The 57,671-nt window shown below is 66.3% G+C and carries 54 protein-coding genes and 1 pseudogene (2 of these 55 running past the window's edge); 18 read left to right on the top strand and 37 right to left on the bottom strand.

Going from position 1 to position 57,671, the window contains the following annotated elements; translation table 11 throughout:
* Positions 1-981, top strand: partial view of an acyl-CoA dehydrogenase gene (locus tag BH683_RS16205; protein WP_084837286.1) — the final stretch only. 1,035 nt of this gene lie to the left of the window's left edge; 981 of the gene's 2,016 nt are visible here — the last part of the coding sequence; its start codon lies beyond the left edge, outside the window; it ends in the stop codon at positions 979-981.
* A 176-nt stretch (positions 982-1,157) separates the two neighbouring features.
* Here BH683_RS16205 and BH683_RS16200 read toward each other — a convergent pair whose 3' ends face one another.
* The 10 genes from BH683_RS16200 to BH683_RS16155 form a co-directional block, all read right to left on the bottom strand.
* Positions 1,158-1,712, bottom strand: a complete 555-nt coding sequence (locus BH683_RS16200; protein ID WP_084837285.1) for a hypothetical protein — start codon at positions 1,710-1,712, stop codon at positions 1,158-1,160.
* Positions 1,709-2,104, bottom strand: a complete 396-nt coding sequence (locus tag BH683_RS16195; RefSeq protein ID WP_084837284.1) for a hypothetical protein — start codon at positions 2,102-2,104, stop codon at positions 1,709-1,711. Before BH683_RS16195 ends, BH683_RS16200 begins: the two co-directional genes overlap by 4 nt.
* Entirely contained in the window at positions 2,101-2,889 is a 789-nt protein-coding gene (locus BH683_RS16190) for a hypothetical protein (protein WP_143696070.1), read from the bottom strand. The genes BH683_RS16195 and BH683_RS16190 overlap by 4 nt, the downstream gene beginning before the upstream one ends.
* Before the next feature lie 80 nt (positions 2,890-2,969).
* Positions 2,970-3,521 (bottom strand): hypothetical protein, encoded by a 552-nt coding sequence (locus BH683_RS16185; RefSeq protein WP_084837282.1) that lies wholly within the window; start codon positions 3,519-3,521, stop codon positions 2,970-2,972.
* A gap of 71 nt (positions 3,522-3,592) precedes the next feature.
* Positions 3,593-4,588, bottom strand: a complete 996-nt coding sequence (hemB, locus tag BH683_RS16180; protein ID WP_084837281.1) for a porphobilinogen synthase — start codon at positions 4,586-4,588, stop codon at positions 3,593-3,595.
* A 10-nt stretch (positions 4,589-4,598) separates the two neighbouring features.
* Positions 4,599-6,287 carry a bifunctional uroporphyrinogen-III C-methyltransferase/uroporphyrinogen-III synthase gene (locus tag BH683_RS16175; RefSeq protein ID WP_084837338.1) on the bottom strand — a complete coding sequence of 563 codons (1,689 nt, stop codon included), beginning with the start codon at positions 6,285-6,287 and terminating at the stop codon, positions 4,599-4,601.
* Positions 6,288-6,332: 45 nt separating this feature from the next.
* The gene (hemC, locus tag BH683_RS16170) at positions 6,333-7,271 is read right to left on the bottom strand and encodes a hydroxymethylbilane synthase (protein ID WP_084837280.1); all 939 of its coding nucleotides are present in this window, start codon (positions 7,269-7,271) and stop codon (positions 6,333-6,335) included.
* 3 nt (positions 7,272-7,274) lie between these two features.
* Positions 7,275-8,621, bottom strand: a complete 1,347-nt coding sequence (locus BH683_RS16165; protein WP_084837279.1) for a glutamyl-tRNA reductase — start codon at positions 8,619-8,621, stop codon at positions 7,275-7,277.
* On the bottom strand, positions 8,618-9,409 hold the full coding sequence (locus BH683_RS16160; protein WP_246833413.1) for a redox-sensing transcriptional repressor Rex: 792 nt from the start codon (positions 9,407-9,409) through the stop codon (positions 8,618-8,620). Before BH683_RS16160 ends, BH683_RS16165 begins: the two co-directional genes overlap by 4 nt.
* 164 nt (positions 9,410-9,573) lie before the next feature.
* Complete coding sequence (locus BH683_RS16155; protein ID WP_084837278.1) at positions 9,574-9,828, bottom strand: glutaredoxin family protein; 255 nt, start codon at positions 9,826-9,828, stop codon at positions 9,574-9,576.
* Between the two features lie 139 nt (positions 9,829-9,967).
* Here BH683_RS16155 and BH683_RS16150 point away from each other — a divergent pair, with 139 nt between their 5' ends.
* Entirely contained in the window at positions 9,968-11,158 is a 1,191-nt protein-coding gene (locus BH683_RS16150; RefSeq protein WP_246833412.1) for an HAD-IB family hydrolase, read from the top strand.
* A gap of 84 nt (positions 11,159-11,242) precedes the next feature.
* Here the strand turns inward: BH683_RS16150 and BH683_RS16145 are convergent, their stop codons facing one another.
* From BH683_RS16145 to BH683_RS16100, 10 genes are all read right to left on the bottom strand, one after another.
* Positions 11,243-11,797, bottom strand: a complete 555-nt coding sequence (locus tag BH683_RS16145; RefSeq protein WP_084837276.1) for a hypothetical protein — start codon at positions 11,795-11,797, stop codon at positions 11,243-11,245.
* A gap of 14 nt (positions 11,798-11,811) precedes the next feature.
* Entirely contained in the window at positions 11,812-12,948 is a 1,137-nt protein-coding gene (locus BH683_RS16140; RefSeq protein ID WP_084837275.1) for a lysophospholipid acyltransferase family protein, read from the bottom strand.
* A gap of 136 nt (positions 12,949-13,084) precedes the next feature.
* Positions 13,085-14,146 (bottom strand): NAD-dependent epimerase/dehydratase family protein, encoded by a 1,062-nt coding sequence (locus BH683_RS16135; RefSeq protein ID WP_084837274.1) that lies wholly within the window; start codon positions 14,144-14,146, stop codon positions 13,085-13,087.
* Positions 14,147-14,274: 128 nt separating this feature from the next.
* Positions 14,275-14,376 (bottom strand): AURKAIP1/COX24 domain-containing protein, encoded by a 102-nt coding sequence (locus BH683_RS16130; protein WP_003402602.1) that lies wholly within the window; start codon positions 14,374-14,376, stop codon positions 14,275-14,277.
* Between the two features lie 220 nt (positions 14,377-14,596).
* Positions 14,597-14,812 carry a helix-turn-helix domain-containing protein gene (locus tag BH683_RS16125; protein ID WP_084837273.1) on the bottom strand — a complete coding sequence of 72 codons (216 nt, stop codon included), beginning with the start codon at positions 14,810-14,812 and terminating at the stop codon, positions 14,597-14,599.
* 347 nt (positions 14,813-15,159) lie between these two features.
* Positions 15,160-15,996 carry a pyrroline-5-carboxylate reductase gene (gene proC, locus BH683_RS16120; RefSeq protein ID WP_084837272.1) on the bottom strand — a complete coding sequence of 279 codons (837 nt, stop codon included), beginning with the start codon at positions 15,994-15,996 and terminating at the stop codon, positions 15,160-15,162.
* A gap of 81 nt (positions 15,997-16,077) precedes the next feature.
* Positions 16,078-16,926: a thioesterase family protein gene (locus BH683_RS16115; protein ID WP_084837271.1), complete on the bottom strand. Its 849-nt coding sequence runs from the start codon at positions 16,924-16,926 to the stop codon at positions 16,078-16,080.
* A 20-nt stretch (positions 16,927-16,946) separates the two neighbouring features.
* On the bottom strand, positions 16,947-17,843 hold the full coding sequence (locus tag BH683_RS16110) for a sugar phosphate isomerase/epimerase (protein WP_084837270.1): 897 nt from the start codon (positions 17,841-17,843) through the stop codon (positions 16,947-16,949).
* 7 nt (positions 17,844-17,850) lie between these two features.
* Positions 17,851-19,290, bottom strand: coding sequence for a hypothetical protein (locus BH683_RS16105; protein ID WP_084837269.1), 1,440 nt, complete (start codon positions 19,288-19,290; stop codon positions 17,851-17,853).
* Between the two features lie 17 nt (positions 19,291-19,307).
* Positions 19,308-20,264, bottom strand: a complete 957-nt coding sequence (locus tag BH683_RS16100; RefSeq protein ID WP_084837268.1) for a Ppx/GppA phosphatase family protein — start codon at positions 20,262-20,264, stop codon at positions 19,308-19,310.
* Positions 20,265-20,316: 52 nt separating this feature from the next.
* Between BH683_RS16100 and BH683_RS16095 the strand changes: the two genes are divergently transcribed.
* Positions 20,317-21,150 (top strand): hypothetical protein, encoded by an 834-nt coding sequence (locus BH683_RS16095; protein WP_094647532.1) that lies wholly within the window; start codon positions 20,317-20,319, stop codon positions 21,148-21,150.
* 99 nt (positions 21,151-21,249) lie between these two features.
* Here the strand turns inward: BH683_RS16095 and BH683_RS16090 are convergent, their stop codons facing one another.
* The 4 genes from BH683_RS16090 to BH683_RS16075 form a co-directional block, all read right to left on the bottom strand.
* Entirely contained in the window at positions 21,250-21,939 is a 690-nt protein-coding gene (locus BH683_RS16090) for a response regulator transcription factor (RefSeq protein ID WP_084837266.1), read from the bottom strand.
* Positions 21,936-23,240, bottom strand: coding sequence for an ATP-binding protein (locus BH683_RS16085; RefSeq protein ID WP_246833411.1), 1,305 nt, complete (start codon positions 23,238-23,240; stop codon positions 21,936-21,938). Before BH683_RS16085 ends, BH683_RS16090 begins: the two co-directional genes overlap by 4 nt.
* 166 nt (positions 23,241-23,406) lie before the next feature.
* Positions 23,407-23,742, bottom strand: coding sequence for a GNAT family N-acetyltransferase (locus BH683_RS16080; RefSeq protein WP_084837335.1), 336 nt, complete (start codon positions 23,740-23,742; stop codon positions 23,407-23,409).
* 96 nt (positions 23,743-23,838) lie between these two features.
* Positions 23,839-24,585 carry a phosphoglyceromutase gene (locus tag BH683_RS16075; RefSeq protein WP_084837265.1) on the bottom strand — a complete coding sequence of 249 codons (747 nt, stop codon included), beginning with the start codon at positions 24,583-24,585 and terminating at the stop codon, positions 23,839-23,841.
* A gap of 64 nt (positions 24,586-24,649) precedes the next feature.
* Between BH683_RS16075 and BH683_RS16070 the strand changes: the two genes are divergently transcribed.
* Both BH683_RS16070 and BH683_RS16065 read left to right on the top strand, forming a co-directional pair.
* Positions 24,650-25,390 carry a tyrosine-protein phosphatase gene (locus tag BH683_RS16070; RefSeq protein WP_084837264.1) on the top strand — a complete coding sequence of 247 codons (741 nt, stop codon included), beginning with the start codon at positions 24,650-24,652 and terminating at the stop codon, positions 25,388-25,390.
* Positions 25,391-25,696: 306 nt separating this feature from the next.
* Complete coding sequence (locus BH683_RS16065; RefSeq protein ID WP_084837263.1) at positions 25,697-27,160, top strand: MFS transporter; 1,464 nt, start codon at positions 25,697-25,699, stop codon at positions 27,158-27,160.
* A 70-nt stretch (positions 27,161-27,230) separates the two neighbouring features.
* On the opposite strand, the gene BH683_RS16060 is transcribed toward BH683_RS16065, so the two are convergent.
* From BH683_RS16060 to BH683_RS16045, 4 genes and pseudogenes are all read right to left on the bottom strand, one after another.
* Positions 27,231-28,838: an AMP-binding protein gene (locus BH683_RS16060; RefSeq protein ID WP_084837262.1), complete on the bottom strand. Its 1,608-nt coding sequence runs from the start codon at positions 28,836-28,838 to the stop codon at positions 27,231-27,233.
* A gap of 60 nt (positions 28,839-28,898) precedes the next feature.
* Positions 28,899-29,576 carry a YbjN domain-containing protein gene (locus BH683_RS16055; RefSeq protein WP_084837261.1) on the bottom strand — a complete coding sequence of 226 codons (678 nt, stop codon included), beginning with the start codon at positions 29,574-29,576 and terminating at the stop codon, positions 28,899-28,901.
* Positions 29,577-29,698: 122 nt separating this feature from the next.
* A pseudogene (gene mshA / locus BH683_RS16050) lies at positions 29,699-30,955 on the bottom strand (D-inositol-3-phosphate glycosyltransferase); the annotation flags it as partial.
* Positions 30,952-31,830, bottom strand: coding sequence for an alpha/beta hydrolase (locus tag BH683_RS16045; RefSeq protein WP_084837259.1), 879 nt, complete (start codon positions 31,828-31,830; stop codon positions 30,952-30,954). The pseudogene mshA and the gene BH683_RS16045, both read right to left, overlap by 4 nt.
* 125 nt (positions 31,831-31,955) lie before the next feature.
* Between BH683_RS16045 and BH683_RS16040 the strand changes: the two genes are divergently transcribed.
* The 11 genes from BH683_RS16040 to BH683_RS15990 all read left to right on the top strand — a co-directional run bounded on the left by BH683_RS16040 (position 31,956) and on the right by BH683_RS15990 (position 48,452).
* Positions 31,956-32,924 carry a pirin family protein gene (locus BH683_RS16040; RefSeq protein WP_084837258.1) on the top strand — a complete coding sequence of 323 codons (969 nt, stop codon included), beginning with the start codon at positions 31,956-31,958 and terminating at the stop codon, positions 32,922-32,924.
* A 127-nt stretch (positions 32,925-33,051) separates the two neighbouring features.
* Positions 33,052-34,353 (top strand): aspartate aminotransferase family protein, encoded by a 1,302-nt coding sequence (locus tag BH683_RS16035; RefSeq protein WP_084837257.1) that lies wholly within the window; start codon positions 33,052-33,054, stop codon positions 34,351-34,353.
* Positions 34,354-34,400: 47 nt separating this feature from the next.
* The gene (locus BH683_RS16030; protein ID WP_084837256.1) at positions 34,401-35,648 is read left to right on the top strand and encodes a cytochrome P450; all 1,248 of its coding nucleotides are present in this window, start codon (positions 34,401-34,403) and stop codon (positions 35,646-35,648) included.
* Complete coding sequence (locus BH683_RS16025; protein WP_084837255.1) at positions 35,645-36,223, top strand: TetR/AcrR family transcriptional regulator; 579 nt, start codon at positions 35,645-35,647, stop codon at positions 36,221-36,223. Before BH683_RS16030 ends, BH683_RS16025 begins: the two co-directional genes overlap by 4 nt.
* A 104-nt stretch (positions 36,224-36,327) precedes the next feature.
* Positions 36,328-37,317, top strand: coding sequence for a zinc ABC transporter substrate-binding protein (locus tag BH683_RS16020; RefSeq protein ID WP_084837254.1), 990 nt, complete (start codon positions 36,328-36,330; stop codon positions 37,315-37,317).
* 54 nt (positions 37,318-37,371) lie between these two features.
* Complete coding sequence (locus BH683_RS16015; protein WP_084837253.1) at positions 37,372-38,244, top strand: metal ABC transporter ATP-binding protein; 873 nt, start codon at positions 37,372-37,374, stop codon at positions 38,242-38,244.
* On the top strand, positions 38,241-39,134 hold the full coding sequence (locus tag BH683_RS16010) for a metal ABC transporter permease (RefSeq protein WP_084837252.1): 894 nt from the start codon (positions 38,241-38,243) through the stop codon (positions 39,132-39,134). The genes BH683_RS16015 and BH683_RS16010 overlap by 4 nt, the downstream gene beginning before the upstream one ends.
* A 231-nt stretch (positions 39,135-39,365) precedes the next feature.
* Complete coding sequence (locus BH683_RS16005) at positions 39,366-39,623, top strand: hypothetical protein (RefSeq protein WP_143696069.1); 258 nt, start codon at positions 39,366-39,368, stop codon at positions 39,621-39,623.
* A 247-nt stretch (positions 39,624-39,870) separates the two neighbouring features.
* Entirely contained in the window at positions 39,871-43,335 is a 3,465-nt protein-coding gene (locus tag BH683_RS16000; RefSeq protein ID WP_084837250.1) for a BTAD domain-containing putative transcriptional regulator, read from the top strand.
* A 109-nt stretch (positions 43,336-43,444) separates the two neighbouring features.
* Complete coding sequence (locus BH683_RS15995) at positions 43,445-46,936, top strand: BTAD domain-containing putative transcriptional regulator (protein ID WP_084837249.1); 3,492 nt, start codon at positions 43,445-43,447, stop codon at positions 46,934-46,936.
* A 115-nt stretch (positions 46,937-47,051) separates the two neighbouring features.
* A complete protein-coding gene (locus BH683_RS15990; RefSeq protein ID WP_084837248.1) occupies positions 47,052-48,452 on the top strand; it encodes an FAD-binding oxidoreductase in 1,401 nt (466 codons plus the stop codon).
* Positions 48,453-48,470: 18 nt separating this feature from the next.
* Here the strand turns inward: BH683_RS15990 and BH683_RS15985 are convergent, their stop codons facing one another.
* Genes BH683_RS15985 through BH683_RS15975 form a run of 3 tightly spaced genes read right to left on the bottom strand, consistent with a single transcriptional unit; the run spans position 48,471 to position 50,973 of the window.
* Positions 48,471-48,917, bottom strand: coding sequence for a DUF2599 domain-containing protein (locus BH683_RS15985; protein WP_246833410.1), 447 nt, complete (start codon positions 48,915-48,917; stop codon positions 48,471-48,473).
* Positions 48,918-48,952: 35 nt separating this feature from the next.
* A complete protein-coding gene (locus BH683_RS15980) occupies positions 48,953-49,411 on the bottom strand; it encodes a MaoC family dehydratase (protein ID WP_084837247.1) in 459 nt (152 codons plus the stop codon).
* Positions 49,411-50,973, bottom strand: a complete 1,563-nt coding sequence (locus tag BH683_RS15975; RefSeq protein ID WP_246833409.1) for a carboxylesterase/lipase family protein — start codon at positions 50,971-50,973, stop codon at positions 49,411-49,413. Before BH683_RS15975 ends, BH683_RS15980 begins: the two co-directional genes overlap by 1 nt.
* A gap of 92 nt (positions 50,974-51,065) precedes the next feature.
* Between BH683_RS15975 and BH683_RS15970 the strand changes: the two genes are divergently transcribed.
* Together BH683_RS15970 and BH683_RS15965 are read left to right on the top strand one after the other, a co-directional pair.
* Complete coding sequence (locus BH683_RS15970) at positions 51,066-51,836, top strand: alpha/beta hydrolase (protein WP_084837246.1); 771 nt, start codon at positions 51,066-51,068, stop codon at positions 51,834-51,836.
* Positions 51,837-52,054: 218 nt separating this feature from the next.
* Positions 52,055-52,786, top strand: coding sequence for a hypothetical protein (locus BH683_RS15965; protein ID WP_143696068.1), 732 nt, complete (start codon positions 52,055-52,057; stop codon positions 52,784-52,786).
* Between the two features lie 91 nt (positions 52,787-52,877).
* On the opposite strand, the gene rlmB is transcribed toward BH683_RS15965, so the two are convergent.
* From rlmB to BH683_RS15935, 6 genes are all read right to left on the bottom strand, one after another.
* Positions 52,878-53,840, bottom strand: coding sequence for a 23S rRNA (guanosine(2251)-2'-O)-methyltransferase RlmB (gene rlmB, locus BH683_RS15960; protein WP_084837244.1), 963 nt, complete (start codon positions 53,838-53,840; stop codon positions 52,878-52,880).
* Positions 53,841-53,882: 42 nt separating this feature from the next.
* Positions 53,883-55,295: a cysteine--tRNA ligase gene (gene cysS, locus BH683_RS15955; RefSeq protein WP_084837332.1), complete on the bottom strand. Its 1,413-nt coding sequence runs from the start codon at positions 55,293-55,295 to the stop codon at positions 53,883-53,885.
* 11 nt (positions 55,296-55,306) lie between these two features.
* Positions 55,307-55,771 carry a 2-C-methyl-D-erythritol 2,4-cyclodiphosphate synthase gene (gene ispF, locus BH683_RS15950; protein WP_084837243.1) on the bottom strand — a complete coding sequence of 155 codons (465 nt, stop codon included), beginning with the start codon at positions 55,769-55,771 and terminating at the stop codon, positions 55,307-55,309.
* Positions 55,768-56,478, bottom strand: a complete 711-nt coding sequence (gene ispD, locus BH683_RS15945; RefSeq protein ID WP_084837242.1) for a 2-C-methyl-D-erythritol 4-phosphate cytidylyltransferase — start codon at positions 56,476-56,478, stop codon at positions 55,768-55,770. Before ispD ends, ispF begins: the two co-directional genes overlap by 4 nt.
* Positions 56,453-56,941, bottom strand: coding sequence for a CarD family transcriptional regulator (locus tag BH683_RS15940; protein WP_020107769.1), 489 nt, complete (start codon positions 56,939-56,941; stop codon positions 56,453-56,455). The genes ispD and BH683_RS15940 overlap by 26 nt, the downstream gene beginning before the upstream one ends.
* 185 nt (positions 56,942-57,126) lie before the next feature.
* Positions 57,127-57,671, bottom strand: the 3' portion of a protein-coding gene (locus BH683_RS15935; RefSeq protein WP_094647530.1) for a hypothetical protein. Its footprint extends 385 nt past the window's final position; the window shows 545 of its 930 coding nt (coding positions 386-930); the start codon falls outside the window, past its right edge — the gene reads right to left on this strand; the stop codon is at positions 57,127-57,129.

Genomic DNA, 57,671 nt, shown 5'->3' with positions numbered 1-57,671 from the left:
GACTCCACCGACGAGATCACCATCATGGACTACCTGGGTCATCAGCGAAAACTGCTGCCGCTCATCGCGAAGTCCTACGCGCTGACGTTCGCGCAGAACGAGATCATCGAAGAACTGCACGAACTCCAGTCCGCCGAGGATCTCGACGAAGACCGCCAGCGCCAACTCGAGAGCGCCGCTGCCGGATTGAAAGCGATGACCACCTGGCACGCGTCCAACACGATCAACGTGTGCCGCGAAGCCTGCGGTGGCGCCGGATATCTCGACGAGAACCAGCTCTCGATCATGCGCGGTGACATCGACGTGTTCACCACGTTCGAAGGCGACAACACCGTCCTCACCCAACTGGTGGCGAAAGAGCTGCTGTCGGCGTACGCGCAAGATGTACGCGGACTCAACACCGTCGGCTGGGCACGGTTCATCGCCGGGATGGCGCGCGACGTCATCCTCGAGAAGTCCGCTGCTCGCCAGGTGGTGCAGACGCTGATCGACGGCTCCGACGAAGATCCCGAGCAATCCGATCTCACCAACCGCGGCACGCAGATCCGGCTCTTCCGTAACCGCGAAGACCACCTCATCCGCACCTGTGCGAACCGCCTTCGGCGGGCCACCGAGGACGACAACGACCCCTTCGAAGTGTTCAACGGCGCCCAGGATCACCTGCTCAAAGTCGGCTCCGCGCACACCGAGCGTGTGGTGCTCGAGGCGTTCGTCGACGCTATCGACCGCTGCGACAGCAAGGCCGGCACCGAACTACTCGGCAAGGTGTGCGACTTGTTCGTGTACTCGGCCCTCGACGACGATCTCGACTGGTTCCTGATGCACCGGCACGTGTCGGTGGAACGCGCCAAGGCCATCCGCCGGGGAGTGAACGAACTGTGCCGCGACCTGCGGCCCCATGCCCGCACCCTGGTCGACGCCTTTGCTGTGCCGGAGGAGCTGCTGAAGACGGTGATGATCCCAGATCAGGACTCTGTTTGATGGCGCGCTCCGCTCGCTTGTCGGCGCGGCCATCGGGCGCGAGTTCTTGACAGTGTTGATCTGCTCGCTCCCCTCGCTTGTCGGCGCGGCCATCGGGCGCGAGTTCTTCCTCTCTCCTCGCATCGCTGGCGCTCGCTCCTCGTTCGTCCAGAACACGCGCGGCCGCGCCTCCCGACCTAATCTTCGTCGGGGCGCGGGGCGCGTTTTCTCGGGCCGAGGCCTAGCTCTATCGCCTGGTGAGCCTGTGTGAGCTCGGAGCGGAAGTGGTCGACGTCCCGGGCCCAGGCCTGAGCCAGCTTGCCGTTGGTCATTCTGATCCCGACGCCTTTACGACGACGGGGTACCGCCGACAGTTCACCGAGTGCGGGCGCGCTCTCCCACTTCTGGGGTTCGGGGCTGTTGTTCTCGGGAAAGATCTCGCTGATCTCGTCGAGCAGAATCGTCTGCGCGCCCTGGCGCAGCGACCGCTCGGTCAGCATCATGCTCACGTGAGTCCTGGCCGCGTAGACCTGCACCAGTGAGAAACCACCGATGACGAGGGCGAACACGAGCAGCGCGGGCCAATGCAACTTACCGCCGCCGATGATCTCGGTGACCAGCACTATCAGGCACAGCACCGGACCGATGGCAACCACCCACCACGCGCCACCCGACTCGGCGTAGAGGACCTCGCCCTCGTCCGCGCTCTCGTCGGCGACGATGTCATCGTCGTCCGGGTACTCCTCGCTCATTTCTCGGCGAACCACGGTTCCGCTGAGGGCCGGTAGACCATCATCGACCCAACGAGGGCGAAGAGGCTGAACAGCAGCGGTGCCGCGGCGACCTGTGCCACCAGCAGCGATGCCAGCACTCCGAGCGCGACCAGCATCAGGGTGAAGACGGCCAACGCCGACCGCCAGCGCGGGTCACCAGGAAAAGCCTTGCGGGCCAGCACGATCAAGCCGGCGCCGATGGCAGCGAAGAAGACACCGAAGATGACGAACCCGACGCCGCTCGCGACGAGACTCACGACGATGATCGCCACCCCGTAGAGGACCAACAGAACGCCTGCGGCCATCCACAGCCAGTAGGCCCGCGTGACCAGCTTCGGGGGTACCGCCGGATCGACGGGCGTGGTGCTCACTGGCGTTCTCCTGTGTCGGACCCAGGCTGTCGGTTCTGGGAACTCGGGGGGTTTTGGGGGTTCTGGGTATCTGGGGGATTCTGCGGGGCCGGCGGCTGATACTGCTGCGGCGGATACCCCGGCTGCCCGTACTGCTGGTATTGACCGGCGCTCGGATACTGGCCCGGGTACTGGCCCTGCGGAGGATAACCGCCGACAGGGGGATATCCGCCCGGTGGGTACACCGAGGCCGGCCGCTTCTTCTCGGCGCGCCATGCGGCCATGTCCTTGCAGTACTGATCGGAGTCGCGGTGCAGGAGCAACACCCCTGCGCCCAGCGCCCCGACTCCACCGATCACCGTGGGGATCATCGTCCAGTGGTCCGCTCCGGCGACGAAGAAGGCGTAGACGGTCTGCACCACCAGGTAGAAGCTGAGGAACCCGAGCCCGAGCCTGGCCCAGTTCCGTCCCGAGCGAGCGAACCAGGTCAGGGTCCCGCAGATCCCACCGATCATCACGATCGAAATCACGATCACCATGGTGACGACGAGGGCGTAGGAGACCGGCTGACCCTGCCGCGCCATGTCGTCGCGGACCTGATCGATCTGATCGGAGGCGAGCGTGAACTGACCGCAGACGGCCACGATCTGCGCGATGGTCACCACGACCCACAGTTCGGTGGCGATCGCGAGAGAACTGACGAGCGGCGGCCTCTCGACCTGCTGCGGTCGGTCCGGCGCCGGTATGCGGCCCGGCTGCGGCGCGCCATAAGGGTCTCGGCCGTAGGGCGGCGGGGTCACGGACATGACCACCACCCTAGTGGCACCGGTGCGAACGCCTTGGGGTTGTCACCCGGCGATCGTGCGCCGCCCGAGTTTCGAACCGACTACCGATCCCCCGACGAATCGATCTGCATGCGGTGGTCGCAGACCCAGTCCCGGTAGGCCACCACATCCACCCCGAGAATCGTCGCACTCACCTCGACGGGCACCCCCTCGCCTGCCAGCAGCCGCATCAGCGGGAACCAACCGGATTGGTGCAGGGGCGGATCGGCGACCAGCTCCTTGGCCCGGAGGCGGACCGTGCTCTCAAAAGCGCGCATCAGACTGTCGCAGTCGTCGACAGGCTTCGCGGGGTGGCGCCCGCCTCCGCCCACTCGTGACTCTGTACTGCCGAGCTGCTGACGGGAGCGCTGAACGCGCTCGGCGGTCTCTGCCTCGAAGACCCGGAGTGGCTGATCCCCGGCCAGCCAGCGCCGATAATCCGCCGCCTCGAAATCCAGGACCGCAGCCGACGCCTCCACCGGAATACCGTCGTCGCGAAGCTGTTTCACGAAGCGGTACAGGTCATCTCGCGTAGCGATGTCACCCTGCGCGCTCCACCGTCGCCTGATCGAGCGTGAGAAGACGTGCTCGACCCGATTCGATCCATCCGACACGGCAGTTCCCCCAGAACCCCATTCGTATCATCAGCCCCCACCAATGAACGATCACCAATCATCTGTGATGTTCAATGTAGCGCAGCAGCGACCTCGTGGGCCCAATATGTGAGCACGATGTCAGCTCCAGCTCGCCGGATACCGAGAAGCGACTCGAAGATCGCCGCATCACGATCGATCCAGCCGCGTTCGGCGGCGGCGGTGATCATCGCGTACTCCCCCGAGATCTGGTAGGCCGCCACCGGGACGTCGGCCTCGTCGGCGACCCGGCGCAACACGTCGAGGTACGACATCGCCGGCTTCACCATCACCATGTCGGCGCCCTCGGCCAGGTCCAGGGCCAGCTCGCGCATGGACTCCCGGAGGTTCGCCGGATCCTGCTGGTACGTCTTCCGGTCGCCCTGCAGCGACGAGCCGACGGCCTCACGGAACGGGCCGTAAAAGGCCGAGGAGTACTTGGCGGTGTAGGCGAGGATCGCCGTCTCGGAGAAGCCGGCGCGGTCGAGAGCCGCTCGGATCACCCCGACCTGGGCATCCATCATCCCGCTGGGCCCGACGACGTGCGCTCCGGACCGGGCCTGCACCACGGCCATCTCGGCGTAACGCTCCAGGGTGGCATCGTTGTCGACGACACCGTCGTCGCGCAGGACCCCGCAATGTCCGTGGTCGGTGAACTCGTCGAGACAGGTATCGGCCATGATCACCGTCGAGTCACCGAGATCGGAGCGAAGATCCTTCAGGGCCGCGTTGAGCACCCCATCGGGATCGGTGCCCGCACTGCCGACAGCATCCTTGTCGGCGGCAGCCGGGACTCCGAAGAGCATCAGGCCGCCGACCCCTGCAGCGACGGCGTCTCCCGCCGCACGCCGCAACGACTCCCTCGTGTGCTGGACGACGCCGGGCATCGAGCTGATCGGGCGCGGTTCGTCGATGCCGTCGGCGACGAACATAGGCAACACCAGATGCCGTGGCTCGAGCGATGTCTCGGCAACCAGCCGGCGCATCGCCGGAGTGCTGCGGAGTCGCCGGGGACGATCGAAAGGCGGACGGTCGGAAGATGCGGTCATACCCGCCAGCCTACGAGCGCGACCGACGAGCCTTCTTACGCGGCGGAGGCAAGGCACCCTCGGCGCGCAGCCGGGCGGCGTGCTCGGCGAGCGCGTCGACCAGCTCGGGCACCGACGCGTTCTCCGGGCGCACGTCGACCCGGAGGCCGAACTCGGTGGCGGTCTCGGCGGTCTTCGGCCCGATGCAGGCGACGATCGTGCGTGCATGTGGCTTGCCGGCGATGCCGACCAGGTTGCGGACGGTCGAGCTCGAGGTGAAGCAGACCGCGTCGAAACCACCGGTCTTGATCATCTCGCGGGTCTCGGCGGGCGGCGGCGCGGCACGGACCGTGCGGTACGCGGTGACGTCGTCGATCTCCCAGCCGCGGCCGCGCAGGCCTTCGGACAGGGTCTCGGTGGCGATGTCGGCGCGTGGCAACAGGATCCGGTTCACCGGGTCGAAGACGTCGTCGTACGGCGGGAAGTCCTCGAGCAGTCCCAGCGAGGACTGCTCGCCCGAGGGCAGCAGTTCGGGGTTGATCCCGAATCCGCGTACCTTCTCGGCCGTGGCCTCACCGACACAGGCGATCTTGACGCCACTGAAAGCCCTTGCATCCAAACCGAATTCGGCGAACTTGTCCCAGACGGCGCGGACGGCGTTGGTGGAGGTGAACACCACCCACTGGTAGCGGCCGTCGACCAGACCCTTGACGGCGCGTTCCATCTGCGCCGGGCTGCGGGGCGGCTCGACGGCAATCGTCGGGACCTCCATCGGGATGGCGCCGTGCGTGACGAGCCGTTCCGACATGTCGCCGGCCTGATCCTTGGTACGCGGCACCAGCACGGTCCAGCCGTACAGGGCGCGTGATTCCCACCAGCTCAGCTTGCCGCGCTGGGTGACGACCTTGCCGATGGTGACGATCAGCGGCCCGGTCAGGGCGCTGCCGCTCTCGTTGAGGGTGGCCAGCGTCGCCTCGATGGTGCGCTGCTGGCAGGTGGTCCCGTTGACGGTGATCGCGGCAGGCGTCTGCGCTGCCAGTCCGTGCTCGGTCAGCGCACTGGCGGTCTCGGCCAGATGGCCCGACGTCGCATGCAGGACCAGCGGTCCGGGCGCAGCGGCCAGAGCCGCCCAGTCGACCTCTCCGCGGACATCTGCCTCGGTGTGCCCCGAGCCCAGCGGCATACCCGCGTAACTCGGCACAGCGGCGGTGGCGGGCAGCCCGGGGATGACCTCGAACTGCACCTGGGTGCGGGCGACGGCGTTGACCTCGGCGAGGACCGAATCGGTGGTCAACGGGTCGCCTGCGACGAGCCGGACCACGTCCTCACCCTCGCGGGCGGTGGCGACCAGCGTCTTGGCCACCTCGTTCGGATCGCCCAGGGCCGGACGCACATTGCTCAGCGGCTCGTCGGCGGCGGGGGCGTCTGCGGCGGGGGTGTCGTGTTCCCCACCCTGCTGATCGGCGCCGTCTGCCGCGGCGCTAGGGTCTTGTTTGCTCGGTTTGGCAGTCCGCGAGGAACCGGTCTTCGCCTCGGCCTGCTGCCCTGGTTTGACACCGATCTGGTCGACGACCGCGGACGGCACGTCGGGATCGATGAACACCGTGACGGCGTTCTCGATCGCGGTGCGGGCGCGGACGGTCAACAATCCCGGGTCGCCGGGGCCTGCCCCGACAAAGAGAATGCGACCAGGGGTAACGGCCTTTTTGGTACGGCTCATGCTCAGCACTCCTGCCCCGTGGGGCTGTAGCTCGGCCCGCTGGCTCTAGAGGAGCTCTTTAGCTCCTTGATCCAGCAGTTCTGCGGCAAGTTCTCGGCCGAGTTCGGTCGCTCGTTCGGTCGGGCCCACCACCGAGGCCTTGATCGCGTCCGAACCATCTTCGGCAACGACCGTCGCGCGGAGCGACAGCTCGGTGAATATGCGTCCGTCCTCATCGATCGACTCGACCACCTCGGCCAAAGCACCGATCGGTGCCGTGCATCCGGCCTCCAGGGCCGCAAGCACCGCACGTTCGGCGTCAATCGCCGCACGGGTGGACGGATCGTCCAACTCGGCGAGAATGCTCACCAATTGGGCATCGTCTGCGCGGCACTCCACGGCCAAGGCGCCCTGTGCAGGCGCCGGTAGCATCTGAACCGGATCCAACGCTTCGGTGACCTCATCGGTCCGTCCGATTCGTACGAGTCCGGCCCGGGCTACTACCACCGCGTCGAGTTCCCCGCTGGCGACTTTGCCCAACCGAGAATCAAGGTTGCCTCGTAGGGGGCGGATTTCCAAACCGAGACCCAATGCTCTAAGCTGCGCCGCCCGACGCGGCGCGGAGGTGCCGACAGTGGCGCCCGGAAGCAGCTCACCGAGCACTTTTCCGCCTGCGGCGACCAGTGCGTCCCGCGGGTCCTCGCGAGGCGGGATGGCGGCGATCACGAGTCCGGGCTCGGGTGCGGTCGGCAGGTCCTTGTACGAGTGCACGGCGACGTCGACCTCATCGGAGGTCAGCGACTGGCGGATCGCGGTGGTGAAGACACCGACCCCGATCTGCTGGACCGGAGCTGCGGACAGGTCGCCCGCGGTCTTGATGATGACGAGTTCGGCCGGGTGTCCGGCAGCGATCAGGGCGTCGCGGACGGTGCCGGCCTGGGTGGTGGCCAGCAAGGAACCACGGGTTCCGATCCGGATCGGATTCGGACTGGACGAGCGGCTCAATTCCTACCGGGCCTTTCCATGGGTGTCGGTCTCGCCGAGACCGACCTCGGGTGCGGAAACAGATTCGGCCGCACCTGGTTTGAGTTCGAACAGTTCGCGCAGTGCCTCGGCGTAATGATCGCCCTGCGGGGTGCTGGCAAGTTGCTTCACGCGCACGGTCGGTGCGTGCAGCAGCTTGTCGACCACACGCCGCACGGTCTTGGCGACCTCGTCGCGCTGAGGGTCGTCGAGACCGGGGAGCCGGCTCTCGAGACGCAGCATCTCGGCCTGCACCACCTCGGCCGCCCGCTGCCGGAGCGCCGTCACGGTGGGCGTCACCTCGGCCTGACGCTGATGCGTGAGGTAGTCGGCGAGCTCTGCCAGCACGATGTCGCGAGCCGCGACCTCATCGGCGTCGGCCGCCTTGGTGCCCTCATCGCCGCGCAGACCCTCGATGTCGATGATGTGCACATCCGGCAGCCGCCCGGCCGCAGGATCGACGTTGCGGGGCAATCCGAGGTCGCAGATGACCAGCGGCCCGGCAGCGGTCCGCCTGGCCAGTGCCGAATGCACCTCACCGACGCCGACCACGGTGCCGATGGTGCCCGTACAGGTGACGAGTACGTCGGCGCCGGCCAGCGCGTCCGTCAGGTCGTCCATCTCGACGGCGCGGGCGTCCACGCCATGATTCTTGGCGACGTTGGCCGCGAGGTGCTGTGCCTTCTCGAACGTCCGGTTCACCACCATGAGGTCGGTGACACCTGCCCTGGCGAGGTGCGCAGCAGCGAGGCCACCCATCGCGCCCGCACCGAAGACGACGGCCGATCCGATCTCCCCGCCGAGGACGCTCTTGGCGCGCTCGAGGGATACCGACACCACCGAGGCGCCCGCGCGATCGAGTCCGGTCTCGCTGTGGACCCGCTTGCCCACCCGCAGCGCCTGCTGCGCCAACTCATGCAGCACCCGGCCTGCCGAGCGGTTGGCATCGGCGCTGGCATACGACGACCGGATCTGACCCAGGATCTGCTGCTCGCCGACGACCATCGAGTCCAGGCCCGCAGCGACCGAGAACAGATGCTCCACCACGGCCTCGGAATACCGGACGTAGGCGTATTTGGTCATCTCGTTGACCGTCATGCCCGAATGCCTGCCCATGACCTCGCCCACCGCTTCCAGCGCGGGGTGGAAGGCGTCGACCACGGCGTAGACCTCGACGCGGTTGCACGTGGAGACGATCATCGCCTCGCTGATCTGCGGGCTGTCGAGGAGATCTTCGATCAGCTTGGGGCGATCGGTGTCGGTGACGGCAAGCCGCTCGAGTATCGGCACCGGCGCACTGCGGTGCGAGATGCCGAACAGGAAGATACTCACACGCCCACCGACCTTTGTTTCGTTTGCGTCCGGCCGACTGGGGCCGACTTACGCTGCACAACTTGAGCTTCCGCGCTGTTCCTGCGGGTCGCGTTGAACGCCATCACCTGCAACTCCAGAGCGAAGTCGACGGGCCTGACGTAGACGTGCTCGGGCACCCGGGGTGCCACGCACGTGAAATTGAGGATCTGCTGCACGCCCGCGGCGACGAAACTGTCGCACGTGATCTGGGCGTTCTCGTCGGACGTCGCGAGAACAGCGATCTCGACGCGGTGCTCCGCGCAGATCGCCGGGATCTCGGCGAGCCCGCGCACCTGGAGTTCGCCTTCGGCGGCGGCGATGGACGTACCGACCAACTCCGGGTCCGCTTCGACCATGGCGACGATCTTGATGCCGCGGCGATCGAAGCCCACCCGGTTGATGAGGGCCTTGCCGAGGTGACCGGCGCCGGCGAGCACCACATTGTGGTTGTGCTCGACACCGAGAGCCAGAGCGATACGGGCGACGAGGCGGCTGACGTCGTATCCGACGCCGCGCACTCCGCCCGAGCCGACGTGAGAGAGGTCTTTGCGGAGTATCGCGGAGTTCACACCCGCGGCCGCTGCGAGTTGCCCGGACGAGACGACCATCGCGCCGGTTTCGCTCATCGAGCGCAACACGTGCAGGTAGGTGGCGAGCCGGGCGACGGCAGCGCTCGGGATGTCGGGCTGTGGGCCACCGGCCGAACCCGAGCTCCCCTTGTCTCCCGCATCTGCAGGACTCTTCCCCATGCCGACCGTCTTCCTCATTGGGCGCCACCGTCCGCGGCTCTGCGGACCCTGGTGTCTGCGGGTCGCGGAGCAGGCGTGATGCCTGCGAAAAGCACCGCGGACGCACTGACTCGCGGTATCACGTTACCGCTTGTGAATCGATTCACAAACTCGGCCCCCCAAATTCTGTCCATCCGTCTGGACTACTGTCCAGATGCCGCCTGCAAATCGGCTCGCAGCCTGGGGATATCCACATCCCAATAGCTGTGCTCACGACCGTCGAGAAGAACGACCGGCAAACGGTCGCCGAACTCGGCGCGCACGCCCGGATCGGTGTCGGCGATGGCATCGACGTCGATCTCCTCGAACTCGACCGCGAAGTCGGCGATGAGCGGGTCGAGGTCGGCGCGGGCCCGGGCGCAGGCGGTACACCCCGCCCTGGTGAGCAACGTGATCATCACCCAGCCAGTCTGCCATGCACGCCCGCGTGGCTGACGAGCACGCCCGCCTGGCTGACAGGCACGCCCGCGTGGCGCGACCGCCGGTCATCGCCCGCGTACCGACTACGCTGAACGAGACCCACAGGAGGCGATGCGAGTGACAAATACTCCGGGCGACGACAACGCCGGTGACGCAGACCGATCCCGCCTCGACGAACCCGAAGACCTGTTTGATCCTGCGCTCGACGACGATCTCGTCGACGACGACGATGCACCGGATGACGACGCTCCGGACGACGACGGTCCAGATGGTGACGACCCCGACGGTGACGACCTCGACGGCGAAGCCCAACCCGCGACCGCATCCGGTCCACTGTCGCCCCTGACCAGCCGCGTCGGCAGGTTCCGCCAGTCCGCCGGAGAACTGCGTCAGTCACTCGCGGGTGAGGCCAGCGCCCACGCCGCCTACGCGAAACTCCGGGAGCGCGCACTGCCCGGTGGCGGCGACACCCTCGTCGATCCGCGCCTGGACCAGGGTGCTGCCGACGTGGACGAACCCGGCCGCCCCACCGTCGTACCGCCCGATCTCACCGCTGCCGCCTTCTTCGACGTCGACAACACCCTGGTCCAGGGGTCGTCGATGATCCACTTCGCCCGAGGTCTGGCCGCGCGGGACTACTTCAGCTACCGCGACATCATGGAGTTCGTCTGGGCTCAGGCGAAGTTCCGCATCACCGGACGCGAGAACTCCGAAGACGTCGCACAGGGCCGCGAGAAGGCTCTCTCGTTCATCGCCGGCCGCTCCACCGCGGAGCTGGTCCGCGTCGGCGAGGAGATCTACGACGAGTTCATCGCCGACAAGATCTGGCCTGGCACCGCGGCACTGGCCCAGATGCACATCGACGCGGGTCAGCAGGTGTGGCTCGTCACCGCCACGCCCGTCGAACTGGCCCAGACGATCGCCGAACGGCTCGGGTTGACGGGAGCGCTGGGCACGGTGGCCGAGAGCGTCGACGGAGTGTTCACCGGGCGACTGGTCGGCGACCTCCTGCACGGCCTCGGCAAGGCCCACGCGGTGCGCTCGCTCGCCATCCGCGAGGGACTGAACCTCAAGCGCTGCACCGCCTACTCCGACTCCCACAACGACGTCCCGATGTTGTCGCTGGTCGGTACCGCCGTCGCGATCAATCCCGACACCGACCTGCGCGACGTCGCGCGCGTGCGCGGCTGGGAGGTCCGGGACTATCGGACCGCGCGCAAGGCCGCGAGGATCGGCGTCCCGACGGCAGTGCTGTTGGGCGCTGCAGGCGGTGGCGCAGCCGCAGCCGTCAAACACCTGCGCCGCTGACCCCCGGGATTCCCATCTTGGTGGGTTCCGGCGAGTGTTTCCCCAGGTGAGGCCCACCAGGACCCACCATCTTCGGGGGTCAGGTCACCACTTGAACATGGGCAGCGGCGAGGTGGGGTGTTCGCGGATGCGCCGGATCGTCAGGTCTATGAGTCTGCGGTGAAAACCGTCATCGGGCAGCTCTTCCGAAACCGCCGAATAGCGTCGGCGCGTCACCCCGAAGCGTACGAGGCCGAGGCTGACGTCCATCGTGTCGGCGCGCCGGAACACCTCGATCGGCGACGCCGGCGGCCCCGCCCTGCGCACCTTGTGATGATCCGAGATCATCTCGGTGACAAGGGTTCTCAGGTCTCCCCGGTCTTGCTCGGCCAACCACCGCTGCGCCAGTTCCACCGACGGCGGCAGGTAATCGAAGGTGCCCGCCGACCAGATCCCGAGGTCATGGAAGACCGCGGCGGTCAGGAACTCCTCGGTGGTGCTGGGGACGGGACTGTGTGGCGCGCGGAACGAGATCGCGTGCAACTCGTCGCAGAAGGCCAGCACGCGGCGGACGTGATTGCGATAGGGGTCCCAGTCGGCGCCGAGCTCCTCGCGCCACGGCTCCAGCCGCCTGTCCACCTCTTCGACGACAGCGCTCACCTGGGGTTCCCCGGTCAGCCGAAGTAGACGCTGGAGCGGCGACTGAGCATCCGGAACAGGGTCTGCTGGATCTCCTCGCGCACATGATCGGTGACGTCGAAGACGACCATCGGGTCGTCGGCCGCCTGCTCATCGAAATGGTCGGTGGCGATCGGCGTCCCGAAATGGATCTGCCACTTCGACGGCAACGGCACGAGGCCGAGCGGTCCGAGAAGGGGGAAGGTCGGGGTGACGGGGATGTAGGGCAGCCCGAGCAGGCGAGCGATGGGCTTGAGGTCGTTGAGCATCGGATAGATCTCCTCCGACCCCACGATCGAGACCGGGATGATCGGGACGCCCGCCCGCAACGCAGTGGTCACGAACCCACCGCGCCCGAAGCGCTGCAGCTTGTAGCGATCTTTGTAGAGCTTGCCGATGCCCTTGAATCCCTCGGGCCAGACGGCGGTGAGCTCTCCCCCGCGCAACAACCGCTGGGCGTCGGCGGTGCAGGCCAGGGTCGACCCGGTACGACGGGCGACCTCGCTGATGAAAGGGGTGTCGAAGGCCAGGTCTGCGGCGAGCACACGCAGGTGGCGCCGATTCTGGTGATAGTCGTGGACCGCGACCGAGGTCATCAGGGCGTCGATCGGGATGGTGCCGGCATGGTTGGCGACGAGTAGCGCGCCTCCCTCCAGCGGGAGATTGTCGATCCCACTCACATCCACGCGGAACCACTTGTCGAACAGCACGCGCATCGCGGGTAGCCACACCGACTCGGTGAAATGCGGGTCGAAGCCGAAGTCGTCGACCTCGTAGTCGCCGGTGACGCGCTGCCGGAGATAACCTGCCGCGCCGGTCAGGGTGTCGGCGAGCGCGTGGCGCACTCCATCGAGATTCAGGAAGGACGACGACGCCTTGGCCGCCTCGGCGTACTGGCCCGCCTCGATCTGGGCGCGGACATCGTCGCTGATCGGGGTGACCGCGGCCTGGTCGAAATCATCGGTGTTCGGATGCCCGGCGGAATTCTGCTGAGCCGCCGCGGATCTCGCCTGGGGTCCATAGCTTTGCGAAGGATGCCTGCGGCGCGGCTGACCGTCCGGACCCGGCGAACTCGAGTAGAGCTGGATCACTTTAGCCGTCCGTGCATCGGACGTCTGGTCCCGATTGGGCACCGCACACACCTCCCTCAAGCCGAAGCCTGATTCCCCGCTCGTGATGCTTCTCGCGCACCCGCATCTTGATTGTCCCCGCCCCGGTGACCCGTTCGCCACTCGGCACCCTCGAAGTCAGAACTTGACGATCATTTTCTCACGTCAGTTGTTTCGCGGCCTGCCTCGTCCATTCCTCCACCCGGCGCCACGCCGCCGGAGAGACCACCGGCGCCAAGGGTTTTCGAGACAGGAAGTCGTCGAACGTCTCCATACTCGTGTACCTCGGGCCGAAACCGAGTTCGGTGCGCATCCGGGTGGTGTCGAGTACCCGCCCGAACGTCAGGTAGTCGATCTGATCGAGCTGCATGGTGCTCACGCGCATTCCGCGATAGACGCCTGCGACCGTGCCCATCATCGACGACGGCACCGGCAGCGCGATCCGCCCGGCTCGGCGCACTGCCTGACTCAGTGTCAGTACGCCGTCTCCCGCCACGTTGAAGATGCCGGATCGGCCTGCGAGTGTCGCGTGTTCGAGCACCGACAGGGCGTCCTCCTCGTGCAGGAACTGCAACCGCGGCTCGTGACCGATGGCGACAGGTATGACCGTCGAGGAGAAGTACTTGCTCATGCGGCTCGAGATCTGCGGACCGAGCATCGCGGTCAGACGCAGGATGGTGACGGCCATGTCCTGGCGGCGACGTCCGAGGCCGCGTGCATAACCCTCGACGTCGATGAGGTCGCGGGCATACCCACCGGTGGGCTCGCGCCGAGCCGAGGTGTCTTCGGAGAAGTGCGCGGGGTCGGCCGAACTCGCCCCGTAGACCATCCCGGTCGATCGCATGACGAACCGCTTCACCGTCGGGCTGCGCTGGCATGCGGCGCACAGCTGCATCGTCCCGATCACATTGAACTCTTTGATCGCGGGCGAATGTCCGACCGTGTCCATCACCGACGTCGCGGCGTGTACGACGGTGTCCACGCCCGCCTGATCGATCACTTTCGCGATGGTGGGCCTGCGGATGTCCACGCGCAGGAACTCCGCGCGACCGAACCGGCGCAACATGTCCTTCGAGGGGGCCAGCGAGTCCACCGCGATCACCCGCTCGACGGCCGGGTTCTGGGCGAGCCGAGTGGTCAGGTACCCACCGAGAAACGTCGATGCACCGGTGACCAGAACGACCCGTGGCGACTGCTGCACCACACCTTCACCATCGACCATGGCGACCAGCGTACGGACTCGATCCTTGTTTCACCCACTGAGACGAGGATTAGGGTTCCGCCAATTCAAACCCTCGTCCAGGCAAAACAAAACCCGCCGACAAGCGGCGGGTTCTGAGGAAAGAAAACTCACTTACCGAGTTTCCTGCGCTGCACTCGCGTGCGACGCAGCAACTTGCGGTGCTTCTTCTTCGACATGCGCTTGCGGCGCTTCTTGATCACTGAACCCATCTGGGAACTTCCTCACGATCTGACCGGATGGTCCTACAGGTTTTGGCCGTCCACACAGGCTGGCTCACTTACTTCGCGCGCCAGAGCACCGGCGAACGGGTCGACTGCAAACCTTACCGCCCGGCGCACCGGTGACGAAATCGCCCGCTCGATCGGCCGACCGCGTGGTGCAGCCGACCTGCCGAACCAGGACGGATTCTGAGTTTGTCAGTCGGGACTTCTATCCGGCGTCGAAATAGGACGTCTCGAGATAGTCGTGCACCGCCTTGGCGTGCACGCGGAAGGAGCGACCCACGCGTACGGCGGGCAACTCTCCGTTGTGCACCAAGCGGTACACGGTCATCTTCGAGACGCGCATCAGGGATGCGACCTCTGCGACGGTCAGGAACTGGGTTCCACCACCGGCGTTGTCACCTGGCTTACTTGCAGATGCCATGAAAATTTCATACCTCCGGGGCACGCGTCGCGGCCGCTCGGCTTCCCCTCCGGCGGACTCCAGACACGCACGTGCTCAGCGAAGCTTAGCGTGGCGGGTGGGGTTAAAGCGACGTGAGTGGGCAACTGATTCGGATTTCTTGCCCGAATCAGGCCTCCAGCGCCCTCCCCCCACCCGTTTTTGCGTCCTCCACCCACAACAATCGGTGGGCGGTACAAAAACGGGTGGAGGGTGGCGCGACATGCACGAACGGCACTTCCCCACCCGTTTTTGCGTCCTCCACCGGTTACGACAGGGGGACGCCGCGAAAACGGGTGGAGGGGGGCTGAACAGGGGTGGCCGAGGCCCTAGGACGTCTCGAGTCCGGAGAGCACCACTCGCCCGATCGCCTCACTCTTCGCCGCGCTGGCACGAACACCTTCGGCGACCGCGTGCCGCAGACCGTGCTTTTCCATCTCCAGCAGCGCCGCGGCGGTCGTCCCGGCGGGCGAGGTGACCGCAGCGCGCAGATCGACCGGCGACATTCCCGAGTCGGTCAGCAGAACACCGGCACCACGCACGGTCTGCGCTGCCAACTCGGTGGCCAGTGCACGCGTGAGCCCGAGAGAGACACCGGCGTCGATCATCGCCTCGGCCATCAGGAACAGGTATGCCGGCCCCGACCCGGACAGCGCGGTGATCGCATCGATCTGCTTCTCCGGGACGACGACGACCTTGCCGACCGTCTCGAGCAGCGTCACGACCGTCGCGACGTGTTCCTCGGTCGCATAACGTCCGGCCGTGACACCGCTCATCGCCTCTCCCACGAGCATGGGGGTGTTCGGCATCACCCGCACCACGGGCGCACCCGCAGGAAGGGCGTTCTCGTACTTGGCGGTGGGCAGCCCGCTGACGAGGGTGACGGTCAGACGCTCGACCTCGCCGACATCCTCGACATCGGCGATCACCGCCAGGACCGCGTCCACGTCGCCCGGCTTGATGGCCAGCACGACGATGTTCGCGCCCTCGACCGCGTCGGCGATGTCGGTCACCCGGACGCCGTACTCCTCGGTCAGCTCCTTGCCCCGGCTCGGCGACTTCTCCGCGATCACGAGGTCCTTGGTCGGTTTGCCGGATCCGATGAGGCCGGCGAGCAACGCCTCCCCGATGTTTCCACCGCCGATGATTGCGATTCGCTGGGTCATGTGGGTCACTTTCTCGTTTCAGGAAGGTTCATTGCCAAGGGGAGGTCGTCAGCCCGACGCCGGGATCTCGACGGGTGCTTGTCAGCCCGACGCCGGTATCAACGCGAGCTGCCGGGTTTGCACGATGACGTCGCCCGCCGAGTCGATGACGAGATGATCTTCTTCGAACCACCCGTGCCCGACCTCGGTACTCGAGGCCTGGATACGCAGCCATCCCGGCGCCGGCAAACGCCGCAGATACGTCGTCAGCTGAACGGTCGGCGCCCAGCCGAACAGATGCAGGTTCATCACGACCGGGGCGCTCAGATCACCGCTCAGGATCGCGAACAGCTCATCGGTCACGCCCTCCTTGGGGCGAGCCCACATCCGGAACACCGGGTCGGCCTTCTCCCCCTTGATGAAGGCGAGCGAGTTGGGCTCGATGGCCACATCGATCGACGCCGACAGGTGCATGACGTCGCCCATGGGGCTCTGGTCGACCCAGATCACGTCATCGGGGGGTTCGATCGGCAGCGCGGTCAACGGGGTGGGCGCCGAGAAGTGGCCGTCGGTGTCGAGGGTGCCGATGGTCACCGTCGAGTGGATCAGATTACGACCGTTCTGGTGCACTTCGACGTCGACCAGGGAGACCGTCCGACCGCGTTTGCGGACCCACACCTTGAGGGTGATCTCCGCCGGGTCGGGGGCACCGAGGTAGTTGGTGGAGATCGCCACCGGCGCGAGACCGGCGGCGGGAGGCGCGCCCTCGGGGGCCGTGGCGACGAAACCCGCCAGCGCCGCCTTCGCGGAGAGCATCTGGGTGGTCCCACCGTGCACCTTCGGCCCGATGGTGAACACGGGGTCGATCACAGCGGTGTAGTCGATGTGATCCGGACCACTGGGACCGGCGGTCCGAAGCGTGTTGAGTTGGTCGAGAGTGGGCGCAGACAACTTTCCGGTGCTCCTGTAAGTCAAGGCCGCTCTAGGTGTGTACGTGCAAAATCCAGTGAGCGGGAAAGGATTTCGAGTCTCTCAGCTTTGGTGTTGACCGCGCTGCTGCTGACTTCCAGCACAACCGAACCAGAGAAATCACTGTCGGCAAGACGGTTACACACTTGCACACACGGTTGCGACCCATCACCCGGGACCAGATGTTCGTCGACGGCCGCCCCCGACCCGTCCGTGAGGTGCAGGTGACGCAGACCGGGGCCCATCCGGTCGAGCATCGCGAGGACGTCGACGCCCGACGTCGCGGCGTGGGAGATGTCGAGGGTGTAGTGCGCATAACCGTCGTCGGTGGGGTCGAACGAGGTCGCGTACGCCGACACCGACGAACCCGGGCCACCGCGCTTGCGCATCCGGTCGGCCGCGCCCTCGTACTTCCCGAAGAACCGATCGGTACGGATGGGGAACATGTTCTCCACGGCCACCGCGACGTCGGAGTCCTCCTCGAGGGTCGAGACGAGCACCGAGAACTCACGCGCGTACCTACGCTGCCACCGAAACGGCGGATGCACGACCACCGTGTCCGCGCCCAGGTCCTCGGCAGCGGTCACCGCCCGCGCCAGTTTCGCAATGGGGTCACGGCCCCATATCCCCTGCGAGATCAGCAGACACGGCGCGTGCACCGACAGCACCGGAAGGTGATAGCGGTCAGACAGCATCGCGACCCGGTCGATGTCCTGACTGACCGGTTCCGCCCACACCATCAGTTCGATGCCGTCATAGCCGAGCTCGTTGGCGTATTGAAAGGCCGCCTCGGTGTTCTGCGGGTAGACCGACGCCGTCGACAACCCGACGGCGATCTCGCCACGAAGCGACTGATCCTGCGAAGCTGCGGCGGGGCCGACCCGCCCCTGTTCCGACACCGACTCCTCAGTCTCCGGCGACGAGCAACAGCACCAGCGGACCAATCGTCACGAGCAAGCCGACACCCAATGCCAGCAGGGTGCTGATCAGGTCCTGGCTGCGCCGCACGACGTGCACGAGGGTGACCAACCCGAAGATCACCGCGACCGCGAGGATGAGTGCGAAATACACATTCCAGCGCCACAATTCGGTGAAACCCCAGAAGAGCGCCACGCCGACGGCCAAACCGGCCAGCACCTGGCCGATGAGCAAGAGCCACTGGACCGACGGCGACTTCTCCGTGGGAGCCGCCTCGTCGTGCGCGGGTTCACCGGCGGGCGGGTGATCCTGCGCCGCTGCCGAACCGGTCAGCCGGGTCCGTACGGCATCAGCATCCGCGTTGGCGTCGTCGCCCGGCGTCTGCGGTGTCGCCGGATCTTCGATGGGGGTCTCGTCGACCGGGCTTCCGCTCGCGAACGCACCGAACCCGCGGGTATCCGCCTGGGCCGGTGCGGCATTCGACTCCTCGGCATTCGACTCCTCGGGGCTCGAACGCTTCGTGGTGTCGACGCGCGACGTGGCATCGTCGTCGACGTCGAAACGCAGGTATCGGCCGGTATCGGCCTGTGCTTTCCCGGGCGCAGGCGACTGAGCCGGTTTGGCGGACTCGGCGGGCACAGGCGGAGGCGGACCGTCCGTGGCAAAGACCGGAGGGTACGGCGGCGGAGTCGCGGTGACCGTCGGTATGAGCTGCGTCACTTCATGATCGGTATCGTCCGCGTGGTCCCGAGACGTCCTCGGCGATTCAGGTGCGGACGGCGCAGCAGCGGTCGCCTTCTTGCGTCCGAATCCCAGGATGCCGCGTTTCTTCTTCGGCTCACCGGTCGGTGACGGGGTCGCGTCGACGTCCTCGAAGTTGCGGTACGCCTCGAATTCGCGATCCCGCTCGGCGGCACTGAGCACACGATGATCATCCTGACGATCGCGGTTCGGGTCCTCGTCGTCGACCTGCGAGTACGCCTGCACCGAGGAGATGACGCCGGTGGTCTCGGAGTCCGAATGCTGGTCGGACGTATCGGCGACAGACGGCCCCGTCACCTGCGGTTCGGCCTTTTCCGATTCCGGGTGAGATGAGGCCTCGTCCTGCTCGGTCGAGTCAGTTGACACCGCGGGAGCGGGCTTCGTCTCGGCGGCGTCGGCCTCGGGCGCCGATTCGGCCCGCTCGGAGACGTCGGCAGCATTGAAGTCGCGGGTGGGCGGCGGTGTCGTGGACTCGGCGATGCGCGGGATCTCACCGGTCAGCTCGGCAACGGAGATGCCGTCCTTACCGCCGCGATGGCGACGGCCGGTGGCTGCCGGAGAGTTGGCCGCCGCCTCGGCGACGTCCGTCGCACCGGCCTCTTTGGCGCGCGCCAGCAACTCGGCAACCGAGATGGGACGTGAATCGGGATCCGATCCTCTGGCCATGAGTTAGTTCACCATCCTTAGCGTTCGCCCGCCGGCAACTCGGTGTCGCTGGACTCCAGATCCAGTCTGCGCAGAATGACACCTTCGCGTAGGGCCCATGGGCATATCTCCAAAGTATCGATCGACAGCGCGCGCATGCTCGCCTCCGCGACGAGTGCGCCCGCCACCAGCTGTCCTGCGCGGTCCACACTCACCCCCTCCAGTTCGGCTCGATCCGCTGCAGTCATCCGGGAGATGAACGCGATCAACTGTCTCAAACCACTGATGGTCAGTGTCCTCTTGACACGGGGTCCTGCGCTGGAAGGTGCCGCGCCGGTGAGTCGCGCCAGCGAGCGGAACGTCTTGGACGTGCCCACCGCCAGGTCCGGGGAGCCGGCTCCGATCAGTTCTTTGGCTCCGGCCGCCAGTTCGGCGTCGAGCCAGTCGCGCAGAACCGCCACGCGCCGTCTGCCCGGAGGATCCTCCGCCAGCCATTCCCTGGTGAGCCTGCCCGCACCCAGCGGCAACGACAGCGCGACGTCCGGTTCCTCGTCGACGCCGTTGGACAGCTCCAGCGAGCCGCCACCGATGTCGAGGGCCACTATCCGGCCCGAACCCCACCCGTACCAGCGACGCACCGCCAGCGAGGTCAGGCGGGCCTCGTCGACCCCCGAGAGCACCACGACCCGCACCCCGGTCGCCTCGGCGACGCGTTCGAGCACCTCGTCGCAGTTCGCCGCGTCGCGCACCGCCGAGGTGGCGAAGGCCATCACCTGCTTGCAACCCGAGGTGTAGGCGATTTTCGTGAACTCGTCGACAGATTCGATCAGCCCATCCGCGCCGCGCTGCGAGAGCCGGCCGTCGGCATCGATCTGCTCTGCCAGTCGCAGGGTCGACTTCGTCGAACTCATCGGGGTCGGGTGACCGCCCCGGTGGGCATCGACAACCAACAGGTGGACTGTGTTACTGCCGACATCAAGCACTCCTAAACGCACGGGTTACAACTTAGTGCGTCTACCGTTGGTAATTGTGCACGCAGCCTCCAAAATCGACCCGGCCCCGGAAGTTCCTCTCGACTTTCCGCGCGAGTGGTACGAGTTCGCCGACCCCGAAAACCCGGAACACATCATCAACGCCGACCTCACCTGGTTGTTGTCGCACTGGACCTGTGTCTTCGGAACCCCTGCCTGCCAGGGCATCATCGAGGGCCGCGAGAACGACGGCTGTTGCAGCCACGGGGCGTATCTCTCTGACGACGGGGACCGCGAGATCCTCGCCAAGGGCGTGGCCATGCTGACGCCCGATGATTGGCAGTACTACCAAAAAGGTTCGGGCAAAGACCCTTTGGGCAAGCGCGGATATCTCGAGGAGGACGAGCTCGACGGTGAGCTCGCCCTCAAGACCCGCAAGCACAAGGGCGCCTGCATCTTCCTGAACCGCCCGGGTTTCGCCGGCGGTCAGGGCTGCGCCCTGCACTCGATGGCGCTGCGCAAAGGAATCGAGCCGCTCGAGGTCAAACCCGAGGTGTGCTGGCAGCTCCCGGTGCGACGCGAGCAGCAGTGGGTGGAGCGGCCCGACGGCGAGCAGGTCCTCAAGACCACCATCACCGAGTTCGACCGGCGTGGCTGGGGGTCCGGAGGCGCCGACCTGGAGTGGTACTGCTCAGGCTCCCCCGACGCACACATCGGCGCGAAGCAGGTCTGGGAGTCGTACCGGCCCGAGTTGATCGCGCTTCTCGGCGAGCCCGCCTACGAAGAACTCGCGAAGGCCTGCCGACGTCGCCAGGGACTCGGACTCATCGCGATCCACCCGGCCACCGCCGCTGCCACCAAGCGTCAGGAGGGCGACATCAAGTACGCCCAGCACCCGGAAGAGGCCTGAGCTCACCACCCAGGAATTCGCGCCATCCGCCGGCGTACGCGCCAGGTGCAACCGGCGCGTACGCAAGCAGGTGGCGCGAACTCTCAGCGGATGAACGACTCAGGGCTCGAACTTGTAGCCGAGACCCCGCACGGTCACCAGATGCTTGGGGTTGCCGGGATCGGACTCGATCTTCGACCGCAGCCGCTTCACATGCACGTCAAGGGTTTTGGTGTCCCCGACGTAGTCGGCACCCCAGACCCGGTCGATGAGCTGCCCCCGGGTCAGCACCCGGCCCGCGTTGCGCAACAGGTACTCCAGCAGATCGAACTCTTTGAGTGGCAACGTGATCGACTGTCCACTGGCAGACACGGTGTGGCGCTCGACGTCCATCGACACCGGCCCCGCCTCGATGAGCCCGCCGTCGAGGTCGAGCGCTTCGCCTGCGTCACCTCCGCGGCGGAGCACCGCCCGGATCCGGGCTATCAGCTCGCGCGCCGAATAAGGTTTGGTCACATAGTCGTCGGCACCCAGCTCGAGCCCGACGACCTTGTCGATCTCGCTGTCGCGTGCGGTCACCATGATCACCGGAGTCGACGATCGGGCCCGGATGGCCTTGCAGACCTCGGTGCCGGAAGCTCCGGGCAACATCAGGTCGAGCAACACGATGTCCGGGCTCACCCTCTCGAACTCGGGCAGCGCGGAGTTGCCGTCGGTGACGATCGTGGCCTCGAAACCCTCTTTTCGAAGCAGGAACGCGAGCGGGTCGGCCAAGGATTCTTCGTCCTCGACGATCAGCACATGTGTCAACGGCTCAGTTCTCTCTCTTCGTGGACCACGATTGCGGTCTTGTCTGATTCTCTGGCTGCGGCGTCCGACTGTCGTGCCGCCGCGGCGAGTGGGATGGTGAGGGTGAAGGTGGAGCCGGTTCCGGGTTTGCTCCACAGTTCGATGGCGCCGCCGTGGTTGCTGGCGACGTGCTTGACGATCGCCAGTCCCAGGCCGGTGCCCCCGGTGGCGCGTGAGCGGGCCTTGTCGATACGGAAGAAGCGCTCGAACACCCGCAACTGATGCTGGGGCGCGATACCGATGCCGCGGTCGGTGACGGCGATGGCCACCATCGGCCTGCCGTCGACGTTGACCACGCGCCTGCTCATGGACACTGACGTCCCGCTGGGTGAGTACGCGATCGCATTGGCCACCAGATTGTTCAACGCCGTCAGCAGCAGGGTGTGGTCGCCGTCGACGTGCAGGCCGGAATCGTCGTCGGTGGTGAGTTTGATGCCCGCTGCCTCGGCGTTGATCTGGGCCCGGTCCAGCACCTCGTCGATCAGGACGTCGACCTCGACATCCTCCAGATCCGGCAGTCGCTCTGCGCCCTGCAGTCGCGACAGCGCGATCAGCTCGGACACCATGTTGCCCATACGCACCGATTCGATGCGGACCCGCTCACCGAAGTGCTCCACCGAGTACGGGTCATCGGACGACTCCAGCAGCGCCTCGGCCAGTAGCCCGATCGCGGCGACGGGGGTCTTGAGTTCGTGGGAGACGTTGGCGACGAAGTCGCGGCGGGTCTCCTCGACCCGGATGTTCTCTGAGTCGTCGTGGCCGTAGACGACCGCAAACCGCTCGCCACCGTCGGCGATCAGTTCGGACAGGCACGACACCGACTGGATCTTGCGACCCGGCGCGCGACCGGTCGACACGAAAGCACCCGTGCCTTGCGGCGGCACGAACGTGAACCGGCCGTTGTCTCCGCTTTCCAAGGTGTAGCGGGCATACTCCCAGACCGAATCGTCCAGCAGGTGATCGTGGACCATCCCCAGGTGGACGGCCTGCTCGTTGTAGAAGACGACGTCGCGCACGTCGTCGACCACGGCGACACCGGTCTCGCCGCCTTCGATGATGCGGTCGAGCAGCATCGCGCGGGTCATGCGGGTGGCGGCTGGGGGCGGCGGTGTCGCCTGCAGGACCGTCGGGACCGACGGGGCGACAACTGCGGCCGCTTCGATCGATTCAGGCAGACCTCTGCGTCGGCCGACGAGCCATCCGGCCGTCGCGCCGATCAGTAGCGCCAGCACCGCCACGCCCGCGACAACAAATGCGGTCACAGACAAATCTTACGGGCAGCTGAACATGACACCTATGCAGAATGCTCGGCATCGGGTGCCGGTAACAAGTCAGCGCGCCAGAGTTGGGGCTTTGTTCACCCGATTGTCGCCGGAATGGCCCCCGGCGGGGCAATTGATCGAAATCGAAACCCGTTTCGGTTTTCGCTCAGCGGGTCACTTCGGTGGCCATACCCGCGTATTCGGGGTTCTTGTCGATGAAATATCCGACATAGGAACACAGGGGCACGACCTGTTTGCCCGTTTTCGCGATGTCGTCGAGGACGAATTTGACCAGGTGAGCGGCATATCCGTGACCGCTGAACTGGCTGTGCACCACGGTGTGGGTCAGCAGCACCTGTTCGGGTTCGCTGACGTAGTCGAGGTAACCGACATAATCGTCACCGACGAATATCTCGTACCGTTCCTGCGCCTGCGAATGGGTCACCCGAATTGTGGAATCACGCGTGTCGGTCCCGGTCCCAGATGTGTTTTCTCCCGCCATGGAACCAGGGTAGACCTCGCGTTCGACCATCACCGCTGGTTGCACGAAGAGATGCGGATTCCGTCGCCGCGAACGACGATGACGCGTGAATCCGTGCTACTTGCTGCCTTGCGCGGCCACTGCGGCCGCACCCGCAGCAGCCGCGTCAGGGTCCAGGTAGGTGCCACCCGGGTTCAGCGGTTTCAGGTTCTCGTCGAGGTCGTAACGCAGCGGGTTGCCGGTCGGGATGTTCAGGCCGGCGATGTCCTCGTCGGAGATGCCGTCGAGATACTTCACCAGCGCGCGTAACGAGTTGCCGTGCGCGGCGACCAGCACCGTCTTACCTGCCTTGAGATCTGCGGCGATGGCGTCCTCGAAGTACGGGATGAGGCGGACCACAACGTCTTTGAGGCATTCGGTCAGCGGGACCTCGGGCAGGTCGGCGTAGCGGACGTCGGCGTCCTGGCTGTACTCCGCACCCTTCTCGATCGGGGGTGGCGGGGTGTCGTAGCTGCGGCGCCACAGCATGAACTGCTCGTCGCCGAACTTCTCTTTGGTCTCGGCCTTGTTCAGACCCTGCAGGGCACCGTAGTGCCGCTCGTTGAGCCGCCAGTCGCGGATCACCGGGATCCAGTGCCGATCGGCGGCGTCCAGCGCGATCTCGGCGGTGGTGATCGCGCGGCGCAGTAGCGAGGTGTAGAGGACGTCGGGCAGCACATCGTGCTCGACGAGCAGCTCGCCGGCCCGCACGGCCTCGGCCTTTCCCTTGTCGGTGAGGGCAACGTCGACCCAGCCGGTGAACTGGTTGGACGCGTTCCACTCGCTCTCGCCGTGCCGCATCAGGATCAGGGTTCCGTTGCTCATGAGGCAATAGTTTTCCACAGGCCGAGCAGCCCGGTCGCGCCCACGACCACATACACTGACCGCCATGCTCTCCGGCGCCTGGAATTTCCGCGATGTGTCCGACCTGAAAACCGACGAAGGACGTTGTGTCGGTGCAGGTTTCCTCTTCAGGAGTTCAGAACTCAGTTCCCTGGAGGACACCGGCGGGCAAGATCTCGTCAACCTCGGTGTGACCGACATCTTCGATGTCAGGGACACAGCCGAGATAGAGCGCAGCGGTTCGGACAAGGTGCCGGATGGCATCGAGGTCCACGTCCTGCCCTTCGACCTGCGCCCGGACGGCAAGGCCCCACACGAGATCTCTCGTGAGGAGTACATGGCGAACCGCACCCGATACCTGTCCCAGGTGTACGCGACGATGCCGATGCTGCCGGGAGCGATGAACTGCATCGAACAGGTGATCAAGTTGCTCGGCGACCCCGATCGGCGAGTGCTCGTCCACTGCGCTGCAGGCAAGGACCGGACCGGCTGGGTCGTCGCCGTGGTGCTCGGTGCCCTGGGTGTCGCCCGAGACGAGGTCCTGAAGGACTACCTGGAAAGCAACGCGAGCATCGGGCCTCTGCGTGCCCACATGCAGAAGATCTACGGCCAACCCGACGGCGAGCCGATCGAGATCTCGGATGATCTGCTCGGCGTCAACGAGGTGTATCTGGCCGCCGCACAACAAGCGATGCTCGATACGTATGGGTCGCTCGAGGACTACCTCGCCGCCTGCCGCGTGACCGAGCAAGATCTCGAGCGCTTGCGGGCCCGCCTTCTGGTCTGAGGCCGTTCAGCACGCTCGACGGTTGTTTGAGCACGCTCGACGGCGTTATCGGCACGCTCGACGGAAGTCTGAGCGAGGGAGCGCAGCGACCGATGCGAGGACCCGGCAGGAGGCCCCGCGTGCTCTGGACAGAGGAGCGAGGGAGCGCAGCGACCGAGTCGACGAAGGAAGAGCGCGCGCTGAAGGGCCGAACTGCCCGCGAGCGGAGCGAGCCAAACCAACACAGCGAGCCAAACCAACACAGCCCTGCTGGTCACAGCCCTGTCTGATTTGTTGCATTGCGCATTTGCATGCATGATGCAAGTAATGACTACTGCGCCTGAGAAGTCCTCGAATCCGAGATTGCTGATCGCCGTGCTCTGCTTCGGTGGTCTGCTGGCGTCGTTCATGCAGACCCTGGTGATCCCGATCGTCGGCAAACTGCCGGAATACCTGAACACCAGCGCGGACAACGCCTCCTGGGTGATCACGTCCACCCTGCTCGCCGCCGCGGTCGGTATGCCGATCGCCGGGCGCCTCGCCGACATGTTCGGCAAACGCGCCGTGATCCTGGGTTGCATCGCCGCGATGATCGTCGGTTCGGTGATCTGTGCCCTCACGTCGCTGGTGGTGCCGATGATCGTCGGGCGTGGACTGCAGGGGCTGGCGATGGGGCTGATCCCCTGCGGCATCAGCCTTCTCCGGGACAAGCTCGATCCGGCCCGGATCCCCGGGGCCATCGCCACGATGTCGGCGACCCTCGGTGTCGGCGGCGCGATCGGTCTGCCGGTCGCGGCGTGGATCACCCAGACCTTCGACTGGCACGTGCTGTTCTGGACGTCCGCCGGACTTGCCACCTTCACGTTCATCCTGGTGTTCACGCTCGTCAGCGAGTCGCATGTGAAATCGCCGGGCACCTTCGACATCACCGGCGCCGTCGGACTGACCACCGCGCTCGTGGCGTTGCTGCTCGCGCTGTCGAAGGGTGCGGCCTGGGGTTGGACCAGTGTGATGACGCTCGGACTGGCCGCCGCCGGTCTCGCGGTGCTGGCCCTCTGGGGCTGGTTCGAATTGCGGACGAAGACACCGCTGGTCGATCTCCGCACCTCGCGCCAGCCGGTCATCGTGCTGACGAACGCCGCCTCTGTGCTGGTCGGCTTCTCACTCATGGCCATCGGTCTGGCCGCACCTCAGCTGCTGCAGATCCCCCACATCCCCGGCGTCGTGGACTACGGCATGGGCGAGACGATCCTGGCGACCGGCCTGATCCTCGCCCCCGGCGGATTGATGATGATGTTCCTGTCCCCGGTGTCCGCGCGGCTCAACATCGTCATCGGCCCCAAGATGACACTGCTGATCGGCGCCTCGGTCATTGCGATCGGTTACCTCACGTCGGTGTTCCTGATGTCCGATCCGTGGCAGATCCTGGTGGCCAACATCATCGTCAGCGCCGGCGTCGGGATCGGGTATTCGGCGATGCCCGCCCTCATCATGTCGGCCGCGCCCCTGCATCAGATGGCGGCGGCGAACAGCCTGAACTCCTTGATGCGCTCGATCGGTACGGCCATCGCGTCGGCTCTCCTGGCGACGATCCTGGCCAGCTCGGTCATCGACATCGGCGGCGGAAATGTCGTGCCTGCCGAATCCAGCTTCCGGTTGGTGTTCATCGCGGGCAGCATCGCGGCAATCGGCGCGGCACTGCTGGCGCTGAGCATCCCCAACAAGTTCGTGCGGCCCCCCACCTCGCTCGCTGCGATGGAGGACAACAACACCGCCGAGGCTGTCTCTTAGTCCCGCTCCACAAACACGAAGACGATCCACCTGTAGGTGGATCGTCTTCGTGTTTGTGAAGCGTTTGGCGTCAGGCGACGGGCTTGCGCAAATCCTTCCGCAGGATCTTGCCTGCCGCGCTCTTCGGGATCGCGTCGATGAACTCGACCTCACGGACCTTCTTGTGCGGAGCCACCTGGGAGGCGACGAACTCGATCACCTGTTCACCGGTGAGGTCCGCTCCCTCACGCTTGACGACGAAAGCCTTCGGGATCTCTTCCCCGGTGTCTGCCTCGATGACTCCGATCACCGCGACATCGGTGACGTCGTCGTGGGTGAGAAGCAGTGCCTCGAGCTCGGCGGGAGGCACCTGGTAGCCCTTGTACTTGATGAGTTCCTTGAGCCGATCGACGATGTAGACGAACCCGTCGGAGTCGACCTTCGCCATGTCGCCGGTATGCAGGAATCCGTCGTCGTCGATGGTTTCCTTGGTCGCCGCGTCGTTGTTCAGGTACCCGACCATGACGTTCGGTCCGGACACCCACAGCTCGCCGGGCTCGCTCAGGCCCTGCGCCGGGATACCGATGTCTTCGCCGGTGGCGGGGTCGACGATCTTGTTCACGGTGTTGGGGATCGGCCATCCGCAGGAGTTCAGCGGAGCCTGCGGGCCGTCGCCCGGGTCGACCGGGATCACGTGGCTCACCGGGCTGAGTTCACTCATGCCGTAACCCTGGATGACCTGCGTGCCCAACCGCTTGGCCACGGCCTTGCCGAGTTCTTCGTCGAGGGGCGCAGCGCCGGACATGATGGTGTTGATCGACGACAGATCGTAGTCCTCGACCAACGGGTGCTTGGCCAGCGCAACGGCGACCGGCGGTGCGATGAACACGTAGCTGCACTTGAAGTTCTGGATGGACTCCAGGAACTGCACGAGGTCGAAACGCGGCATCACGACGAGCTTCGCGCGGTTGTACAGCGCGAGGTTGAGCAGCACCGTCATGCCGTAGATGTGGAAGAACGGCAACACGGCCAGGACCGAATCGTCGTGCGACATCTTCAGCAGTGGCTGACTCTGCGCGACGTTCGCGATCAGGTTGCGGTGCGTCAGCATCACACCCTTCGGGTTGCCGGTGGTTCCCGAGCTGTAGGGCAGGACCGCCAGATGGGTGGCGGGGTCGAAGCTCACCTCAGGAGCGGGTAGCCCGGCCGCCAGCAGATCGATCGCGTTCGGATTCGGGCTCTCGGCCTCGCCGGGCCCGTTCAGGATGATCACCGCGCTCTCGGGCAGACCCACCTGCGCAGCTGCGGCTTTTGCACCGTCGGCGAGCTGGGTGATCGTGATGAGCATCTTGGCACCGGAGTCGGTGAGCTGTTTGGCGATCTCGGGAGCGGTGAACAGGGCATTGACCGTGGTCGCCGTCGCACCGGCGCGCAGGATGCCGTGGAACACGAACGCGAAAGCCGACGTGTTCGGTGACAGCAGAGCGACCTTGTCGCCGACCGCGATGCCCCGTGCGGCCAATGCCCCGGCGAACGCGTTGATCCGGCCGATCAGTTCCCGGTACGACGTGCCCTCGGTCGCGCCGGCGTCGATGAGCGCGGTCCGCTCCAGGTCGTCCTCGCTGATGTTGCCGAAGAGCGTCTCGTAGATGGAGCCGTCGGGAATCTCAACAGGCGGATACGGACTCTTGAAACTCATGACTGACTGACCTCCGGCATCGTGGGTGACTTCTGCAGCAAAACATACCAATGATTGTTGTCAGGCTTTCGCCGAATCGGACACATCACCCTCATCATCGCCGAGATCTCGGGGCGCGACGCCGTTTTGCACGACGGACTCCGCCCTGCTGCCACCGGCCTGTGGGGCGCCGGCTCCGTCTGCTCTGCCTGCGCCTGCACCGTCGGGTCGAACGCCTCCGGGTTCGTGCCCCTCGATCAGGTGCTCGAACGCCTTGAGGTTGTTCAACGACTCACCTCGCGAGACCCGCCATGCCCATTCCCTGCGGATCGAGGTGATGAACCCGATCTCCAGCAACACGTTGAAGTCGCCGTCGGCGGCTTCCAAGGTCTGGCCGAGCAGGCGGTCGAGTTCGGCACCGGTGATCGATTCGGCAGAGTGCCTGCCCACCAGGTAGATGTCACCGGCGTTGTCGAGGGTGTAGGCCACCCCGTAGAGCCGACGATTCCGCTTGAGCATCCATTTGTAGACGCCCTCGTGATTCTCGTCGGGCTTGCGGCAGACGAACGCTTCCAGGCGCAGTCCGTGCGGGCCCACCGTCAGCAGCACAGTCGTCTTGAGCTTCTTCTCACCCGGCAGCTCGATCACGAAATAGTCGGCGTCTTTTCCGCCGGAATCCTTGCGGCTGTAGGTCAATTCACGCTCACCGAGAAAGTCTTCGATGATGGCGCTCAGGTCGGTGGTCACCTGTGTGGTCACGTACGTACTCCATTTCGTCGTCCGGCGAATCGGCGGGCGATCCGCGCCAGTGGTCGATCGTCTTCGATGTCCGCGCCGTTGACCGTCGCGGCAGCGGGCGAGGCGGCGGCCGGCTGTGCGGTGCGACTGCGGAACGTCTCTATCGCTTTTCCGTAGCCGGCCAGCAGCTGATCTGCGGTGTGATCCCACGAGAAGTGCTGCGCGTGCTCATGGGCCGCGGCACCCATCGCTTCCAGTTTCGGCAGATCGCCGAGGAGCCGGTCCAATTCGGCGGTCCAGTGGTCGATGTCATGCCCGTCGACGAGGACGCCGCTCACCCCGTTCTCGACCGCGACACCCAGCCCGCCGACGTCAGCCGCGAGCACCGGCACACCGGTGGCCTGCGCCTCGATCGCAACCAATCCGAAGCTCTCCGAATAGCTGGGTACTGCAACAAGATTCGACGCCCGGTACACCTGGACGAGACGCTTCGGCGACTGCGGGGGGATGAAGGTCACCGACGCTTCGACACCGAGTTCCCTGGCCAGGTCGATCAACGACGAGGGTCGGTCCAAGCCCGATCCGGACGGCCCACCGGCGATCAGCAAACGCAGCTTCTTGCCATCGGCGAGACCACGCCTGATCAGCGGCGCCGCGGCACGGAGCAGCACATCGGGGGCCTTGAGCGGCTGGATCCGCCCGACGAACGTCACCACCACCTCATCGGGATCGAGACCGAACTCGAGCCGCGCCTGCGTCCGCGAACCCGGGGTATAGCACTCGAGATCGGCGCCGGGTGTGACGACGTCGATCCGCCGTGGGTCGGCTCCGTGGATGGCAATCAGTTGCTGCGCCTCGGATTCGGTGTTCACGATCAATCGATCGGCCTCGTCGACGACCTGCTGTTCGCCGACCTGCCGCATGGGCGGTTCAGGGGTGTCCCCGGCGGCGAGCGATGCGTTCTTGACCGCGGCGAGGGTATGGGCGGTGTGGACCAACGGCACCGCCCAGCGGTCGCGGACCAGCCAGCCGACCTGGCCGGACAGCCAGTAGTGCGAGTGCACCAGGTCGTAGTAGCCGACCGGCCGCCCCGCCTCGGCGCGCAGGACACCGGCGGTGAAGGCGCACAACTGAGTGGGCAGGTCTCGCTTGTCCAGTCCCTCGAAGGGTCCGGCAACCACGTTGCGGACGGTCACTCCCGGCGCCGCGGTCACCACGGGTTCATCCGTGGATGACGTTGCCCGGGTGAAGATCTCGACCTCGACCCCGCGTTGGGCCAACCGTTTCGCCGTCTGCCACACGTACACGTTCATCCCGCCCGCGTCTCCGACACCGGGTTGGGCCAGCGGCGAGGTGTGTACCGAGATCAGCGCAACTCGACGCGGTCGTGAACCGGTCATCGCACACCGCCGGACACGGTCACGTCGACGAGGAAGTCGTCGACCTCCCGGACGAAACGGCCCGGGTCGTCCAGGAACGGTGCATGCCCGGCGCCGTCCCAGAATCGGGCCTGCGCGCCTGGGACGAGCCCGGCCAGATGTTCGGCGCTGGAGATGTCCACGACGCCGTCCGCGGTCCCGTGAATCAACAGGATCGGTAGCCCCGCCTGCTCCAGCAACGCGTCGTTGGCGGCTTCCCGCGCGAACAGCCCGGCGCGGATATATGGGGGCACGGTGAGTGAGGTACCCAGAAGCCGCTGGGCGCAAGCACCTTGTCCGGCCGGGGCCAGACTGCCGGCAAACGACTGCAGCGCAGCGACCGCTGTCGCGGGGTCCTCCGAGTAGGCATCGGGAAGCGCAGCGCGCATCTGCGGCCCCACCCTGCCACCCGCCTGCCCGCGACCGATGGACGTGATGGCCCCGACGAAGATCAGCCCGGTGGGCGCGATGGCTCCGGCGCGGGCAAGGTAGTCACAGATCACCAGGCCGCCGTAAGACCAGCCGAGCACGAACACGGGCCCGCCGAGTGGCACCTCGGCCGCCAGGACGGCGGCGACGTCGCTGCCGAAGTCCTCAGAGGTCAGCCGATCCGCGGGCGGCACTCCCGAACCACCGTGGCCGCGCAGATCCATCGCGATGACGCGATACCGCGCGGCGAGGTCGTCGATCAGGTCGCCGCCCCAGCACGCGCTGGATTGTGCCCATCCGTGGATCAGCAGCAAGGTGGGGACGTCGCGCGCATGTGCGGCGTCATCGACCGAGTCGGCGGGGCCGGTGACCCGGTATGCGATGTCCGTACCGTCGCCGGCGGCGACCCGGCGCGTGAAGGTGCCCATACGTCCACACTAATCCTGCGGGCCGGGAGCACCGGTGGCCCGACGGCCGGCACCGATCCGGAACAAATCGGACTGCGGTCCGGTTACTCTGGTAGTAAGAACTTCCAGCCTCGAAGGAGCACCTCATGCCCGCAGTGAGCGCCGATACCTTGACCCTCCCCCGCATCTCCGGCTCGATCGCTGCCGACACCCAACGCCCGGTACGCACGGTGACCACCGGCCCGCGCGGCCACGAGGGCGAAGGATTCCCCGTGGTTCGTGCGTTCGCCGGCGTGCCCGCAACCGCTCTCGACCCGTTTGTCCACATGGACCAGATGGGTGAGGTCGAGTACGAACCCGGCGAGCCGAAGGGCACCAGCTGGCACCCGCACCGCGGCTTCGAGACGGTCACGTACATGATCGACGGCCGCTTCGCCCACCAGGATTCCCATGGCGGCGGCGGGATGATCGAGGACGGCGCCACGCAGTGGATGACCGCCGGCTCGGGCATCCTGCACATCGAGACACCACCGGCTGAGCTGGTCGAGAGCGGTGGCCTCTTCCACGGCATCCAGCTGTGGGTCAACCTGCCGAAGCGCGACAAGTTCACCGACCCGGCCTACCAGGCCATCGAGGGCAACCAGGCCACCCTGGTGAGTTCCCCTGACGGCGGCGCACTTGTCCGCATCATCGCCGGCAACGTCGGCGAGCACCGCGGCCCGGGTTCGACCCGCACCCCGATCACCCTGGCCCATGCCACGCTGCAACCGGGGGCTGCCCTGGACCTGCCGTGGAACCGGGACTTCAACGCCCTCGTCTACGTGCTGTCGGGACGCGGCACCGTCGGACCCGTCGGCAATCCGATCCAGCAGGGGCAGCTCGCGGTGCTCGGGCCCGGCGACCGCATCTCGCTGGCGGCAGCCGAGAACCAGGACTCCAACCGTCCCGCCCTCGAGGTGCTGCTGCTCGGCGGACAGCCGATCCGCGAGCCGGTCTTCCAGTACGGCCCCTTCGTGATGAACTCCAAGGCCGAGCTCGTCGAGGCGGTCGAAGACTTCAATGCCGGCAAGTTCGGACAGATCCCGCCCGGCGCACTGATGCCGCACACCGTCTGAGCCCGGGGATCCTCGTCCCCGGCAAGGGCCGCCGAGGGGAATCTTCCCCCGGCAGCCTTTCAGGGGGACAAACTCGGCGCACACCTGAGATCGTTGGTCACACGCCAACCATCGACAGGAGTCCACCGTGACGAACTCGGAGTTCTGGTCGACCGCCCGTGACCACATCATCCGCTACGGCGGCACGTTCACGCCCCGGATCATCGAGCGTGCACGTGGTTCGTACGTCTACGACAGCGACGGCACCGCCATCCTCGACTTCACCTCGGGGCAGATGAGTTCGATTCTGGGCCACGGCCATCCGGAGATCGTCGACGCAGTGCACACCGCGATGACCAACCTCGATCACCTGTTCAGCGGGATGCTCAGTCGTCCGGTCGTCGAGTTCGCTGCGGCGTTGTCCGAGACGCTGCCGACCGGGCTGGACAAGGTGATGCTCCTCTCGACCGGCGCCGAGTCGAACGAGGCCGCGCTCAAGATGGCCAAGCTCTACACCGGGAAATACGAGATCGTCTCGTTCGACCGCTCCTGGCACGGGATGACCTCCGGCGCGGCCGCGGCGACCTATTCGGCAGGTCGCAAAGGCTATGGGCCGCCGCCGCCCGGCAACTTCACCCTGCCGACGCCCAACGCCTATCGGTCACCGTTTCGCACGGCGGGCGACGACCACGATTGGCAGGGCGAACTCGACTACGGGTTCGACCTCATCGACCAGCAGTCCGCCGGGTCGCTGGCCGCCTGCATCGTCGAGCCGATCGTGTCTTCGGGCGGTCTCATCGATCTGCCGGTCGGGTATCTCGCAGCGTTGAAAGCCAAGTGCGACGAGCGCGAGATGCTCTTGATCGCCGACGAAGCGCAGACGGGTCTCGGACGCACCGGGGCGATGTACGCGTTCGAGCGGGACGGCGCGGTCCCCGACATCATCACGCTGTCCAAGACGCTCGGGGCCGGGCTCCCGGTCGCCGCGGTCGTGACGTCGGCGGAGATCGAAGAGCGTTGCCACGACCGCGGCTACCTGTTTTTCACCACCCACGTCTCCGACCCCCTCGCAGGCACTGTCGCGTCCACCGTGTTGCGCGTGGTGCAGCGCGACGATCTCGTCGGTCGTGCCGCCCGATCCGGAAAGCGACTGCGCGACCATCTCCTCGACCTGCAGTCACGGCACGACGTGATCGGCGACGTTCGCGGTCGCGGCCTGTTCCAGGGCATCGAACTCGTGTCAGACAGGCTGACCAAGGCGCCCGCCGACCAGCTCGGACAACGGGTCACCACCGCGTGCCTCGAGCGCGGTCTACATATGAACATCGTCCAGTTGCCCGGGATGGGCGGCATCTTCCGGCTGGCGCCGCCACTGAACATCAGCGACGACGACCTCGACCGCGCGATGGCCATCCTCGACAGTTCCCTGTCTGCGGCGATGAGGGCTTGATTCGCAGTCGCCTTGACACTTATGCCTATCTGTCTCATTGTTGGGACATGACCGCCCATCTGTCCCACCGCGCACCGTTTCGTCTCCTCTCCGGCGAGTCATGGCGGGAGCCGTGGCAGATGTACGCGGATCTGCGCGACCACGACCCGGTACACCGCGTGCACACCGACCATCCCGACAAGGACTTCTGGGTCCTCACGCGACACGCGGACGTGAGCCGGGCAGCTGACGACTGGCGCACGTTCACCTCCACCAAGGGGCTGACCGTCACCTACGGCGAACTCGAGAGCATCGGCCTTGCCGACAACCCGCCCATGGTCATGCAGGATCCGCCCCAGCACACGGATTTCCGGAAGTCGGTCGCGCGGGGCTTCACACCCAAACAGGTCGCCGAGGTCGAACCAGCGGTCCGGGAGTTCGTCACCGCGCGACTCGATCGGCTCATCGAATCGAACGGCGGCGACATCGTCGCCGATCTCTTCAAGCCACTGCCTTCGATGGTGGTCGCGCACTATCTCGGGGTGCCAGAGTCGGATCGGGCGGCGTTCGACGGGTGGACCGAGGCTGTCGTCGGTGCCGACACCTCCAACCTCGCGAAAGCGGGCGAAGCAGCCGCCGGTGCGATCATGGAGATGATGGCCTATTTCGGCCAACTCATCTCCTACCGCCGCGAGCACCCCGGCGACGACACCGTGTCGCATCTGGTGAAGGCAGGAGTCGCGGAGGACGGCAACACCGAGGGGTTGTTGTCGATCCTCGCCTTCACCTTCACCATGGTTGCCGGCGGCAACGACACCACCACCGGCTTGTTGGGCGGCGCGACCCAACTGCTCGCCGAGAATCCCGATCAGCGGGCGGAACTCGCGGCGAATCCGGCCCTGGCCGGCGACGCGGTCGACGAATTCCTGAGGTTGACCTCTCCTGTTCAGGGCCTTGCCCGCACCACCACAGCGCCCGTCGAGTTCGACGGCGGCACCGTCCCGGCCGACCGCAAGGTGTTGCTCGCCTATGGCTCGGCGAATCGGGATCCGCGCGCATACGGCCCTGACGCGGACGTCCTCGACATCCGTCGACGCCCCCGCTACATCATGTCCTTCAGCCGCGGCGGTCACCACTGCCTCGGCGCTGCCGCGGCCCGGATGCAGGCCAGGGTCGCCATCGAAGAGCTGCTGAAGCGATGCCCCGAGTACACGATCGATCCGGAGTCGGTCACCTACGCCCAGGGCAACTACGTCCGGCGCCCGCTGACCCTGGACTTTCACCCGTCGTCACCGAACCCTGCTGTGGGTCGATGACGTCGAGGACACCCTCCTGGCTCGGCAGTAACCGCTCTGCCATGGCGGCCAATCGCATCCTCGACGTGGCCGCAGACCTGTTCATCGCTCACGGCGTCGCGCCGGTCAACATGAATCAGATCGCCGCGGCGGCCGGATGCTCTCGGGCGACCCTGTACCGCTACTTCGCCTCTCGAGGCGACCTCTACATGGCCTTTGTGGAGCGGGAGGCGCGAGCCCTGTCGAAGACGATCGCCGACCGGGTCGCAGAGATTCCCGACCCACACGAACAGGTCACCGAGGCGATCCTGGCTGCGGTCGATGGAGTCCGAACCGATCCGGTGTTGCGGACCTGGTTCCTTCCCGAATCCGCGGCGCTCACCGGAGCGATCGGCACCTCGTCGGAGTTGGTGAACCGCATCGCGGTCGCATTCGTGAACGGCGGGGCATACGACTCCGGTGCCGAATCGAACCTGCAGGGCCGTTTCATGGTGCGAGTCATCTTGTCGCTGCTGATGACTCCGGGCGCCGACGCCACCGAAGAACGAGAGCTCGTGCGCCGCTTCGTCACCCCGTCGGTCCTCGGCCCGAACTGATTTCGCATCCCTGTCGGTAACGGTTATCATTAGCGTCTGTTCGGCGAAGTTCGCAGCAAGCCCTTGCGCGAATCGCCCACACACGACGTGAAAGGTTCTTCCCGATGCGCACCTCGACCCGATTCCTGGGGGTCACCGCGGCCCTGACCCTGGCCACCGGGGTGATCGCCGGATGTTCGTCCGACGACGCGGGCACCACCTCTGACGGCAAGGTCGACGTGGTCGCGTCCACTGACGTCTGGGGCGCGGTCGCCTCGGCGATCGGCGGCGAGCACGCGCAGGTCACCGCGCTCTACACCTCGCCGGACGGCGACCCACACGAGTTCGAGGCCAGCGCGAAGGACACGGCCAGGGTGTCCGACGCCGGCGTGGTCGTGCTCAACGGTGGTCACTACGACGCCTACATGGAAGAGGCCCCGAAGGGTCCCGATGCCATCGTCGTCAACGCGTTCGATCTGATGGAGGGCACCGAGCATTCCGAGGAGCAGGGGCACGATCATGCAGAGGGCGAGGCCCACGAAGAAGAGGGCCACGACCACGCCCCCGGTGCGGTCAACGAGCATGTGTTCTACAACCTGACGGTCGTCGGTGAGGTCGCGAACAAGATCGCCAATGCCCTGTCCGAGAAGGACAGTGCGAACGAGCAGTACTACCGCGACAACGCGGGGACGTTCAACGAGCAGATCGCGCAGCTCCAAACCCAACTCGCTGCGATCAAGGCCACCGACCCCGGCGCCCAGGTGGCGCAGACCGAACCCCTCGCCGGTTATCTGCTCGCCGAAGCCGGCCTCGAGGACGTCACGCCTGCCGGATTCCAGGATGCCGTCGAAGCCGGGCAGTCACCATCGGCCCGCGACGTCGCCGCGACCCAGGACCTGCTCCGCGACCGGAAGGTGCGGGCCCTCGTCTACAACACCCAGGCGGTCGACGAGGCCGCGAAAGCCCTACTCGACATCGCGAACACCGCAGGTGTGCCCGTCGTCGATTTCACCGAGACCCTCCCTGTCGGAGTCACCGACTACATCGCGTGGCAGCGGGCTAATGTTGAGACGCTGACGTCCGCCCTGGCGTCAGGCGCGCCCAGCAACCCCTGATCGATCCAACACCCCCGATCCGTCCAGCACCACCCGATGTAGGCAGCCCAGCAGATGACCCAGCCCGTACCGGCACCCGTTCTCGGCGAGCAGCGGCCCGCTGCCGTCACCATCAGCGGCGCCCGGCTGTCATTCGGGCAACGGGTGCTGTGGGACGACTTCGACCTGACCCTCGCTCGTGGCGAGTTCGTCGCGGTCCTCGGGCCGAACGGCTCCGGCAAGACCTCACTGCTGAAAACCTTGCTGGGTCAATATGAATTGGATGCCGGTTCGGTGACGGTCTCGGGCCGTACGCTCCGTCGCGGCGACAGCACCATCGGATACATCCCACAGCAGCAGACGCACGATGAGGGCGTACCGCTGCGGGGCCGTGATCTGGTCGGCCTCGGGGTCGACGGTCAGACCTGGGGATTGGGTTGGCGAAATCGAAAGCGCCGCACAGAGCTTGTCGACGACGCCATCGCCCAGGTGGACGCCCGCGACTTCGCCGATGCACCGCTGGGTCTGCTCAGCGGAGGTGAACAGCAGCGACTACGCGTGGCCCAAGCGCTGTCCGGAGATCCGACGGTGTTGCTGTGCGACGAGCCACTCCTGAGCCTCGATCCCGCCAACCAGGGCCGCGTAGCCGCCCTGATCGACCGGCGCAGGCGCGACCACGGCACCGCAGTGTTGTTCGTGACCCACGAGATCAACCCGATCCTGCCGTACGTCGACCGCGTCGTGTATCTCGTCGACGGCCGCTTCCGGATCGGGACACCCAATGAGGTCATGACGTCGGAGACCCTGAGCGAGCTGTACCAGACCCGTGTCGACGTCCTCCACGTCCAGGGCCGGCTCATCGTCGTCGGCGCAGACGAATCCGCGTGTCACGGAGACCATCACCTCATAGATCAGCAGTTCGCCGGCACCTCAGAGGTCGCTGAGTGAGCGCCACCTGGTCCGATTTCTTCGACTTCGGTGAGACCGCCAATCTGCTGGGATACCCCTTCGTACAGCAGGCGCTACTCGCCACCGCCCTGCTAGGCGTTCTCGGTGGCCTGCTCGGTCCGATGATCGTGAGCAGACAGATGTCATTCGCGGTGCACGGTACGAGCGAGCTGACATTCACCGGTGCAGCCGCAGCGCTCCTGCTCGGGTTCAGCGTCAACCTCGGCGGTCTGATCGGTGCCGTGATCGCCTCGGTGATCTTCGGATTGCTCGGAACCCGCGTCCGCGAGCGTGATTCGGTGATCGGCGTGGTGATGGCCTTCGGCCTCGGACTGGGGGTGCTGTTCATCGCGCTCTACGGACGCACCGGAACCGGCTTCAACCTCCTCACCGGCCAGGCCGTCAATGCGGGAGCAAAAGGTGTTGTGGCCGTGGTGATCACCACTGTCGTCGTGGTGGCGGTGATGTCCGTCATCTACCGACCCCTGCTGTTCGCCAGCACCGATCCGCGGGTCGCCGAGGCGCGCGGCGTGCCGATGAAACTGCTCTCCGTGGTGTTCGCCGTACTGCTCGGCGCCGCGGTCGCGCAAAGCGTTCAGATCATCGGTGCGCTATTGGTGATGTCGCTGCTCATCACCCCGGCGGCCGCCGCGATGAGGATCTCGTCGAATCCGACCGTTGTACTGGGGTTGTCGATTCTGTTCGGTGTGGTCGCGGCCGTCGGCGGCATCATCCTGTCGCTGGCACCTGCCCTGCCGCCGTCGGTGTTCGTCACCACGATCTCGTTCGCCATCTATCTGGTGTGCCGCGTGGTCGGCACGCGCCGTTCGAAGACGTCGGGTCGACGGCGCGTCCCGACCACCCGTTCGCTGCTCACATCCGGCGCCTGATCGGCCATCCCCCTCGACCGTGCCGAAACTCGCGCCGAGCGTGCCCTTTCGGCCGTCGAGCGTGCCCTTTCGGCCGTCGAGCGTGCCCTACTGGTTCGTTTCCGACGATGTCAGACCTCGCTGATATCCTGATTGCGGTCAGCTCCTTCTGAAGCGAAAAGGGTTGAGCCGCAATAAAATAAGTGTTCTCGAACGCTTGTGCGAATGCGGCAATCGCGGTAGTTTCAACTCATGAACTTGCGGGGGCTGTTCGAACACCTATCACCTATGGCGGCAGATGCACTTCTGCTCGCGCCGCTCGACGACCTGGCGTTGTCAGAGGAATTGCTGCAGGCAGTGCAGACGCCTCCGGCTGCCGCGCAACGCTACGTGGGCGGTGGTCGCGCGCTCAGCTCTGTTCCTTCGGTCGCTGCGTATGCCGTCGACGGGAACCCACCCATCAGATCCCACGCTCGGCGAACGCTGACCACCGAATCACTCGCCGCCTGAACCCTCCGGTCCCATAGAGACCACCACAGATTCACGAGAAACTACACACAGCGACGCAGTCCCGAGCTACTACCGCAGCACAGGTGAACTCCTGTGCAGCTCGAACATTGACAATTCCATAGTGTGAGCCCCGACGGGGCGAAGATCGGCTGGTGAGAGGGCCGCGGTCTATCCATCCCGTATCCAATCCGAGTCGCCTAAGCTCGTACTCGATTCGCGTACGGGACTCGAGGTCGGAAGGCAGGCCATGCGCTACCAGCTACTCGGCCCGCTCTCCGTTGTCCGGCGGGCAGGCAAGGGTGCCGTGTCGGTCGACCTCGGCTCGCCGAAGCAGCAGGCGATCCTGGCGATTCTGCTGGTCAATCGCGGCACCGTCGTATCCACCGACCGCTTGTCCGACGCGTTGTGGGGTGAGCAGGCACCGCCGAGCGCGACGTCGAGCCTGCAGGCCTACATCTCGAACCTGCGGCGAGCACTGCGCGATGATGCGGTCGGGACCTCACCCATCCGGCGGCAGTCGAACGGGTACATCATCGACGTCGCCGAGTCCGAGGTCGACGTCAGCGAGTTCCTCGACCTCGCCAACCAGTCCCGCCAGGCATCAGACGACGAGGCGTGGGCACTGGCCCTCGACACTGCCGAACGGGCGTTGATGCTGTGGCGCGGCGAGTTGCTCGTCGGTCAGCGCGACGAGGAGTGGGTGCACACCGAGGCCGCGCGTCTCGAAGAGATCCGCAGCGGGTGCCGCGAGGTCCGGATCACGGCACTGCTGGCGCTCGGCAGGCTGGCGCAGGCGCTCGCTGACGTCGTTGCGCTGCGAACGGACCAGCCCTACCGCGACCGCAGTGCGTGGTTGCACATTCTCGCGCTGCACCGCGCGGGACGTTCGGCGGAGGCGCTCGACGTCTACGCCGACCACGCCCGCCGACTCGACGGCGACCTCGGTCTCGAACCGAGCGCCGAACTCCGTGAACTCCAGGGTGCGGTACTGCGGCACGACCCCGAACTCGCGGCCTGGCCTCGTCGACCCAGTTGGTCGGGCGCGGGTGAACTGCGAACACCGGAACCCGATCCTGCCGTGGTTCATTCGACTGCGGCACCCGAGGTCCCCGCACCCGGTGGACTGGTCGGAAGAGTCCGCGAACAGGCGCTGATCGCTCAGCTTCTCGACGACGTCGTCGCCGGAGCAACGCGCTGGCTGATCCTGATCGGCCCGCCGGGTATCGGGAAAACTCGGTTGGCCGACGAGGCAGCCCGACGGCTGCAGTCGATGGGCGGTCGTGCGATCTGGGCGAGGAACCCCGAGGAGGGTGCGCCGGCGTGGTGGCCTGCGCGACAACTGGTGGACGCCTTGGGCACCGACCCTGCCGAGATCCTTTCCACCCCAGACGATGTCGACGCCGACACCGCCCGCTTCACCGCCTACGACCGGATCCAGCGGGTGCTCGAGGAAGGTGCGGCCGCGTCCCCTCTCGCCGTCGTGGTCGACGACGCGCAGTGGGCCGACTCGATGTCGGTCGGCGCCCTCGCGTCGATGGCAACCTCCGCTCACCACCATCGGATCGCCTTCGTGATCACGCTCCGCGAGGGAGAGCATCATCCCGCGATCGGACGTCTGCTCAGCGCGGTCGCGCGCGCCACCGGCAACCGCCAGATCGTGGTGCCGGCTCTCGACGACGAGGAGGCCTCCGCCCTGGCAACGCAGACGGCGGGCGGTGAACTGACCGACGACGAGGTCGTCCGCCTGGTTCGCCGGACCGGGGGCAACCCGCTGTTCGTGTCCGAGTATGCACGGCTGTCCCGCGAAGAACGCAACACGGGCGAACTGCCGCTGGCGGTACGTTCGGTGCTCGGGCTACGTCTGGCCGGTCTCGATCCAGAGGTGCTCAAGACGCTCCGGATGGCGGCGATCATCGGCGACACCATCGACATCGGCGTGCTGTCCCGGACCATCGACCTCGATATCGACTCGCTGGCAGATCATCTCGACGAGGCCGCCGACGAACGGATCATCACCGCTGCACCCGGCAGCGGTGGGTACACATTCGCGCACGGCCTGTTGCGCGAGGAGGTGCTGGCCCAGATGCCCGCGCTGCGCCGAAAGCGGGCGCACGCGAGAGTTGCCGAAGTGTTGACCGAAAGTGTCGGCGCCGATGTGCTGACCAGGCGGGCACAGCATCTGGTGGCTGCGCTGCCTCTCGTCGATCCCGGGGATGCCGTGGCCGCCTGCGCCGGCGCGGCCACCGACTCCGCGAGCCGGTGGAACTCCGAGGCCGCTGTGTACTGGTGGCAGCAGGCTCTGGCTGCCTACGAACTACTGCCTGCCGCCGAGCAGACCGACGAGCAGCGCGACGAGTTGACCGTCGCACTGCTCGAGGCGCTTTCGCGGTCCGGGCGTGGGCAAACCGTGCTCGAAACGGTCGAGACGGCGCTGACGGTGGCGGTTCGAGCCGAAAAGCCCTCGACTGTCGGGAGACTCGCGGGCTCGCTGCTGCGCTCCGGGGGCGGCTGGCCGTGGGTCTCACCGACGAAGGACCCCACCCCACTGCTGCTGTTGCTGGCCAGGGCCGAGCAGGTGGTCGCCGACGACCCAGCCGCCCGGGCCCAGGTCCTGGGGGCCCTCAGCGTCGGCCACAGCTACCATCCGGATCCAGCACTTGCTCCCGAATTGATCAGGCGGGCACAGGAATACGCCGCAATCGCCATTGATCCCGACATCACCGCCGAGGTCATGATGGCGTGGTTGATCACCTTCTCCGGGGTGTCGACCCATGCCGACGAGGTCATCACGGTCATCGGCGAACTGTTGACCTTCGAGCACCACCAAGCGCGGTTCGACGCGGTCATCGCCCATTCGATCGCAACGATGGCCGCGTACACCCTCGGCGACATCGCAGCGGTGCAGGACCATCTACAGCAGGCCATCGCGGGCAGCGAAGAGCTGAGCCTGCCCATCTTGCGTGCACAGTTGCGATGGATGGAGGTGGTGGTGGCGGTCTGGCACGGCGACTTCGAGCGTGCGGAACACCACCAGTCCATTGCCAAACGGGTTCACGAGCAGACCGAGCTCTACGTGACCGGCCAGTCGACGATGTCGCTGATGGGTCTGCGACGCGAACAGGGCACGCTCTCGGAGGCCGAGACCACCATCGCCCGCGACCTGATCACCGACGTGGCCGCCAGCCCCACCGATACGAACATGCTCGGGGTGATCGCAGCGGGGATGGCGACCATCGCCGGCGCACCGCTCGACCGCGATCTCGCCGATGCCTTGGTTCGGCAACGCCAAGCCACCCGCGGCGCGCACGTCTGGTTCACCCTGGGTCACGCCGTGGCGCTGGCCCACGTCGTCGCCGACTTCGACTTGATCGAGCACGTGTCCGATTTCATCGCCGAACTCGAGCCGTTCACCGACGGTGTCGGCGCAATCGGGCAACTCGCCGCCGTCGGCCCGGTGGGACTGGCCCTCGCCCGGCTGCACATGCTGATCGGGAATGATTCGGCGGCAAGGGAATCGGTTGCCGCCGCTACGCGGATCGCCGAACGGTCCGGCGGCACGCCGTCCCTACTTCGCTGCCAGGTCCTCGACTGGCAGCTCCGTCGGCCAGACGAACGACGTCCGAACGAACTCACCGACCTTGCCGAACGCGCGCGGGCACTCGGCATGATCGGCCTGGCACACGAGGTCGACGCCCTGCGTGAGCAGGCCTGACCGTTCTCCACCGTGACCGCCGGGCATCGAGCTCAGCTGCAGCCGGCCCACGGCCCCCACCGACGACAACCACGCCGACCGATCGCCTTGTCGCCTAGGCTCCGAAGTCATGCGCTATCAGCTACTCGGACCTCTGCGGGTGGCCCGTGCCGACAGCGCGCATTCCGCCGGCGCAGCACAGGAGGTTGATCTCGGTTCGCCGAAGCAGCGAATGGTGCTGGCGCTGCTGCTGATCCACCGCGGCACCGTCGTGTCCACCGACCGACTGACCGAAGCACTCTGGGGTGAGAGGCCCCCACCGAGCGCCGCCTCCAGCCTCCAGGCGTACATATCCAACCTGCGTCGCGCCCTGCGCAGTGACTCCGCGGGCTCGTCCCCCATTCGCAGGCAAACACCCGGGTACGTCTTGGACGTTCCCGCCGGCGAGGTGGACGTCGCCGAGTTCACCGACGCCGCGGCCACCGCGCACAGATGCGCGCTGGCCCATGATTGGCAGCATGCCCTCGACGCGGCGGACCACGCCCTGTCGCTGTGGCGGGGTCCCCTGCTCAGCGGCATGGCCGATGAAGAATGGGTCCGGCTCGAGGCCCGCGGACTCCAGGAGATCCGCGGCGACTGCCGCGAGAACCGGATAACCGCATTGCTCGCGGTGAACCGGATCGCCGACGCACTCGTCGAGGTGACCACCCTGCGTGAAGTCCAACCCTTCCGCGATCGCAGTTGCTGGCTACACATGCTCGCCCTGCACCGGGCGGGCCGCTCCCCGGAGGCCCTGGAGATCTTCACCGAACACTGCGATCGCCTCGACGCCGAACTCGGCCTCGAACCGGGAACCGAACTGCGCGAGCTGCAATCGGCCATCCTGCGACACGATCCGGAGCTCGCTGCGTGGCCGCGCAGACCTGGCTGGTCGGGTGCGGCCGAGCTGCAGTCGCCACGTGCCGCACGTCCCGTCGGTGAGACCGCCGTCGACGTCACCACAGCTCCTCGCAGCAGCCCGATCGTCGGTCGTGCCCGCGAAATCGAGCAGATCGACCGATTGCTCGCCGACGTCGCCGCAGGCGGCACCCGGTGGATGATCCTGATGGGACCGCCCGGGATCGGGAAGACCCGGCTGGCCGAGGAAGCAGCCGCGCGCCTCCGCGAGGTGGGTGGTCGCGACGTGTGGGCGCGTAGCCCCGAGGAAGGTTCACCGGCCTGGTGGCCGGCCCGGCAGCTGGTCGGCGCACTCGGCGGCGACCCGGATGAGGTGTTGTCGATCCCCACCGACGTCGATCCCGACACTGCACGCTTCACCACCTATGAGCGGGTGCAACGCGTCGTCGAGAACGCAGCCGCGTCGGCGCCCCTGATGGTCGTGATCGACGACGCCCAATGGGCGGATCCGATGTCGCTCGGCGCACTCGCCTTCATGGCCACGGCCCTGCGTGGACATCGGGTGGCCGTGGTGGTCACGATCCGTGACGGCGAGGGCAACGCGGCGCTCGGCAGGCTGAGCAGCGCGGTCGCGCGGGGTGAGGGCAGTCGCCAGATCGTGGTGCCTGCATTGGGCGCCTCGGACATCGAGGCGCTGGCAACCCAGGTTGCGGGCGAGGCCATCGGCGAACGTGAGATCGAGGTGCTGGCAGCGCGCACCGCGGGCAACCCCCTGTTCATCTCTGAATACGCCCGGTTGTCGAGCCGGGAACGGCTGCGCGGCGAGATCCCGCTCGCCGTCCGCTCCGTGCTCGGCCGCCGACTTGCCGGGCTCGGCGTCGAGGTCCTGACGATCTTGCGGACCGCGGCGGTGATAGGCGACGACATCGACATCGCTCTCCTCTCTGCCACAACGCAACTCGACATCGACGAGCTCGCCGACCACCTCGACGCCGCGGCCGATGACCGGATCATCGTGCCCGCGCCCGGAGTCGACGGTTACACCTTCGCGCACGGGCTGCTGCGCGAAGAGATACTCGCGGGCATGCCGCCGCTGCAGCGGAAACGGACCCACGCCCGGGTTGCCGCCGCCCTCGAGAGCGGCGGCCTCGGCGCCGACCTGCTCAGCCGTCGTGCCACCCATCTGCTGGCCGCACTACCGCTCGTCGATGTCGGCGAGGCGGTTCAGGCCTGCCGGGCCGCTGCCGAGGAGGCCGCCGATCAATGGAGTTCGGAGACCGCAGCCCTCTGGTGGCAACGAGCCCTCGACACGTATGACTCGATGCCGCACCAACGTTCGGTCGACATCGAACGCGACGAACTGATGCTCTCGCTACTCGAGGCCCTCTCTCGGGCCGGCCGGGGACAGACCGTACTCGACACCGTCGAGTCGCAGTTGGTCGCGGCGATGCGGGCCGGACGCACTGCGACCGCGGGGAAGCTGGCGGGCTCACTCCTGCGCTCGAGTGGTGGATGGCCCTGGCTGGCGCCCAGCGAAGATCCCGGCCCGCTGCTGGCTGTCCTCGAACAACTCGACGGTTTTGTTGCTGACGACCCCGTTGCCCACGCCCAGGTCCTCTGCGCCCTCAGCGTCGGTCACTGTTACAACCCCGACCCCGACGTCGCAGCCGGGTACATCACCAGGGCGATGGATCTGGCAGCCGAGCTCGGTGATCGCGATGTCACCGCAGAGGTGTTGATGGCGCGGTTGATCACCTACTCCGGTGTCGCGACCCACAGCCATCAGGTGCCGGAACTGATCGAGCAACTCTTCACGCTCGGTCATCGGCAGTCCCGGGTGGACACGGTGATCGCCCACTCGATCGCCACCATGGCCACGATGAATCTCGGCGATGTCGACGCCGCCGCCGGACATCTGCGGCACGGCATCGAGGGCAGCGAAGACCTCGGCCTACCGGTGCTGCGGGCACAGCTGCGGTGGATGGAGGCGGTGATCGCCTTGTGGCGCGGCGATTTCGCCGAAGCCCGCCGCCACCACGAGATCGCCGCGCACGTCCACGAACAGACCGAACTGTATGTGGCGGGCAGTGGCATGGTCGCCACCATGGCCCTGTCCCGCGAGCAGGGCCTGGTGACCGTGGGTCCCGTCTCGGACGAAGCCGAACTGCTGCAATGGATTCGGGGGCTGATCTCCGCCGGCGGCGACACGGGGCTGGCAGGGGTGGTGGCTGCCGGCGCGGCGACCACGACCGGCACGCCGGTCGATCGTGACCTCGCCGACGCGATGGTCCGGCAGTGGCTCGCCGTGCGTACCGCCCACGTCTGGACCACACTCGGGCACGCCGTCCTGCTGGCCCATCTCGTCGCCGACCACGAACTCATCGAACACGCCGACGCATTCCTGACCGAACTCGAGCCCTTCGCAGACCGGATCGCGATCATCGGTCAGGTGGGGGTCGTCGGACCGGTCGCGCTCGCGCTCGCGCGCCTGCACGCCTGCGCCGGTGACCTCGACCGCGCCCACCGGTTCAACGATCAGGCTCGCACCCTCGCGGTGGACACCGGCGGGGTCCCCTCGGCGCTGCGGTGTCGGTTACTCGACTGCTCGCTGCAGGCGCCGTCAGACGCACGAACGTGCGAACTCGACGAGATTGCGCGCGCCGCCCTCGCGCTGGGCATGAATGGCCTGGTCACAGAGGTACAGCGAGTGACGTCCTCGGCGTGAATGGCGCCCGCTTTCTTGAAACATTCTTGGATGGACAGACCAAGAACCCACCAAGGGCCTCGGCGCATGCTGACTTTCATCAGCTCACCGACCATTGATGAAAGGCCAGCCGCTCATGACCATCTCGCCCCCGACCCCCCACAGCACCAACGCCGACCCCACCGCCGAATTGCAGGCAGCAGTGGCCGGCCTGGTCACCCGCCCGGGCGAACCCGGATCCGAACGAGCGATCCCCTTCAACGTCGCGGTCCCGGTCGATCCCTGCGCGATCGTGTTCCCCGAGTCCGCAGCCGACGTCGCTGCGACGCTTCGGATCGCCGAACGCCACGGCCTGACCGTCGGGGTGCAGTCGACCGGGCACGGGGCGCTGCCGATCGACAGGAGCACCATCCTCGTACACACCGCCGGCCTCGGTGGGCTCGACATCGACGTCGCGGCCAGGACAGCACGAGTGGGCGCCGGCGTGCGCTGGCAGCAGGTCATCGACGCGGCCGCCCCGCACGGGCTGGCGGCCCTCGCCGGTTCGGCACCCGGGGTCGGGGTGATCGGCTTCCTCACCGGAGGGGGCATCGGCCCCCTCGTCCGCAGTGTCGGTCTCTCGTCCGACCATGTCCGTTCCTTCGAGCTCGTCACCGGACAGGGCGAGATCCTGCTCGTGTCCCCTGAGAACCACGCCGAACTCTTCTGGGGGCTGCGTGGCGGCAAGGGCACACTCGGCATCGTCACGTCGGTGGAGATCGACCTGCTGCCGATCTCCGAGATCTACGGCGGGGCAATCTACTTCGACGGATCCGATGCACCGGCCTTGTTGCGGGCATGGCGCGAGTGGAGCGTCGACCTACCCGAACACGCCACCACATCCATCGCTTTCTTGCAGCTGCCGCCGCTCCCGGCCGTTCCCCCGCCGTTGGCGGGCAAGCTCACCTTCGCCGTCCGATACGCATCCCTGGCCGAACATGCAGACGCGGAAGCGCTGATCGCGCCGATTCGCGCGGTCGCCGAGCCGTTGATCGACATCGTCGGCCCGATGCCCTACGCAGCACTGGGAGCGATCCACGCAGATCCGGTCGACCCGATGCCCGTACACGAGGACAGCACCCTGCTCGGAGAGTTCGGTGATGAAGCGGTCGAAGCCCTGATCGCCCTGGCGGGCCCGAACGCGCAGTCCCCTCAGGTCGTCGTCGAGGTGCGGTTGCTCGGTGGCGCGATGTCGCGGCCTGCAGCCCAGCGCAGCGCTTTCTGCCACCGCGGAGCGGCCTACAACCTGACGACGATCGGGGTGCTGGCGCCGCCGATCGCCGAACACGTCGCGCCCCACGCCGCTGCCATCATGGACTCCGTCGCGCCGTGGTCGATGGGTCAGCTGCCCAATTTCTCCCCCGGCAGCGATCCGGCGCGACTCGCCCGTTGCTACGACGAGGACACCCTCGCCTGGCTCAGTGCACTCGCCGACCAGCACGATCCGGCGGGAGTCCTGCGGGTCGGACAGGTCGTCCGGGCGATCAGTCCTGCCTGACCGCTGCCCTGGCCGGGATCAGGGAATCTGTTCCTCCGCCCCGCCGGGATTGCAGCGGGACGCGACCATCTCCGCGTCGGTGACCACCGGACGCCACGGCTCCAGGTTCCAGCTCGTCTTGTCCGGTGCGACGATCCTCGCGAACCGCCAATGGCAGGCGAACTGCTCACGCATCCCGGGACTGTCGGCGGTGGGATCGAGGGCCACCACCTCGGCCCACGCGGGGTCGAGGCCAGTTTCACCCTGGACGTATCGGCCGGACTCGGTCGGGAAGACCTGCAGGCTCGGGCCCTGCTCGGTGGTCGCCCACGCGACCCGATCGATGAACGGTGCGACGTAGACCGGCTGCGCAGGCGTCGGCGTGAACGCGGTAGGCGCGATGGTCGTCGAGGTGGTGGTGGTCGTGTTCATGATCGATCGATCGGCGGACGCGGTCTCGTCGCCGCAGCCACCGATTGTCAGCACCGCCAGAACCAGGCCCGCCGCGACTACGCCACGTCTCAAAAGATGACCCGGGTGACCATTTCCAGGACCAGCGCGGGTTTGCTGCCACCCTCGACCGCGATGGTCTGGGTGAAAGTGTTCTGGAGTGCACCGTCTCCGAGGTCGGTCGCCTCGGACAGGGTGCTGGTCAGCTGGATGGCCGAACCCACGAGCACCGGCGAGGGGAAACGGACCTTGTTGCTGCCGTAGTTGATGCCCATCTTGACGCCCTCGAACTTGTAGATCTGGGCGCTGAGGTACGGAACGAGGGACAGGGTCAGAAAGCCGTGCGCGATGGTCCCGCCGTACGGACTCTCTTTCTTGGCCCGGTCGACGTCGAGGTGGATCCATTGATGATCGCCGGTGGCCTCGGCGAACTGGTTGACCCGCTCCTGCGAGATGGTCAGCCACTCGCTCTTGCCGATCTCGGTCCCGACAGCGGCCAGGATTTCTTCAGCCGACGTGAAAACCCGCATCAGACGTTCTCCATCTCCTCGGTTGCCTTCGCCGAACCGGGGATCTTGGCGGCATAATCGCCGAACCCGGACCACGCCTCGCGACGTGCCCGCCACGGGTCGACCTCCACATAGGAATGCCGATCGAAGATCCGGGTAGCCCGGACCTTCGGAGTGTACCTGGGCCAACTTTCCAGCGGTTCACCGGTTTTGGCGAACGAGAGCCACTGATCCTGCATCTCCGACGTGACCCGCAGGGCGTCACGACGGTCGCCGACCGCGGTCAGCAATCGACCGGCCCGGCCCCGGTATATCCCGAAGACGGCCAGCAACTCGGACGCGTGGGTGGCCCCGAGCCCCAGCCACTTCATCAGACGCGGCGCGAAGTCGTAGCGATAGGCGTACGTCGGGGCATGCTCGGAGTGGCCCTGGGTGACCGCGATCGTACCGACCCAGAAGATGTAGTCGCCGCCGAACTGCACCATGTTCCGCGAGGTCAGCTTTTCCCCGTAGGAACCGGTGATCCGCTCCTGCGCATCGGGTTCGGTGTTCGCGAACATCGCCGAGATGGACTCCTCCGTCGACAACATCCCATCCGGGAGGCGCTTGAAGAGGGTGCCCTCGTTTCGGTTGGTCCCGATGATCATCGGGACCTGATGTGCCGACCCCTGCGAGAATGCCTCCACCGGGGAGACCGGAAGGTAGTCACCGTCGACGACCGGACCGTACGGCAGCAGACCGGGTGTGTCCTTGGTGACCCAGCGCGCGAGACGGTGCCCGGCACGGCCGATCTGCGCAAGGGAAGCCGTGGTCAGCGCCGTGACCACATCGTCGACACCCATGTCGGCGCACAACAACTCGGTGAGCTTGCGGGCCCACCGATCTGCGTAGTGTTTGTGCAACGTGAGCATCGGGGCCGAACTCTCGGCGATCGCGCGGTGGAAGAGCCCACCGGCCGCCGGGGTCGCCATCAGCGTGGTGACCGCATTGCCGCCCGCGCTCTCGCCGAAGATCGTCACGTTGCCGGGGTCGCCACCGAACTCTGCGATGTTGTCGCGCACCCATTCGAGCGCCTTCACCTGATCACGCAGACCCAGATTCGACTCGAAGACCCGATCCTCCGTGGAGAACTGGCTGAAGTCGCCGTAACCCAGCGGTCCGAGCCGGTAGTTCATCGACACGAAGATCACGTCGCCCCGTTTGGCCAGGTCGTGGCCGTAGTAGAGCGGAGTCGCCGTGGAACCCAGGATGTACGCACCGCCGTGGATGAACACCATCACCGCCCGCGGCTTGTCCGACGTCCGGCCGGGCGCCACCACGTTGATGATCAGCGAGTCCTCACTCACCGGCTGATGCTTTCCGCGCTCGACGACGGCGTATTTCGGGTTCTGCGGAGCCGCGTTGCCGAAGCTGTCGGCGACCAGCACCCCGCTCCACGGAATCGCCGGTTCCGGTGACCGGAACCGCAGGTCACCGACGGGAGGGGCGGCGTAGGGAATTCCTCGCCAGCGAATGAAATCCCCGTCTCGGACACCGTCGACGACACCGTCGGACAGGGTCACCTTCGTGCTTGCACTCACCATGTTTTCGACCCTATCGGTCTGATAGCGGGCGCTCGCCCGCTATGGGTTGATTTGGGCGGTCGATTGTCCGGCTTTCTGCAAAGATCGACGACATGAGCACCGAGTACACCGGATACGTGAAAATCAACCATCCAGTTCCCGACACGGAGATCTGGCACCAGGTCGACGGTGACGGCGCCCCTGTCGTCCTCCTGCACGGTGCGTTCTCCGCGGCGGCCGACTGGGGTGGCCAATACCGGCCGATCGTCGACGCCGGATTCAAGGTGTACGTACCCGAACGCCACGGCCACGGGCACAGCGCGGACGTCATGGACGAGTTCCACTACGAGGCGATGGCCGACGAGACCATCGTCTATCTCGATGAGGTCGTGGGCGGCCCGGCTCACCTCGTCGGCTGGAGTGACGGCGCCGTCATCGCATTCCTGGTCGCTCTCAAACGACCCGATCTGGTGAATCGCATGGTCGTGCTCGGGCAATACCTGAACTCATCCGGCCGCGCCGCCGGCGGACTCCTCGACAGCATCGACGACATCAACTCCGAGATCGTGCAATTCCTCCGCCCTGATTACGCCGCGGCCGCGCCTGAAGGGGACGACCATTTCCCTGTCGTATTCGAGAAGACCACCACGATGATCGCGAACGAACCCGAAATCGCGCTTACCGATCTCAGTGTCATCACCGCACCGACTCTGGTGATGCAGGGCGATCACGACGAAGTGACCCTCGAGCACAGCGCGGAAATCGTCGGGGTTTTGCCCAACGCCCGGCTTGCGGTCTTGCCTGGTACGCATCTCATTCCGATCGAAACCCCCGGCGTTGTCAATCCGGTCATCATCAATTTCCTCAATGGTGATCCGGCCTAAGGTCTTTGCCGGTAACGGGTGCCCTACCCCGATACGATCACCAGAGCAGTCATCCGAACTGCCTGAAAAACGACCCGAGATGGGGCCCCGTAGCCGTGACAGAAAATACCGACTCGAATAAGACGACAGTTCCCCCACCGGTCGAACTATCGAAATCCCGCCGCATCCTCTCGTCATTTCTCGATTCGCCTTTCGCGGGTATGTCGCCATGGATCCTGATGGCCCTCATCAACGGGCCCGGACGCTTCGAGGAGGCGGCCGCGGCCGCATTCGGCCTCTCACTGCTGTTCGTGATCGGTGGTCATCGCCGCGGCAGCAAGATAAAACTGCTCGAGGTATTCGACGTCACCTACTTCGCGGCCATGGTTCTGCTGGCCCAGTTCGCGTCGGCGGGCACGGTCGACTGGCTCGAGCGCTGGGGCGGCGAGATGACCAACATCGCGCTGGTTTCCTTCGCGCTCGGGTCGATCATCATCCGGCAGCCGTTCACCATCCAGTACGCCAAAGAACAGGCCCCTGAAGAACTGTGGAAGAACCCACTGTTCCTCCACATCAACTACATGATCACCTGGTCGTGGGTGATCGGGTTCGGTGTCGCCGCAGCAGCCGGCTTCTACGGTGATGCGGTCCTCGACGACAGCGGCAACTTCTGGACGGGATGGATCATCCAGCTCGCCGGAACGATCTTCGCGCTGTCGTTCACCGAGTTCTATCCCGACTACGCCACCGACCGTGCGGCACAGAAGCGCGGCGAGCCCGTGAGCCCGCAGTCCTTGGCCCGGCTGTGGGATTGGGTTCCGATCTTCGTGATCGTCACCGGTATCGCTGGACTGGTCACCGATTCGCTCAGCACGACGGTGGGCGTCAGCATCGCCGTCGGCGGCGTCATCCTGAAGGTTGCGATGGCGAAACTGCTGCCCGAAGACAAGAAGAGCGCGCCCACGACCTGACCCCCCGCCTCTCCCGAAATGGGTCCTTTTGGCGAAGCCGACCTGCGGCTTTGTTCGCCAAAAGGACCCATTTTCGGGGGTCGGGAGGGGGCTAGGAGCGGCGCTGCCTCGCGAATTCTGCGAGAACAACACCTGCCGCAACAGAGGCGTTGAGGCTCTCGACGTCGCCGGCCATCGGGATCGACAGGATCGAGTCGCAGGACTCACGCACCAGGCGCGAGAGGCCTTTGCCTTCCGAGCCGACGACGATCACCGTCGGGCCCGAGCCGTCGTAGTCGTCGAGCGTCACATCACCGTCGGCGTCCAGACCGACGAGCTGAACACCCGTTTCGGCCCATTCCTTCAGGGTGCGGGTCAGATTGGTGGCCTGGGCCACCTGTAGCCGAGCGGCGGCGCCTGCGCTGGTCCGCCAGGCGACGGCGGTCACCGACGCGCTGCGCCGAGCGGGGATCACCACTCCGTGTCCACCGAACGCGGCCACCGAACGGATCACCGCGCCGAGATTGCGGGGATCGGTGATGTTGTCGAGCGCCACCAGCAAGGGAGGCTGTCCCGAATCGATCGCGTACTGCATCAGATCGGTCGGGTGGGCATAGCGGTACGGCGGGACCTGCAGGGCGATCCCCTGATGCATGCCGTTGGTGCTCATCCGGTCGAGTTCGGGTTTCTGGACCTCGAGGATCGAGATACCCATGTTCCCGGCGAGCTGTACGGACTCGGAGACGCGCTCGTCGGCGTCGCCGCCGAGGACCACGTACAGCGCCGTCGCGGGCACCTGGGCACGCAGGCATTCGACCACCGGGTTGCGGCCGAGCACGTACTCGGGCTGCTCGGTCAGGGTCTTGCCGCGCGGTGTCCGGCCGCCGGAGGTCGCATTGCTCCTGGCGGCGGCCTTGGCCTTCTTGTGAGCCTGATGGTAGGTCCGGTCAACGGCTTTCGGGGTGGCACCCCTGGCTTCGAGACCACGGCGACGCTGACCGCCCGAGCCGACCGACTGGCCTTTTTTGGTGCCGTCCTTACGGACCGCGCCCTTACGTCGTGAATTGCCGGCCATCAGCCAACCACCTTCCGCTGAATGTGCCTTGTGGCCTGCCGATCATCGGCCTGCCTCTGAATTGTCTTTCTTCTCGGTCAACGACCACTGCGGGCCATCGGGGGTGTCGGTGACCTCGATGCCCGCCCGTGCCAACCGATCTCGCACCTCGTCTGCAACCGCCCAGTTCTTCTCCGCCCGCGCGGTGGTGCGCCGGTCGAGCTCGGCCCGCACCAGCACGTCGAGCGCATCGGTCATGTCGGTGTCGCTGCCACCGTCAGCCCAGTGCTCGGCAAGCGGGTCGACACCGAGGATGTCGAGCATCGCCCGCACCGATGACGCCGATTCGAGTGCGGTCGTATGATCGCCGTTCTCGAGCGCGATGTTGCCGGTCTTGACCATTCCGTGGACCTGCGCCAGGGCAGCCGGGACCCCGAGGTCGTCGTCGAGCGCCGCCGCGAACTCCGCAGGCACCTGCCCGACTGGAACAGGCCCGACGCGCGAAACAGTCCGATGCACAAAAGATTCCAAGCCTCGGTACGCCTTGGCAGCGTCTTCGACGGCATGTTCGGAGTATTCGAGCATCGACCGGTAGTGGGCACTGCCGAGGTAGTACCGGAGCTCGACAGCCCGAAAGCGTTGCAGCATGGCGGGAATCGCGACGACGTTGCCCAGGGACTTCGACATCTTCTCGCCGCCCATGGTGACCCAGCCGTTGTGCAACCAGTAGCGCGCGAACGGATCTCCGGCACCATGGCTCTGCGCCAGCTCGTTCTCGTGATGCGGGAATACGAGATCCATCCCGCCACAGTGGATATCGAACTCCGGACCGAGCAGCGACGTCGCCATGGCCGAGCATTCGAGGTGCCAGCCCGGCCGGCCGCGTCCCCACGGGGTCGGCCACGACGGCTCGTCGGGTTTCGCGCTCTTCCACAAGGTGAAGTCGCGGGCGTCGCGCTTACCGGTGCCGGCGCTCTCTCCTTGGTGGACATCATCGAGTCGGTGTCCGGACAAGGACCCGTACTCGGGCAGGCTCAACACGTCGAAGTAGACGTTGCCTTCGGAGGCATACGCATGCCCGCGTTCGATGAGCCGCTCCATGTACTCGACCATCTGGGTGATGAAGCCGGTGGCCCGCGGTTCGGCCGACGGCGCCAAGACGCCCAATTGGTGGTAGGCCCAGTTGAACTCGCGTTCGTGGGTCGCGGCCCACTCCCACCACGGGCGCTCGTTCTCAGCCGCCTTGCGGAGGATCTTGTCGTCGATGTCGGTCACATTGCGTACGAATGCCACGTCGAAGCCCTTGTACGCCAACCAGCGCCGTAGGACATCGAAAGCGATCCCGCTGCGGACGTGCCCGATGTGCGGAACCCCCTGGACCGTGGCGCCACAGAGGTACACCGAAACATGACCGGGACGCAACGGCGTGAATTCACGCACGTCTCGGGTGGCGGTGTCGTACAGGCGCAGGGTCACGATCCGCAATCTTACTTGTCGAGTAACAGGGCTGTGGCCACGGCAGCAATCCCCTCACCGCGGCCGGTCAAACCGAGACCGTCGGTGGTGGTGGCGGATACCGAAACCGGTCCGCCGAGCAACTCGCCGAGAACCTGCTGGGCCTCGGCGCGTCGGGGTCCGATCTTGGGGCGATTGCCGATGACCTGGACCGCAGCGTTCCCCAGTGTGAATCCCGCTGCTTCGAAGAGCTCCCGGACATGCGTGAGCATCCTGGCGCCACTGACCCCGTCCCATTCCGGCCTGCCGGTACCGAACACCGAGCCGAGGTCACCGAGCCCAGCAGCCGAGAGCACCGCGTCACAGAGAGCGTGAACAGCCACGTCGCCGTCGGAGTGGCCTTCGCACCCGTCGTCGTCGGGGAACAGCAACCCTGCCATCGCGCACGGTTTGCCCACGGCGATCGGGTGTACGTCGGTCCCGATACCAACCCTCATGCACTGGCCCGTTCGTGTAGGAGCCACGTCGCGAGCTTCAGGTCCCACGGCGTGGTGATCTTGAAAGCCATCGGATCGCCGGGGATGACGCGCACCGGGGTGCCCTGCGACTCGACCAGGCCGGCGTCATCGGTGAAGTCGGCAGTCGCTGCGGCATAGGCGGCGCCGAGCATGGCCGAATCGAAACCCTGCGGGGTCTGCACGGCCCGGAGAGGTACGCGGTCAACCGTGCCGGTCACCGCACCTGCGAGATCGACGGACTTGATGGTGTCGACGACCGGCAACCCCGGAACGACTGCGGGTGCTCCGGCCGTCACGGCCGCGACGACGTCGGCAAAAAGAGATGGAGGGGTCAGAGCACGGGCAGCGTCATGGACGAGCACCACGTCGGACGGAGGCGCCGCAGCCAGGGCGGCACGCACGGAGTCAGAGCGCTCCGCACCACCGGCGACCACGATCACCTCGGGGAATTGAGACTGCACCTGCTCGACGAGGTCGATCGGTACAGAGAGAACCAACGCGTCGACGACCCCGCTGGCCTGCACACCACGCACCGCGTGATGCAACATGCTGTGACCGGCGAGGTCGACGAATGCTTTGGGAAGTCCCGCGCCGAGCCGCTCTCCGCGGCCGGCGGCCGGGATCAACGCGACTGTGGACACCAGAACCTTGCTGCTTCGGTCAGGAAGCGGCGGCGAGAACCTCATCGAGGATGATGGAGGCTTTCTCGTCGTTGGTGTTCTGTGCCAACGAGAGCTCGTCGACCAGAACACGGCGAGCGCGGGTCAGCATCCGCTTCTCACCTGCGGACAGACCACGGTCCTGCTCGCGACGCCACAGGTCGCGCACGATCTCGGCGACCTTGATGATGTCGCCCGAGATGAGCTTCTCCTGATTGGCCTTGAACCGGCGCGCCCAGTTCGTGGGCTCCTCGGTGTGCGGCGCCCGGAGGACGTCGAAAACCTTACCCAGACCCTCTTCCCCGACGACGTCGCGGACACCCACATACTCGAGCTTCGTGGATGGAATCTGAACCGTCATGTCACCATCGGCCACCTTCAGAACGAGGTACTCGACGGCCTCACCCTTGATGGTCCGGGTCACAATGTCTTCGACCAGTGCGGCACCGTGATGGGGGTAGACAACGGTGTCACCAACTTTGAAATTCAATGTTCCATGCCCCTTTCGATTTGCCCAGTCTAGCACGGGGCGTTCCAGGTCATCAGCCAACGGTGCAGGTCAGCGGCATACCAGCGGTTTCGCAAACCTTGACGACACCCGAAAAGTGTGCTGGCACATAGCCCGAACCAGGCCGTCGGACAGCCGGATGAGGCTAGGCCTCGGCCGCTCGTCGGTCACCTGTCCACACGGTTGTCCAAGCCCGCCCGGCGCGCCATCGTGACCGTCGTCAGCGCGAGTAACCGATCGTCGTCGCCGGCATCGACCAGACGGATGTTCACGACGCAGTGATCGCTCGCCTCGCGCACCACGTCGGCGTACGACCTCGCCGGCCCGACCCGCACCTGCGAGAGGTAGTGCAACTGCATGTCCGTTGAGACGAACCCCGGCCGTATCGCGTGCGCCGCCGCCTCGACGAGCAACGCCTGAGCGCCGCCCTGGATGGTGCCGATCATGTTGGCGACAAAAGGCGTGAGGTCCAGTTCCATGACCCCGGCCGACGGGTCGACGACCCGCATTCGCAGACGCGAGTAGATGTCCCCTTCAACAGGTTCGATGTTTCGCTCGCGGAGTCGGCCGATCCATTCCTCGGGTCTGTAGTCGTCCGCGCCGGTCGCCGCGGTACGGGGCAATCGGACGAAGGTCACCAACGCCCGGCCCGCGAGAACCGGGCCCTCCTCCCCCATCGCCGCCGCGTCGTCGATCGACCGCGCGAACTCGG

This window comes from Williamsia sp. 1138 (genome assembly GCF_002095435.2).
GTDB lineage: Bacteria > Actinomycetota > Actinomycetes > Mycobacteriales > Mycobacteriaceae > Williamsia.
This window is presented reverse-complemented; position numbering and strand designations above follow the sequence as displayed.

Excerpts from the sequence above, each read along its gene's own strand:
- BH683_RS15980 (WP_084837247.1), bottom strand. The coding sequence starts at position 49,411 with ATGCGGGTTTTCACGTCGGCTGAAGAAATCCTGGCCGCTGTCGGGACC.
- ispF (WP_084837243.1), bottom strand. The coding sequence starts at position 55,771 with ATGAGGGTTGGTATCGGGACCGACGTACACCCGATCGCCGTGGGCAAA.
- BH683_RS16155 (WP_084837278.1), bottom strand. The coding sequence starts at position 9,828 with ATGATCACGTTGCTCACCAGGGCGGGGTGTACCGCCTGCGCCCGGGCC.
- BH683_RS15965 (WP_143696068.1), top strand. The coding sequence starts at position 52,055 with ATGGCCCTCATCAACGGGCCCGGACGCTTCGAGGAGGCGGCCGCGGCC.
- BH683_RS16130 (WP_003402602.1), bottom strand. The coding sequence starts at position 14,376 with ATGGGTTCAGTGATCAAGAAGCGCCGCAAGCGCATGTCGAAGAAGAAG.
- BH683_RS16105 (WP_084837269.1), bottom strand. The coding sequence starts at position 19,290 with ATGGCCAGAGGATCGGATCCCGATTCACGTCCCATCTCGGTTGCCGAG.
- BH683_RS16020 (WP_084837254.1), top strand. The coding sequence starts at position 36,328 with ATGCGCACCTCGACCCGATTCCTGGGGGTCACCGCGGCCCTGACCCTG.
- proC (WP_084837272.1), bottom strand. The coding sequence starts at position 15,996 with ATGACCCAGCGAATCGCAATCATCGGCGGTGGAAACATCGGGGAGGCG.
- BH683_RS16175 (WP_084837338.1), bottom strand. The coding sequence starts at position 6,287 with ATGAGCCGTACCAAAAAGGCCGTTACCCCTGGTCGCATTCTCTTTGTC.
- ispD (WP_084837242.1), bottom strand. The coding sequence starts at position 56,478 with ATGAGGTTCTCGCCGCCGCTTCCTGACCGAAGCAGCAAGGTTCTGGTG.
- BH683_RS16125 (WP_084837273.1), bottom strand. The coding sequence starts at position 14,812 with ATGGCATCTGCAAGTAAGCCAGGTGACAACGCCGGTGGTGGAACCCAG.
- BH683_RS16060 (WP_084837262.1), bottom strand. The coding sequence starts at position 28,838 with ATGAGTTTCAAGAGTCCGTATCCGCCTGTTGAGATTCCCGACGGCTCC.
- BH683_RS16070 (WP_084837264.1), top strand. The coding sequence starts at position 24,650 with ATGCTCTCCGGCGCCTGGAATTTCCGCGATGTGTCCGACCTGAAAACC.
- BH683_RS15970 (WP_084837246.1), top strand. The coding sequence starts at position 51,066 with ATGAGCACCGAGTACACCGGATACGTGAAAATCAACCATCCAGTTCCC.
- hemB (WP_084837281.1), bottom strand. The coding sequence starts at position 4,588 with ATGACCGCATCTTCCGACCGTCCGCCTTTCGATCGTCCCCGGCGACTC.
- BH683_RS16030 (WP_084837256.1), top strand. The coding sequence starts at position 34,401 with ATGACCGCCCATCTGTCCCACCGCGCACCGTTTCGTCTCCTCTCCGGC.
- BH683_RS15995 (WP_084837249.1), top strand. The coding sequence starts at position 43,445 with ATGCGCTATCAGCTACTCGGACCTCTGCGGGTGGCCCGTGCCGACAGC.
- BH683_RS16065 (WP_084837263.1), top strand. The coding sequence starts at position 25,697 with ATGACTACTGCGCCTGAGAAGTCCTCGAATCCGAGATTGCTGATCGCC.
- BH683_RS16005 (WP_143696069.1), top strand. The coding sequence starts at position 39,366 with ATGAACTTGCGGGGGCTGTTCGAACACCTATCACCTATGGCGGCAGAT.
- BH683_RS16190 (WP_143696070.1), bottom strand. The coding sequence starts at position 2,889 with ATGTCCGTGACCCCGCCGCCCTACGGCCGAGACCCTTATGGCGCGCCG.
- BH683_RS16045 (WP_084837259.1), bottom strand. The coding sequence starts at position 31,830 with ATGGGCACCTTCACGCGCCGGGTCGCCGCCGGCGACGGTACGGACATC.
- BH683_RS15990 (WP_084837248.1), top strand. The coding sequence starts at position 47,052 with ATGACCATCTCGCCCCCGACCCCCCACAGCACCAACGCCGACCCCACC.
- rlmB (WP_084837244.1), bottom strand. The coding sequence starts at position 53,840 with ATGGCCGGCAATTCACGACGTAAGGGCGCGGTCCGTAAGGACGGCACC.
- BH683_RS16000 (WP_084837250.1), top strand. The coding sequence starts at position 39,871 with ATGCGCTACCAGCTACTCGGCCCGCTCTCCGTTGTCCGGCGGGCAGGC.
- BH683_RS16160 (WP_246833413.1), bottom strand. The coding sequence starts at position 9,409 with ATGAGGAAGACGGTCGGCATGGGGAAGAGTCCTGCAGATGCGGGAGAC.
- BH683_RS16135 (WP_084837274.1), bottom strand. The coding sequence starts at position 14,146 with ATGGTCGATGGTGAAGGTGTGGTGCAGCAGTCGCCACGGGTCGTTCTG.
- BH683_RS16080 (WP_084837335.1), bottom strand. The coding sequence starts at position 23,742 with ATGGCGGGAGAAAACACATCTGGGACCGGGACCGACACGCGTGATTCC.
- BH683_RS16200 (WP_084837285.1), bottom strand. The coding sequence starts at position 1,712 with ATGAGCGAGGAGTACCCGGACGACGATGACATCGTCGCCGACGAGAGC.
- BH683_RS16025 (WP_084837255.1), top strand. The coding sequence starts at position 35,645 with ATGACGTCGAGGACACCCTCCTGGCTCGGCAGTAACCGCTCTGCCATG.
- BH683_RS16015 (WP_084837253.1), top strand. The coding sequence starts at position 37,372 with ATGACCCAGCCCGTACCGGCACCCGTTCTCGGCGAGCAGCGGCCCGCT.
- BH683_RS16040 (WP_084837258.1), top strand. The coding sequence starts at position 31,956 with ATGCCCGCAGTGAGCGCCGATACCTTGACCCTCCCCCGCATCTCCGGC.
- BH683_RS15975 (WP_246833409.1), bottom strand. The coding sequence starts at position 50,973 with ATGGTGAGTGCAAGCACGAAGGTGACCCTGTCCGACGGTGTCGTCGAC.
- BH683_RS16075 (WP_084837265.1), bottom strand. The coding sequence starts at position 24,585 with ATGAGCAACGGAACCCTGATCCTGATGCGGCACGGCGAGAGCGAGTGG.